Below are 57,671 nucleotides of genomic sequence, written 5' to 3' on the forward strand. Positions count from 1 at the left end.
TGTTCGAGATTTCAAAAATTATATAAAGGAGCAGCACCCCTCGGAGGGCATTGATCTGGCCGTTTTGCCTCCGAAAGCTGAGTTGCGAAAAATTGAATCGAAAGAATTGGTTAGGCTCTGGAACATGGCCAAGGCAAAATATGAAAATGGCCACCGGCAGGTAAGTTTATCCAAAGATGCAATGCAAAGGCTTGAAATCGTATTGGCAGAAACTGGAAGTAAACAAGGTACTGGAAAAGGACGCTTCCAAGATTGGACCAACCCAAAAAACAACGTAAACATTTGTACTGGTTGTAAAAACGATTGTGCTTACTGTTACATGAAGACAATGAACGTAGGTAGAACCACCAAGAAGCAACCGGCAGACTGGCACAATTGGGAACTTCGCCAAAAGGATGTAGACGCCAAACAGCGATTGAGGGATGGCCTTGTCGGATTCCCTTCCTCACATGACATCTTTCCTGAAATTCTGGATACCTATCTTTTCGTTTTGGGAAAGCTGCTTCGCGCAGGAAATGAAGTCCTAATTGTAAGTAAGCCCAGATTTGATTGCATTCAGGCAATATGCGAAGCCGGCCGGTTTTTCACAGACAGAATTATTTTCAGATTCACTATCGGGGCAATGGATGATGCGGTTTTAAAAATTTTTGAGCCTGATGCCCCGAGCTTCGAAGAACGCAAGGCAAGTTTGCAATACGCATACGAGGCAGGATTCCGAACGTCGGTAAGCATGGAACCGATGCTTGATACAGCCCACATTGATCAATTGATTGGGGAGCTTCACCCGTTTGTCAATACAGACATCTGGCTTGGAACCATGAACCATACAAATGTCATAAAAAAATGGGCGGACGAAAATCTGTTGAAGGAATTAGTCCGGATAGAAGAAAATCAGTCACCGGAAATTCTCACTTCCATCTTTAACAAATTCAAAAATGACTTGAAAATCAAGTGGAAAACGGATGCGTTCAAATTTATAGAAACCGCGCTCAAGCAAGCGAAACAAGGTTGAGAACTGCAACACCGCAAATTATATCCGCACAGATCCCGTTTTTTTGCTCAGTAAGCCCGCGATTCTTATCGCTGGAATTTTGATTTTGGGTTGAAGTTCCGGAATACGTCGTGAGTCCTTGATTCAGCGTTGAACAACCCTTCCCCTGATACTGGCTAAGTCCATTTTTAAAACATAACCCAAGGTAGCAAACAAAAGAGGGTGTCCATTATCAGGGCCGCATCACATTAAGCCTCCCGTGAGTGTCGTTTGGATGAACTGGTGTAAAGCGCGCGGATATAGAAAAACAACGCAATCCGCCAACGACATCTACAGATTATAGACGGTTTCCGGATACAGTTCATTTTCGCACTGAAAACAAAAATCGATTTTACTTAGCACCAAAAAATTTTTAGCAAGGAGAAATTCTCAAATGCACAACACCTATACATTAACAAGCAAGACCTACATCGACCTGGACCAACCAGAGATTTATCAGCGGTTCATGCAGGAATATTTGGAGTTGCTTCGGTCAAAGCTCCAACAATACAAGATCATGGATCAAAATGGCGATTTACGCGAGATTCGATATTCATGCGGCCAGGATCATGACCCTCGAAACCCGAACTGGAAGCCATTTCAATATCTTGAGCAGATTTGTCGTAAATATGGATACGATGACATGGAAGCGCGGGATGTAATTGAAGATCAGATTGGTCGGCGATTGGTCTGTGAGTGTCTGTTGTTTGATGGATAGATTCTGGGGCATGTAAAAGGATATCCGTAATATGATATCAAGAGCACATCCCTTAATAAACGATTATGAAGCGGTTATCAATTCAGTGAGAAACATGATCCCGTCTTCAACACGCTTCTTGATAGCGGATAATTGGCGAAAATCGAAAGTCCCCGCCGATCCGTGCGTACCGTCATTGAAGACGCGAAAAAGCTGTAAGATGTTTTCGATGTCCTGTTCTACAAAATCTTCAAGGGATTCTTCAATCATACCTTTTCGATGCAGAAAATATCTTATCTTTGCCCGCCTTGTTGGCCTACCGTGTTCCGTCCTATCACAATCTGGGATAAGGCTGATAACCGATGCGTCTGGGGCCTTGATCACAAGTAGTTGGGTGAAGATTTCACGTGCACTCGTGCAAAAATGGCGGGCGGCATCCGGATTCGTGGGGTTTAGGGCAAAGACTGCTCCTTTCCAACGGTTATCCAGATCAACCGAGATATTCCGCAATTGATCACCCAGTGCCGCATCTTGAAGCCCGTCAACTTGCTCGTCTGCTTCGGGTTCCATTCCGGAGAGTCGATTGGCAACTGTGACGCTGTTTGCCGTTTCACGCTCAGAAAGATCAAGAATCCTATTGTACATCGGGCCAATCTGATTTGAATCCGCAAGATGCTCCAGCCGCGTGTAAGTTTGGTGGAGAGTTTCCACTGATGTTCGATAAACGACAAACCGGGTCGTTTGATGATTACTTAAGCGTGCCAGTTCATTTCGAAGACGCTGTTGATTTGCTTTTACCCGTGAGTTGTGCTGACGTACAGCTTGGTTATATTTATTGACAGCCTGATTGACCTTTTGATTATGCTGCCTCACAAGCCGATTGTAGTCATCGATGGCTCGTTTTCGTTTTTGCTGGATTTGTCGCAATTTGCTTCGGAATTGTGCGATGGATATTCGCTGAACCATGTATCCCCCTTAGAGCCCGCACTAACTTTCAGGTCAATTTGCCCCGTCGAGAGCGAAGACCTTTTGGAAAAAAGGCATCGTTGAATCCAGATTCTCAATAGGATAGTGTGGCTGTCAACATAATTATGTTACTGAAAGTCAGGGAAGGTATTGGTTTGAAAATCAGAGGACACGTTTGCCATTCCGTATTGACGTCCACAGTTTGAAAATGGCCTATAATTGGACAACATTAGCCTGGCGTTATAACAACTCTTCAAGGAACAACCGCAATTTTTTTATCTTCGCGTCGCTTTTTTGTCTGAATAGCCGTGCTATTTCCATGGTTACTGCTTCCCTGTCTTCAGAAACCTTATCCCCTTCCAGAAATGAAAAAATATCAACCGGTGTCATTTCGAATATATCACACAATTTCAGCAGAGTGCTTAAGGTCAAATTGACCAGCCCCCGTTCGATCTTCCCATAATATCTGTAGTTAATCCCCAGCTGCTCCACATCCTCCTGCCGCAGCCCGTTGGCTAACCGTGCCTGCTTAAACCGCAATCCCAATCTCTTTTTTACATCTTCAGGGTCCATTTGTCTCCTCCATGGCTATTTATAAATGAAGGTGACTGGACCTTACAGGCTCATATAAGTAGTAAAATTATTGTAAATAATCCTTAAAGGTAGTATCTCTGCAGGTAGGAATATCGCTGGGTTGCTGACCTTAATTGATAGTTGTAAATGAACAAGGAGGGTTAAATGATTCAAAAACTTGAAAATGGCTTCCTCATCGCGCTGCTTACAGTATGTCTGACAATCTCAATAAGTGTTTCTTCCCTGTTCGCGCTTGATGTTAAGGGCCTTGCAAACAAAGAAGAAAAGGTCACAACAGTCGCAAAGGAAGTGGAATATACAAAAAAATGGTTTTTTGGGTCTGTCCATAAGAATTTTAACGCCATTTTGAAAGAACATCCTGATTTTCCAAATTTTGCGGGCGTACTCGAGTCTTTTGATTTTTTAGATATAACAGAATACGATCCAAATTATAATCCTTGGGGAGGTGGTTGGGGGCCTGCAAATGTTAAAATTCTCCAGAAATTTTTAGTGAAGAGTTATGGCATTAATGAAAACATTGCGATAGGTACGAATGAGTATGATGCAATGCAAAGTTTGTTCACAAAATTTGCCAACTATTATAGTTTTAAGAATGGATTGAAGACTTACCACGTTACCCAAGAAAAACTGACTGAAGATATCAAAAATAGTATTAATAGCCTGTTTATGTACTTTAGATCGAGTTTACCGGAAACAGAGAAAAATAAATTGATTAATTTTATTGATGATTTTGATAAATTCTTGGATAACTATTACACTGAAAAGACCGCGATTTATATAGCGAATACACAAAAAGAAAAAAAAGAACAACAAGATCGTATTGCATCTATCAAATCAGGTAAGGAATCAAACGATACATACGAAAACGCGAAGATTTATTATGATGCACAGAATGGATTCAACCTTATACAAATGCCGCCTGTTAAACCAACCATGAAATATTACTTCGTTTCTGGTAAACTTGAGTCCAAAGATGGTGACCTTTACATTGTTCAACGAGTGATATTTGGTGATATTAAATACTTTGTATTTCGATTAACTGATTCTGCCGGTGAAAAGAATTTTAGAATAGGCGGTGAGCTCCAGCTTATTGGACAATTTGTTGATTTGTACAAATACACAACGACAATTGGTACAAAGAAATATGCACCGGTATTTGATGCAGTTTTCGTGGAGCTATAGTCGTTTAAAAGATGTGCCATCATGTAAGTTTGTTTGGAATCAACTATGAGTTATGATACTAATACTATCGACCTGGATCAACCAGAGATTTATCAGCAGTTCATGAAGAAATATCTTGAACTGCTTCGGTCAAAGCTCCAAAGATCCAAGGTCATGGATCAAAACGGCGCGCTGAGGGAGATCCGATATTCATGCGGACATGATCATGACTCTCGAAACCCGAACTGGAAACCATTCAAGTATCTTGAGCAAATATGCCGCAAATGTGGATATGACAACATGGAGGCGCGGGGTGTCATTGAGGAACAGATTGGCCGGTGCCTGGAATGTGAGTGCCAGTTGTTGGGTGGGTAGGGTGGTGACTGATAGCAGTAAAACAGGTTTTATAACTTCTTTTATCTGATTTAATTATCAAAAGGCATGCTCCTGGAACGTCAAGGTTTGGAAAGCTTTGCTGCAGGCAGTTTTCGCGACCCTCGCTGCTAATCGGGTTTTTTCACCCTGGGCTGTATCGGTCTGCCATGACCCTCAGGATAGCTCATTATAAATCATTTTCAGATAATAACAACCGCCCAGCTCCAGATATTACTATAACGGGACCAATTGCCATTTGAATAACTTTCACAATTTGTTCTAAATACATTTCTGATCTTTTTCCCTTCCAATTCGGTTCAAATAAATTTCAATATGTCTAAGCCATCCTCTTCAAACTATCTGTGGCTAACTGGCTTTTAGGGTATGCTCAACATGGGAGTATATCTTCAAACAACGCGATTTTCCTTAGGAGATTAAAAAAAACCAAAATCTTGTGATCTCGCAAGGTGTTTAGGGCACAGTGGTAAGTAAACATCTTTCCAAAGCCGTGTACATGATTGTGGTTGCTTTTATTTGCAAATAATGTGTCGATTTCATTTCTTGGAGGCTTGCCTGGTAAATGCAATCAGAGTGTCGCAGTAGGCCTCCAAGAGCCTCTGGATCGTGGCTTTATCCGACTCTTTGGGGGTGCCCTGCCACTCGTAATGGCCCAGAATATCCCATCCGGACCTCATGGTTCTGGCCTCGAAGTCCTTTTGTGCGCCACCCGCCCAGCCGAAGGAACCGAAACGGAACACCTTTTTGTTGGTCACCTTTTTCACCATCAACTCCTCAATGGTGTGGGCCATGGGCGGGAACATTTTGTATTCATAGGTTGGCATACCGAAAATTAAGCCAGCGGATTTCCAGGCGCTTCCCAGAATGTATCCGATTTCGTCACCGGGTACTTGGAAGACATGCACCGGAATGTCACGTTTGCACAGCGTCTCAATCACCAGGTTTAGCACCTGTTTGGTATTGCCATACATACTACTCCAGACAACGGCAACCTCAAGCTCCGCTGGCCCCTTGCTGTATTCGGCGTAACGCTTATAATGGTCGATTATTTCCGCAGGATTTTCCCGCCAGATGATACCGTGCGATGGGCAGATAACCTCCACGTCAAACCCTTTAAGTTTCTCTAGTCCCTTGAGGACGAAGGACGAAAAGGTGGCCACGATGTTGGCGTAGTAACGCAGAGACTCCTGCTCGAAAAACTGGTGTTTTTCCCCGTCGATCTGGTCGTCGAAAATTGCGTTTTCGTCTACGCGGCCATAGGAACCAAAGGCATCGCAGGAAAAGAGAATCTTCCGTTTGCGTTCATAGGTCATCATGGTCTCTGGCCAATGTATGTTGGGGGTATCGAAGAACTGCAGTTCATAATCTCCGACCGTAAGCACCATGCCATCGCTGATGGCAACGGCCCGCTCTGGAGGCACCGAGGAAAATGCCTGCAGTAAGGGTACCGCCTTTTTGCTGCAGTAAATAACTGCCTTGCTGTTTTTTTTGCAAAACTCGCGCAACCAGCCGGAATGGTCGGGTTCCATGTGGTTCATGATGATGATATCGATTTTCTCGATGGTTATCTGCGATTCCTCAATTTGGTGGGTGATCTCCCGCGGAAAATTGAAGATATCTTGGGTCAGATCAATAATGACGTTCTTGTCGCCCTTGATAAGATAACCATTTATTGAAATGCCGTTTGGAATCGGCCAAAGTCCCTCGAACAAATAGTCCTTGTCCTCAATGTTGACAGAAAATCGATAAACGTCGTCTATCACTTTTTGAATATTCATTGTTTCAGTATTCCAATTTGAAAAGTTGGTAAAAGGAAATCATATCTTATTAGGATTTTAAGGAATCAGTCTCGATAATAAATGATTCCCTTGTTTCTTTTTTCCATAATAACGGATGCACCGTATGGCAATAACCCTGTTTTAGCCGCTTGCTGGGCCAATTTATCTCGATGGTGCGGATGGGCAATTTGAATTAGGGATTGTGCCCGTTCATCAATCGTCAACCCTTTTAAGTGAGCAATACCCCACTCCGTGGCAACATAATCGACAGCGCTCCTTGGGACTGTTACAGCCGTACCTTCAGATAACAACGGCACGATACGAGACTGATCATGATATTGTGAACTTATGGCTAAAACACTTACACCTGCCCCATCCTCGGCGAGCATCGCTCCTGTAACGAAATCAAGTTGTCCACCAGTACCGCTGATCTGACGCGGTCGCAAACCGCCTATCTGCTCGGAGGCCACCTGTCCCGTCAAATCTATCTCCAAGGCACTGTTTAGTGAAAACATTTGTGGTTGGCGCGCGACGATGAGCGGGTTGTTAACATAGTTCACCGGATGAAACACCACCGCCGGGTTGTCGGCAATGAAACGGTACAGACGTTTGCTTCCCAGGGCGAATGTGCACACCGATTTATTGGGATCGAGTTTTTTACGGGAATTGTCGACGACACCGCATTCTATCAGATCAACCATCTTTTCGGTCAGCATTTCAGAATGAAGGCCGCAGTGTTTGATGCCGGCCCGGGGCAGTGCGTCCAGTACAGAATTGGGCAGCCCGCCGATGCCTACCTGCAGGGTCGTGCCGTCTTTGATCAGGCCGGCCGAAAGAATGTTCTCGGCGACTATGCGGTCTGCTGCACTCACCTCCGGCGCCGGGAGGCAATAGGTCTCAAACTCGCAATCTTCGACGATTTGGTCAACCTTACTAATATGAATTTTAGCTTCACGACCACCGAATGTAGCAGGCATATCCTCCCGGACAACCACGACGACTTTTCGGGATACGTCAGTCAAGGCCTTCATATGACCGACCGTCAGTCCAAAACTAAAATTGCCGTTCAGATTCATTGGGCTAGTCACCAAAAAGAGTATATCAAACGCATATTGTCTGCGAACTATATCTGGTACCAGATGCCATGATGCCGGTGCATACATTCCGCATCCGCGATCACCTGCGAATGAGCGGGTGTGAGGCATCACAAATCCACTGTACCATTTGAAAACATCGCCACGGGGATCCACTCGGAGGATTTCGTAAGAATGCGTGTCGAGGAACGTGCGCACAGTGACATCCTTCAGCTCGTCTTTGCGTTGGGCCAGATATTTATCGATGATGGCTGCGACATTGGCACCTCCGCCTAAATGGATTGACATGCCACTTGTGACCATTGCGGACGCATCCTGTGGGGCAATCAGTCTGCGTTTATAGTCTTTGAAATATGCGTTTATACTCATTGCCTTACAATCCCAAACTGATAGTGAAAATGGTGTTGCTCTCATTATGGTCGGAATTCTCTTTTACACTGTATCTACCATTATTAAGCCTCGACTGTATCAGAAGCTAATTTAGCATTAAGATTCAAACCTTCTACTGTTAAGCTATCTATTTCTATTACTTCAATGGGTATTTTTAGTTCATTCATCAACTCAATTAGCATGTTGTAAAGGAGATAATCACCGTCAAGCGATCTATAAGGTATCATTTTATTTTGGATCTTGAAAATAATGCCAGAATAGGCGACAATGGCTCCGATGCGTTCCGCTTTTCTCCTGCTTGCCTCAGATAATCGCATATTCTCCAATGTCATGTTCACCCACTGTAACTTGCTATCTGCCTTCGCTTCTTTATCGACAACACGTTTATAATTCAGCAGCCGTTTCATTGTTGTTTGTGTTATCTTAATAATTTTTTGTATTCCCCTATATTCCATGTCTACTCCTTTCGGTAATAATCAAACCAAAAATGCCGAGAACCTGCAGAATGGTTTGAAATTTATGTCTTATTTTTTTCACTCAATGAAAGTGTGGTGAGTGGCTATTTTGTATCCCGAACACCGATCTCATCAAGATGTCGAAGCAGATCGGCCGTGTCTTGATAAACTCGGAAAGCCCCCGCCTGTTCGAGTTCGTACTGACCATAGCCGCCGGATAATAAACCAACTCCTAATGCTCTGGCACGACGAGCAGCTAATAGGTCCCAGACGCTGTCACCCACCACAATTGAATCCATGATCGACACATCAAGTTTCGCTGCGGCCGCAATAAACAGATCAGGATCCGGTTTGGCATGAGATACCTGATCGCGTGTAATGACAGGGACCTCAGAGGGAATGCACAACTTACCCAACATCTGGCTGGCACTCTTGAGCTTCCCGCTAGTGGCGATCGCCCACGGAACCTGAGATTTCGATAGATATGCGAGCAACCGTTTTGCTCCTGGCAATGGCTGGATTGTGTCTGATAGTCTTGCGAAAGCACCTTCATGAGCGTCTATAAGTAGCTTAGCCTTCTTAGTGGTAATCGGTTGGCCCGTTTCCCGCAGAATTGCATTAGCCATTAAACCACCGCTCATACCGATATGTCGATGGATTCTCCATACAGCCAGATCTATTCCCACAACTTCTAAAGCTTCACGCCAGGCCAATACGTGTTGGTAAACGCTGTCCATAAGAGTCCCATCAAGGTCAAAGAGAAAAGCTGTTCGACCTGGTTCAAGTTTTTTGCATGGCTCTTCATCAATCATTTGGATGACCCTCCTTTCCCAATAATACATTATGCTGCTGAACGTTTCCCATCGTGTCTTTCGGCGGTTGCCTTTGTTTCAATCGTTGATTTCAGCACCAACCGGCCGTCGGCCACAACGCAACCTTGACCTTCCGGATAGACGATCAGTGGATTGATATCCAGCTCCTGGATTTCAGGATGATCGGTAACCATCTGAGACATGCGCAGGATACAATCCTTCAGTGCAGCGATATCCGCCGGTGGCTTGCCCCGCCATCCATTGAGGACTTTGTGGGACTTGATGGATCGGATCATGTTATCTGCGCTCATCTCGCTCATGGGAGCCAGGCGGAAGTTTACGTCCCCGAGCACCTCCACGAATATTCCGCCCAGGCCAAACATGCACAACGGGCCGAATGCCGGGTCCCGGGTCGCACCCAGAATGACCTCGACGCCGTCTTTTGCCATCTCCTCGACGAGGACGCCCTGGATGTCGGCGGCGGGATTGTATTTTTTGGCGTTGGCCACGATGGTGTCAAAGGCTTCCTGGGCCTGATCAATGGCGTTAATGCCAAGGGTCACGCCGCCGGCATCAGACTTGTGCACGATATCGGGGGAAACGATTTTCATCGCCAGCGGAAATCCCGTTTGGGCGACAACAGCTTCGAGTTCGGAGCGATTACCAACGACGTGGCTTTTCAACAAAGGGAAATCGTAGCACTGGAGAATCTCACTCATCTCATGCTCAGGCATATATGCTTTGTCAGTATTGCCGAGCTTGTGGGCAATTATCCTGGCGGCCCTTTGCGTATCAGCCGGCAGCCGTCGGAATTCTCTTTTTGCACTTCCGATCAATTTCAGGTTCTCTCCGAAACGGGCCATGGCCGCCATGGTTCGGGCGGCTGCTTCCGGAAACGGATAGTTGGGAATTCCATGGGCCTCCAGGAAATGGGCACCTTCGGAAACATCGACCAGCCCCATGAACGATGCGAGAATCGGCTTGTTGACATCTCTGGCCACCCGGGGGACGATCATGGCCGTCTCCTTGATGTCGGTCATGGCCTGGGGCGTCAGGATGACGATCGCACCATCGACACCCTCATCAAGGAGCGTGTCGCGAATGGCAGCCTCGTAGCGTTCATGGGTTGCATCGCCGATGACATCCACCGGGTTATGAATGTTTGCTGTTTCGGGCAAATGATATTTCAATTTGTCTTGGGTTTCACTGGAAAGTTCTGCTAATTGTAGACCATGACGGATGGCCGCATCCGTGGCGATAATCCCGGGACCGCCGGCATTGGTAATGATAGCGATGCGCTTTCCTTTCGGGATGGGCTGCTTCGAGAATGCTTGCGCATAATGAAAAAGCTCATTGATGCCTTCAACCCGTTCGATACCACTCTGCTTGAAGATGGCGTCATAGGCGGCGTCGGATCCGGCCAATGCCCCCGTGTGGGAGGTCGCCGCTTTGGCGCCTTCGACGGACCGGCCCGATTTGACGGCCAGAATCGGCTTGCCGCACTGCATGGTGATTGTCCGTGCAATTTGTATGAACGCGCGGGCATCGGAGATGTCCTCCAGATACATCAGGATGACATCCGTGAGCGGGTCGTTTTTCAGGTAAGAGAGAAAATCGATTTCGTTGACGTCGGCCTTGTTACCGAAGCTGATGAACTTGGAAAAGCCGACATCCCGGCCGGCCGCGTAATCGAGTACCGATGTGCACAGAGCACCGGATTGGGAAATAAAGGCAATGTTGCCGGGTTTGGGCATGATCCGGGCGAAACTCGCATTCATGCGTACGCTTTCGGCGGTATTGATGATGCCCAGGCAGTTGGGCCCCACCAGGCGGATGCCCCGATCCTTCACCAACGCGGCGATTTCTCTTTCCATCTGCACACCATGGCCGCCTATTTCCTTGAAGCCTGCCGTGATCAGGATGCACCCTTTGACCTGCTTCTGCGCGGCCTGTTCGATGACGGTGGGCACCGCCTTGGGGGGCACGACGATGACGGCCATGTCCAGGTCGTCGGGAATATCCGTTAGGTTCCCAAAGGCTTTCACTCCTTGGATCGAGTTTGCCGTGGGATTGACAGGATAAAGAACGCCCTGGTAGCCGGCCCGCAGCAGATTCTTGAAAACGGCGAGCCCCACGCTGCCCGTTCTGTTCGTTGCACCGACGACGGCAATAGATTTGGGTTCAATGATAGATTTAATATCACCCATGCTGATCTCCTGTTTTCCTGAATTACTGATGTGAGTTAGAATTCTTCCAAGTTGACCCAGGTTGACTGGCTTCACCATGTAGTAGATTACCCCCTGGCTTCTGATTTCCACTTCCAGATTGGATGTGTCGTTATTAACCATGGAAATAATACGAGCTTTGGGTATCACCTCTCGCAGTTCGGGTATCAGATCTGATCCGTTAGTGTCAGGCAGTCTCTGGTCCAGAAGAATTAAATCGGCAGGTTCACTCTTAAGGTGTTCCAGCGCCTTAGCTCCAGTATCGCATTCGGTGCATTGATGCCCGACAGTATTAATCCAGTCTTGCACTCGTTTTGACTGAGTATTATCTGAACTAACGAGAAGAACATTGATCTTCATGGCATCCTCTTCCTGATTATTCTGCTTTTCCTCATGAAAGCGAGCTACCAGGCCTCACGTTCCAGACGCTTATATAAAAACGCCATTTGTCTTTCCGGTAAATCACCCACATTGTCATAAACCCACTGTATATCACCAGATGTGATCGCAGCTTTGGCTTCGCTGGATAGATTGTACTTAGCAAGAGCCGCTGAACCATTTTCAAGTAGCTGCACCCAAAATGCCGGATCATCGATGGCATCATTCAGCACTTGTTTGACAATCAGACCTTGGGAAGCCTTTTCACCAAGCGCAGTGTTCTCGTGAATCTCAATGCGCTTAAAATTTTCCAAGTCCTTCCAAGCATGATCTCTGAGTGCCGTTGTACCCTGAACACATATTGCATGATTTTGTTGGAACTGGTGAATACCTCGAATTAATACCTTTTCCGAAGTCTCGATGGGTTCGGCGTCTGAAACCAGAATAATTTCGGCATCCGGTTCTTGAACACGAATTTTACTGAATGCTTTTACACCATCATTGTCTAGTAACCGTAAATCGGTCACCATCAGATCGAAACGTTTTTTCTTTAGAGCTTTTCGAGCGCACTTGGCGGTCTTTGCAAAATCGATATCAAATCCTTCATGACTTAATATATCCTCAAAATGTTCTGTTAATATGATATTATCTTCCAAAACCAAGGCATGTGGAAAGACCTTTTGTAAGGTTGAGATGTTTGCAATTGCACCATACATGATTGTCTCCTTGTTACCTTTTTTTGATGTTTACCAAAATTACTCCTGAAATGAAGGCTGATGGTCGGAAAAGAATTCGGTGAGACCTTTTTCCAATAATCGATTTAGGGTGAATCTTACGGATCCTAACTATCCGGCTCATCGGCATCGTACATTTCAACGTGTTTATTTGACGGTGAAATTGTTGTTGAACTGACGATCTAAATATTGATGTACCTTGTATTTTTTTGCTTCAAGCTGTGACGCCATCATGCCATCAATCAATTGATTACGATATTTTTTTAGAAAAAGAGTTTTGTAGGTTTCACGGCTTCCTCTTGACCAATATGCTGGCGAACGGGCGGAAAATAATTTACTTTTTTTTTGACAAACGGCGATTTCATTAGAGAGTGCTGTCTCATATTTCGCCCTTAGCATGGTGGCATTATCAATCGCCCAAATTGGAATGGCGATTAGGACTATGGTCAGTGTTATCATTACCGCAATTGCTTTTCTCATTTCCTTCTCCTATTATTATTCTATTGGGTCGAATTTGTGATCGACTGGCCAAATTTTTCAAATATCTATCTATTATCGATTCGCTGCATTCCATAAGCGACTATCTGTTAACTTCTACATATAGCAACAGCTATGCCATTAAAATAGAAATGGTTATTATGTCTAAATACAGATAGATATAGTATGCATGGGCCTAATTTTCGAATAAGCACATATGTCATAACGAGATAACACTCTGATATATAATGAATTTCCGAAGATATTGGGAGAATTGGTAACAGGTATGATGGGGCATGAATGCCTATGTGTTCAATAAAGACTGCTAAAATATATAATGTTTTAAGAATGATAAGGGGGTGGGGCAGGAATGGTACATGATGGGGCTAATTGATTCCGTGCTTTTTCATCTTTCTGAGAAGGGTTTTGCGATCAATCTTCAGCATAGTTGCTGTTTCACCGCGTTGCCATCGGTTTTGGTCAAGGGCCTCTATAATGATGGACTTTTCAAGAGATTCCATTTCTTCCTGCAAGCTCCCATTAGTCCTTTGAAATGTTGCGGAAGAGAGGTTTGTAGGCTTGCCAGAAGAGGATGTTGAAGGATTAAAAAAACTGAAATTGCCAGTGGCTGCATAGCGTTGAATCGTGTTTTGAAGCTCTCTTACATTGCCTGGCCAATCATATTTTTTCATGTCATCTCGAATGGTTGCAGGAATGGTTAAGGGGTTGTTTACGTTACCAAACTTTTCTATAAAATGGTCGATCAATAAGGGGATGTCCTGTGGCCTTTCTTTCAAGGGTGGAACATGAATAGGAAAAACATTAATACGAAAATAGAAATCTTCGCGCATTAAACCCTGATTCAGCTGCTCTTGAAGATCAACATTGGTAGCGGCGATTACTCGGACATCGGATTTTTTTGTTTCCCTACCTCCCACGGGAGTATATCCATATCCATCGATGACACGAAGAAGCTTAACCTGCATAGTCGTGCTCAAGGTTTCGAGTTCATCCAAGAAAAGGCTCCCGCCGTTGGCCACCTCAAGGAAGCCTCCTGTATCGCTGGCCGCACCAGTAAAAGCACCTTTTTTATAACCGAAAAACTCGCTCTCAAGCAGGTTGTCGGGAATCGCGCCACAATTTACCGGCACAAAGGCCTTGTCTTTGCGATCGCTTAGCTGGTGGATAGCGCGGGCGACCAATTCTTTCCCGGTGCCTGACTTCCCCGTGATTACAACGCTGGCATCGGTTCTGGCAGCACGGATAATCTGCTCGTAGACGACCTGCATGATAGGGCTAATGCCGATGATAGATCCAAGTTTATACCGATCTTTGATTGAAGATTTCAGAGATTCATTCTCTCTGACCAATTCAATTTCGGCTAATTTGTGTTCGGTAATGTCCGTAATAAATCCTTCAAATGACAAAACCTTGCCTTTTTCATCGTAGTGGCCGATGCCTTGTTCCCAAACCCACTTCTCTTCACCCGCTAATGTCCGAATTCTGTATGTCATCCCAAAAGGTTTTTTTGCTCTAAGTGAACGTTTGATTTCATTCAAGACCATCCGCCAATCCTCAGGATGAACTAACCGTTTAAGAAGTCGTTCAAGAGGACCGACAAAGGTAGAAGATTCATATCCAGTCAGTTCTTTGCATCTAGGACTGACAAACTCAACCTGCCAGTCGTTAGGATGTCTGCAATGGTAGACAATGCCGGGGAAATTATCCAATATGGTCTTCATCAATCGCTCACTCTCCCTCAAAGCCAGATCAGCTTCTTTTTTATCAGTAATATCGATAAGAGACAGAATGCTTTTTTCGGTACCAGGAACTATATCTACCGTCGCAGAGATTGTACGTTTGTCTCCGCTAACAGTTATCAATTGGAATTCGTATTCTGATGGGGCCTTACCCCCCTCTTTGCGCCTTTGTCTATGGTACCGCTTAAGCCGGTCGCAATCTTCAGTGACTACGAAATCAAGAAAACTCATAGACGATCGGGCTAAGTCATTACCAATCTCGGATAATTGGTTGAACTCGCTATTTGATGAAAAAAGGGTCATATCTTTGTTCAATACAACAATGGCGGTTCCAGTATGTTCAAAAAGGGTCCGATACCAATCTTCCGCCATAGAAGAACCGATTTGCCTGATTATGCAATCAGTTTTATTTTTCTTTTTCTCATTCATGGCTTCATAAGTTAGGGATTACGCGGAATTATTTTAATGATTTGATCTATCTTACCGGATTTTCAAAAGAATATCAATTGGGCATTTTATAATTACCATACAGACTTGTGGCCTGATACCACAATTGATGAATATTTTCTTCAGTGATAGGGTTTTATATTTTAAGATTTGTGCTTTGGTTTTCCAAGTTGATCTCCATTTTTTGAACGTTTGAAACTGCATCATTTTTATCATTGTGCCTAAGACAGCAAACAACCAATGTTTATTGTCGTAGTCACCCACCCAGCAACGATTTAGGTCAAACTCAATGATATTTTTCAACACACCCGAGTCGTCCGGGAAAAGAACCCGTCAATGGTTTTCGCTTTGTTGAGTTTCAGTCTGGTCGGCATCATCGCGCGATACCGCTTTATTATCGTGGCCGTGTTATGCTGATTTCTGGCATCATGATTAATGTTATTACACACGAGATTGATAAATTTGAATGGCCCCAAAGAACGGATTCTTTTGGTTGAAAGTTGGTTGCTGCAGGTTAAACGGCCTACATAACTGTGTATATAAATCCTCTTCCTCGTTTACATCAGCCCAGAAATTTGGGATGATTGTAAAAATAATTAGTGCTCATCCACAGGAATAACTACCTGTAATAAATAAGAAACGCGCATTTTGTAGTGGTTTTTCTCTTCTCTTTGTAGTATATTGAAAGTCGCCAAACAACCAATATCACTACAAAAGAAAGAAAGGAGCCGATCACAAAATGCGCGAAAAATGGCAAAAACAGATGCCCCTGATGCCTCAGATCAAAGACCACGCCCAAGCAAAAGAACTTACAGCTATCAGTGGTATCATCGATGCTCACCCTATCATCTGTGATCGCGTTCTTCAAGATTTGAACAAGGGCAAGCTGGTGGCCTATCGAACTGGGGCTGACGGCATGAGCGCCGACCAGGTGCTGCGTTGTGCTATCGTCAAAATCCTTTTCGGTTTTACGTATGATGAACTGGCATTTCATATTGTCGATTCGCAGGCATTGAGTTGGTTCTGCCGGATCGGTATCGCCGACAAGGGATACAAAAAATCCGCCCTGAACAAAAATATCAAAGGCATATCGGATGCCACCTGGGAACTGATCAATGCGGATCTTTTGGGATATGCGAAGCAAAAGGGCATTGAAAAGGGCCGACAGGTCCGGGTCGATTGCACGTGCGTTGAAACCCACATCCATCATCCCACCGACTCCAACCTGCTGTGGGATGGTGTTCGCGTGTTGACGAGGCTGCTGAAGCGCCTCCGGGATGAATCGGGGATCACAGTTCCTGGCTTCCATAACCATACCCGTGTTGCCAAACGACGGATGCTGGCGGTGATGAATGCCAAACGGAAAAACAAGCGTAAGGTTGCCTATGTGGACCTGCTCAAAACCAGTCGCAAAGTGGTTGGGTACGCTCATAAGGCAGTCGCTACGATCAATGCCGGTGCGACCTGCGACCCGCTGGTCATGACGATTGGCTTCCAGATCGAACATTTTGTCGATCTGACCCGCAGGGTGATCCACCAGACCGAACGCCGGGTTCTTCATGGAGAAACGGTCGATGCCAAAGACAAAGTAGTATCGTTGTTCGAGCCACATACCGATATCATCGTCAAGGATACAGTATCCGGATTTCTGGACAACATCCCGTTTACCGTCAGTATGATACCGATTGTTGAGCATATGCTTCAAGCCACTCCGATACCAAATAATACCCTCTGGTGAGCGTTATCTTTGGGTGCTTGTCTAGATGGAAATTATTACCTATGCAAGTGCATCGGACAATATCGTAACGGTCAGTATTTCCAAAAAATATGGCGAGAAATTTACCTTCTTGGATTTTATGAAAACAGGCACGACGGTTACTGTGATCGATCTTTCGATATCCTCGATTTATCTGATTGTAAGCCTACCTCACAATATTGTAAATCTTGAATTAATAGACCGCCTGATCATCGAAGACGGAGAGATCAATATCAAGGATATTTCTAATTATCGAATAAATGTCTAACTGGTGAATTCGTGCAAGCCAATAACAAGCTCAACGTGATAATCCATCCCCCCACTTTCCTACCGAACTGGAAATTTCATGTGAAGCAGGAAATTAATACCATATCTAAAAAAAAGACTGGCCTTCCCGTTCCTATACAAAGAACAAGCCCAATGATGGATTTGCGTGCTCTATCCAAGAGATTGCAGTGACTTGGGCCGGTGCCAACTTAACTGACACAATGTAGGATCAGTTTTAGTTCCGTCAACGTCTTTTTGGGCTCAAATGACAAAACTACCGTGATAGGTGCAGACGTCTGACCTCACTATGTCCTTATACGTTTGAAGGTAACAGGATTAGTCTTGATTTTTTAGGGGAGAAGAGGTAAATTATTCAAAATTCTGGGGATGGAGTCCCCCAACAACTGCCCGGGCCGGGCTGATGACTCCTACCGCACAGGCGATGTGGCGGTGGGGGCTATATGGTTCCAAGAGTAACCCGCTGCAAAGCGGGTTTTTTTATGCCTACGCCATGGCCCGGATGTTTTAATTAAAAGGAGGACTTCATCCATGATGCAGAAACTATCTTGGTTGGCACTGGCCGGCGCAAAGGGAACGCTTGCTCGCTATGGATTGACAGGGCTTGTTCACAAAATCAACGGGATGTCTTTTCCCTGGGGGACTGTGGTCGTAAACATAGCGGGCTGTTTATTGGCTGGACTGTTTTGGTCCTTGTTCGAAAACCGGTGGGCTGTCTCCAGCGAGACCCGAACGATTGTTATAGCCGGTTTCATGGGAGCCTTTACCACCTTCTCGGCCATGGTGCTTGAGACAAGTGAACTATTCCGGTTGACAGAATGGTTACATGCGGTCGCGAACTTGACCATACAGAACGGGCTCGGTTTGTTCGCTTTGTACATCGGCCTGACAGTCGGACGGCTGAGTTGAAGGAGGGTATAATGACGAAACTTCCATCAGAAGCATTTTTATTGCGGATCTTCATCGGAGAAAGCGACAAAATCGATGGTAGACCTCTTTGTGAAGTGATCGTGGAAGAAGCCCGGAAGCAAGGCATGGCGGGAGCCACGGCATTGAGAGGATTTTTGGGATTCGGAGCTAACAGCCGGATCCATACATCAAAGGTTTTACGACTTTCTGATGACCTTCCAGTGGTTGTGGAAATTGTCGATGAAGAAGGGACGATCAATGCCTTTCTTCCAGAATTAGACAAGTTGATAGGTGAAGGGTTGATAACGATAGAAAAGGTACGAGTTATAGCCTACCGGCACAATCCCAATATTTGATGCTCTGACTTGGTAGGAGGTAAGAGCTTGTACCATCCCAGGTATCCAAGCGTTAAAACTATTGTGCAGCCAACGAGCGCCGAATCCATCCTGTCAAGAGCCACAGTCCAAGATGGCAGCCTACCAGAATCCAACAAGCATTCATCATGAATTTATTCTTCTCATAGCTTTATCGTATAGATTGAAAATCAAAATAAAAATGGCTGCAGTTCCGCAAATGAATAGAAAGGACAAGGTAAGTTTGTTTCCGGTGGTAAATATCTTAAAAAAGCCGGACCAAGATTCCGGGGCGTTGGCCTTGACTTCAAATAATGTGTCGAGGGACTGTCTCGACTTCTCATACAAGGCTCTGGATGTTTGTACAAAAGCCTCAGCAACCTGCGGAACAGAGCCTTTAACGGCCAGCTCCGGTATGGCGTTGATATTTATGGTATAAGCCGTCCAGTCCTCTTTAAAACAGGCATATGCTGTTTTTTCTTCGTCTGTGACCAATATTTTTTTCAGTTCTGCCATGTTTCGTTCTAATTGTACTGCCTCAGAAGTCATCCTGTCTTTGTATTCATCCCACTGCGTTTTTTCAAATGATAGGAGCGATTCCAATTCCGCCAACCGGTAGGCCAGTGTATCGACACGAATCTGATGTAGTAATTTTTTGCCGGACATTTGATCGAAACTAGTTGAGCGAACAGTTCCGAACATCATCATGATAAACGCGGCCAACACTAAAATGCATAAAGCCATCTTAATTCCGTCTGGACTGATTTTCCGATTGCTTTTATTCATGAGGATTGTTCTTTCATCTATACGTCAAAGCAGCCGGGGTCCTTCACAATCCGGTGCCGGGTTGGCCATTCCCAAAGTCGAATCGACAGTTCGACATTGGAAACCAGTGTTTGTCAATCGTTGACCGGAAACGCCATTCTTTCATCTCAAGAAAGTCAACGATTGTCTCCCCCTCGGTCTCGAACTAAATTAATAGAACCTGTTTTCCTTTTTAAATCACAGGCCGTCTCCATAGGGTGATAGCCTGTAGTTTCTGCGCAAGGTCACGGTGGTCATTTCCTTTCCTGGGTAAATTCTATGCTTACATTTGATTTGAAATGACCATATTCATTCTTTATCGTTTAGGAGTCTATAATAACGCCTTGATCCGCTTGATATCCTCAGTCTTTCCCAGCATAATCAAGATATCACTATCTTTAATTACGAAGCTTGCCGACGGGACCAAAATGAAATTTTCGGGTACGAGTTCCTTAATAGCGATGATGTGAACATTATATTTGGCTCTCAGATTTAGATCTTTCAGGTTTTTTCCGATAAATTCTCTGGGCGGGCCGACTTGAACCAAATCGAACTCTTCTGCCAGCGGAATAAAGTCCAGTACGTTTGGGCGGGATAAACCCCGTGATATTCGCACCGCCATATCACGCTCAGGATGAATAATCTGTGTCGCACCCACCCGCTTAAGAATTTTTGCATGGTCATCATCCAGGGCCTTGGCCAGGATTTTCTTGACACCGGCCTCCTGAAGATAGAGGCAAATCAGGATACTGATGCTGATTTTTGTCCCCGTAGACACGATTACGCCATCAACATTTTCCAGACCGAGTGCCTTCACAGCTTCTTTGTCTGTGGCATCAAGAACGATCGCTTCCGTACAGTAGGCGTCAATAGCCTGGACTCTTCCTTTATCAGCGTCGACCGCCAACACTTCATTACCATCTTCATACAATGCTTTGGCTGCATGAAATCCGAAATTACCCAACCCGATCACAGCAAATCGTTTCATGATTATGATCCTTTTATCCGATCATCAAATTTTCTTCGGAGTGTTCCACTCCATTGGTAGCTTGGGTGCCTACAACCATGTATGAGAAGGTGAGCACCCCTACCCTACCAATGATCATCATAACGATGATCCAGAATTTGCTCCACATGTTCAATTGCGAGGTGGCACCCATGGAAAGGCCCACCGTTCCAAACGCGGATACCGTTTCAAAGAGATATTCAATGAACGTTCTTTGCGTGTCTTCCAATCGATGGCCGTCGATGGCATTTCCAACCAGAATCAGGAAAAGGACAATGCAGATGATTGCAATGGAAATAAGAACCAGGGATACACTGCGGACAACCGTTTCGCCGGGGACACTTTTCTTGAATAAATTGACCCTACGTCGCTGCCTTAAACGGCTTATTGTAAAAGCTGCCAGCAAGGCCAAGGTTGTGGTTTTCACACCGCCACCGCAGGACCCTGGTGATGCGCCGAAAAACATAAGAAAGATCATCATTGCCAGGGTGGCGTTTTTCAATGAGGCAATATCGATTGTATTGAAACCTGCGGTTCGACACGTAATAGATTGGAATAAGGGCGTCAGGATGCGATGCGAGATTGGTTGGCTTTCGCTTATTGGAAGTTGCTCCAAGACCGCGAACATGAATGCACCCAAGAAGATCAGGGTCAATGTTGTCCATAGAACTGTCTTTGTCTGAATCGACAAGCGGCAGCGTTGACGTTTCCGGAATTTGATCCAGCTCTGTAGATCGTAAAGCACCGGGAACCCGATACCACCAACCACAATTAACACGCACAGCGTCAAATTTAGCCAAAGATCGTTGCTGTATCGCACCATGCTGTCTGAAAATAAGGAGAAACCGGCGTTACAAAACGCTGAAATCGAATGAAACACCCCTGTATAGACGGCGCGACCCAAATGAAATTCCTTGTTCCAGTGGATTGTCAGTAGGACCGCCCCTATCAGTTCAGCACCGATAGTATACAAGACAATGCTTTTTACGAGGCCAAAGATGTCCTCGCGCGGGGTATGAGTGAACAAATCCTGCATGACCATTCGATGCCGAAAAGAGATATTACGACCGATCCATCTAAATAGCGCCACCGAAATCGTCATCACTCCCAGCCCACCTACCTGAATGAGAACCAGGATGACGATCTGTCCAAGATAAGTGAAATAGGTGCCGGTATCCACGACCACGAGGCCGGTGACGCAAACCGCTGACGTAGCAGTAAAGAGTGCATCCATCCAAGAAATGTAACCGGCATTGCTGGAAAACGGGAGCTTGAGAAACAGTGTTCCGATACCGATGGCCAATAGAAAACTGGCCAGTACAAGTGTCGCCGGATGTGCCCTGAGAATGCGAGTCCGAAGCATCATAACTTGCGCCTCGGATGCTGATAGTATTCACAATAAGGGTGGTCTTCAGTCTCGCACAATTCATGAAGGCGACGACCACCGAGGACCATGCGGTCAAGATAAGCTCCGCATACCATCATCTCGCGTTGTGAATCGATTTTGCTATAATTCAGAAATGGGCACAGGGTTTCGAGAACCCTGTCAAGACTGTCCGCCGGCCCCAAGTCATGGATGATCTCTCGCACAAGATTTGAATCCAGCTTGGCATCACCAATGCACCGGACATAGTCGACTTTCGCCCTTTTGAGATCTTTAGCCAATTTGCGATGCTTTGTAACCAGGAGCGCCAGGACAATACTCTGATTGGTGTGGCTGTTTCGCTTCAGTGCGGCACTCAATTCCACGAGGGTTTCACGCTCCTGGATAGATGTCCGTATGAATGAAATCACGATGATCTTGGGTTTATGTTCAAAGGCCTTGTATAGGCACTGGATCGGACTTGCCACCCACGCCTCGTCCGGCGACGAATAGTCAATACCGCCGGATAGGTCGCATGCCAGCGACAGCAGGTTTCGCGAGCTATCCTCTACTGCAAATGATTTGAACTCTCCTTTTTTCATCCCATTATCTTTCTCATGGAGTCCGTACTAACATTCGTCGACTATCGCCCCCGATTTTCAAAAGACTGACGATTACGACGATGAGTTCCAATCGCCCGAGGAACATGGCTATTGTTTCGGACCACAGGGCGGCGTCCGGCATCTGAGGTGAGGTGACACCAACTGAGAGTCCGACTGTTCCTATAGCGGAAGCGAATTCAAAAAGAGAATCAACAAGGCTGAAACCGCACGCACACAAAATCATGACTCCGAGCACATAAATCACCAGATATAGGAAGATAAAAACCATCACCTGGCGAATTCTAGCGTCTTCCACAAAAACGCGTCTGTTGCCCTCCCAGATGGGACGTTCCAACACCGCGGTGCGGGGAATGAGGAATCGTTTAATTTCCCATAAAACCATCTTCCACAGCAGATAGATTCGAAACTGCTTGATCCCTCCGGCCGTTGAACAAGTTCCCCCGCCAATCAGCATCAGAATGATCAACAGAAATAGGCCGAAGGCATTCCAATTGCCGTAACTAACGGTTGAAAAACCCGTTGTGGTTAAAGCTGTCACTGTCTCGAAGATCGCGACCCGGATTGATTTTCCGAACTGGGGGTAGAGGGCCTGGCTTGTCAGCAGGAACATAGCCATTGCTGATAATGAAATGAGGACGACCACTAAACGAACTTCGCCGTTTCGTGCAACCATTCGCAGCTTACCACGCCATAGCAACCAGGCAGTGACGAAGCTCAAATTGCCAAGAAGCATCAGCGGCAGGGTTACCGCCTCGATGGCCGTCGAATTCCAATATCCGATGCTCTCCGCTCGTGTTGAGAATCCGCCAGTGGAAACAGCGGCGAATGAGTGATTGACTGCGTCGAAAAGAGACATTCCCGCTATCCGATACGCGATGATTCCAGCGAGCGCGTAGGAAGCATAGATGATCAGAACCAGGCGAGCCGATTGCCTGACATGCGGCACGAGTTGGTCGCTTCGTCCCTCAGCGTTCGATATGCTGATGCCGACAGGACCGATAATGGCCGACATCATGATGATGGCCAATCCTGCTCCACCGGCCAATTGAATGATGCTGCGCCAGAGCAGGATCATGTTGCCAGCGCTGGTCACGTCCAGCACCGAAAGCCCGGTGGTAGTCCATCCACTGACCGATTCGAATACGGCACGGGAATACGGTAGTCTTAACGCGAGCGTAAATGGCCATGCTGAAAAAAGGATGACGACGATCCAACTTACCAGAACGATGATACCGCCTTCCTGAACCGTAAGCGTGAAATTGTGCTGGGAACGAAATGCTAACCAGCACACAACCCCTAATATGAAAAGAAAGAAACTAGGCAGACCAAAGGCCAATGCTTGATCGATCTCCTCGGGATGTGACGTGAGCGTCAGAAGGGGAGTTAACATCACAGCGCTGGCGAGACACAGAATCATTCCGACCGAAGAGATGATCACGGCATAACGCTGTTTGAGATATTCATTCTCTCGCATGGACTGGTTCCTCTACATCCGTTCGCCTGTGAACACCTTGAGCACAGGTCCATGATTTTCCGGAAGCGTGATGAGGACGATACGGTCGCCTGACAACAGGTCATTGGCTCCGCGAGGGACGATCGGCCTGTTGTCACGGATCACCACGGCTACCAGGGCGTTTTCAGGCAGGTTGATATCCTTTAAAAGCTTTCCCACGACCGGAGAATCGTCGTCGAGGATGATCTCCGTCACATTCACCCGACCTTCGCCTACGGGCAACAAATTGGTGATTTGTTCCAGGGATGCTCGCTGCTCAATCAGGCTTCCGACGATGCTGGTTGTGGAAAAACCCGAGACTCCCAGCTTTTCGAATATCTCTGCATTATCAGGGTCGTTTGCCAGGGCAACAGTCCTGGGCACACCGAATATACGGGAAGCCAGCTGACAGATAACCAGATTATCCTGGTCGTTAGGAGTGATGGAGAGAACGGCGTCGGCGTCCATTGCACCGGCTTCCCTTAGAATCCCGGCATCACTGCCGTCTCCGCATACCACCATGGCTGAAAGCTGGCGGGCCAATTGGACGCACTCTTCCTGGTTTCGGTTAATGATGACGACCTGATAACCCCGCGCCGTGAAATTCCGGGAAAGAAAGTAGAGCGTGTTTCCGCCTCCGACGATTAGCACTTTCATGATTGTGCTCCTTCCCGTTCGGCGGTTCCATTAGCAACGGCCTGTAAGAACATCTTTGCGGCAACGGAAGTTGGGCATATGGTGTCAATACCTAATTGCGCGTAAACCGCCTCTCTCTTGGGGTCAAAAACCCTGGCCAGCACATGGGGAACATTGAAGATCCGCCGCGCCACCTGGGCAACCATCAAATTGACGTTGTCCTCGTGTGTTGTGGCGATCAGAACGTCTGCTTTGTTAGCCTTTGTCTCTTTGAGCACGGCCATCTGGGTTGCATCCCCATGGACTCGAAACCCGCTGAAATCGGGCGATAGGTCATTGAAGGTGGACTCATCCATATCGATCACCACCACCGAATTGCCGGCACGACTGAGGTGATTGGCTAAATGGGAGCCAAGCCGCCCGCACCCCACAATCGCGATGAAGCGATTATTCTTCATTCGATCCCTCCTTGGCGTCGTCGTCCTTGGAATCCGTGACCTTCTTATCCGGCCCGAGATCAATCTTTCCGAATTTGTGCCAGGAGGTGGATCGATCCAGGTTCGCTTGGGCTGATTTGAAGGTGGCATCGATATCCAAGGCCGCCCGATAGAATTTTTGGGCCTCCAACCAATCACCCTTGATTTCCAGCAATGCCCCGAGAAGATTGTACGCTTCCGGCTGAGCCGGGTTCGCTGCGATGGCCTTCCGGACCGTTTCACGAGCGACCGCGAACCCACGGTCCGAGATGTGTCTTTTTGTAAGCTCAATCAATGAAAAATAATCGACGGTCTTGTTCTCATCCAACGCCTCGCGTTTCAGCACTTGAGTGGCCAACTCTCGAATTTCACCAGGACTAAAAGGCTTTTGAATGAAATCCACTGCACCGAGCTTCATTGCTTCCACGGCCGATTCAATCGTCCCGTGGGCTGTGATGATGATCACCCGAATGTTTGGCCAGTCGTCCTTGATTTGCCGTAGGACCTCCATTCCATCTATCCCTGGCATTTTCAAATCCAAAAAAACCAAGCCGAATGAAGTTTCATTGAGTTTCTGAAGCGCCTCCTCGCCGTTCACGGCTGTCTGGATCAGAATATCCAGGGGTTCCAATGACTGCGACATGGTCAGGCGGATGTTCTTCTCATCGTCAACGATAAGAATTGGTTTCTTTTCCATGCGTCCCTCCTATTAGGCCACCGGCAAGGTGAATATGAAGGTGCTTCCCTGACCAGCGGACGATTCCATCCAAATCGCGCCCCCGTGTGCACGCACGATTTCCTTGCAAATGGCCAGACCCAAACCCGTCCCGCCAGTTTCTTGGCCCTTAACTTGAACGAATTTCTGGAATATTTTGGATTGATACTCGGGCGGAATCCCTGGCCCATCATCTTGTACGGAGAGATGAACGTGAGGCCCGATCCGGTACGCCGAGAGACCGATGTGGCCGCCCTTGCTCACGTATCGCAGGGCATTGGAAATCAAATTGGATAACACCCACGTGATTTTATTGGCGTCGGCGCGAACCATAGGCATGCCGCCAGCGAGCTCCGATGTCAATGAGACCTCCTTCATGTCCGTTTGGTTTTTGAAGACCGCTTCAGCATGGTCAAACAGAATTGAGACCGGAACGCACTCGAACTCCAAATCGATCCTGCCTGCCTCGATTCTTGATAGGTCAAGCAGATCATTGACAAGTGCCTTCATGCGGTGGACTTCCTCATGCGCGGCCTGGAGAAGGTCGATATCCTTTTTCGCAAGACCCTGTACGGCATGTTCCAGGAGAAGATCGACACTCATACCTAAACTGGTTAGAGGGGTGCGAAGTTCGTGGGAAGCGGCCATGACAAATTCGCTCTTGAGCCGTTCCACTTCCTTGAGGCGGGTAACATCCCGCAGCAAAAGAATTGCGCCGGACAAGCTGCGGTCTTTTCCTCGAATAGCGGTAACCGTACACAGATATTGGCGTGCTTTCCCGTCCTGTTCTATTGTGAGGACCCGTTGTTCATCTGAAGTGACAGGAGATATCCCGGTTTCGACAACCTTGCGGACCAAGTCGCAGATGATGGGATCATGAAAAATATCTGCACACAATAAAGGCTTTTTTTCGGAAAACCCAAAATCGGCCAATCGACGGGCAGCCGGATTGATACCGGTTACACCGAGGGTTACATCAAATACCACCAAACCATCTTCAATGCTGGATAAAATCGCTTCTCCCTTATTCTTTTCGGCGATAATCTGGTCGATATTCATCTTGTGGTATTGATCGACTTGGGTTGCCATGCTGTTGAACTCCTCGGCCAAATGTCCCAACTCATCATGGGTTCCCACTGGTATCTTAACGGCATAGTCTCCCTTGGAAATCCTTCGAGAAGCATTCACAAAATGCCTGATCGGTTGGATAATCCGTTGTGCCAGCAGTATACTGAAAGCCAATGCGATGAACAGAGTTACTGCAGCAACCCCAACTGTGGACCAGATTGCTTTTTTTGCAACCTGACTGGCTTTGAGGCTTGCCGCATACATTGTTTTCTCGTTGAGATCCCGAAGATCGATGCATGCATTACGGACTTTAGAGAAAAGGGGATAGGTGGTTGTTTGATAACCTGCTACGGTGTCCACTGTTTCTGAGAATGATTGCAGATCTGTCAATTTTGAGAAGTGGCTACGATAGACGGCATAGTCCGCTTCAATAGATCGCACCAGTTCATCCTCACCCAGAATTGTGATGTTGTCCTTTGCCCTGGCCAACCATTGCAGGAAAACAGCCTCATTCTTTCGGAATTGCGCGATGCCGCTGACTGCATTTCCCAAATGTAGAATCAAAATGCCGCTGTCCTGCCGTTCAAGTGCATCCACCATATTTTCAGCGGCGAGAATACTTCGATAATTTTCACTGAGAATGCCATCGGTGGCTTTCCCCAAAGATAACAAATTGACTACTGCCCAGATGACGACCAGTCCCATGAGCAAATACGGGATGCCATGTCCAATTAGAATTTTATTTTTCAAGGTCATGTAGGCTCTCTTCGCTTTTTCCCGGCAAATTCGTTTGTTACCAACGTTTGCCCGGATAAAAAGCAAATTGGATGCCTAAACCTTAATATATTGTAATTACTAAATTATATATCGTATCGGCAGGATCTCAGGACAGGCAGGAGGAAAAATCTTGAATTATGCAAGAAATCGTCCTTGCAAAATGCAAGGTCAGTCCAACTGATATTTTTTGCGTTTGCGCCATAGGGTCGCAGGGTCGATACCTAGCACCTTGGCGGCTTCATCGAGGGAGGGTGTGTGGGAAATAACGCTTTGGATGTGGTCTTTCTCTATCTCTTCAAGACTTTTTAAAGAAGATTCGCCGGCAGCGACAGGGTTGAATTTTGCAATGTGGGGCGGTAAATCATCTGCACTCAGTTCAGTTCCCTGGGTCATGATCACCGATCTTTCAATGGTGTTGATGAGTTCCCGGACGTTTCCTGGCCAAGTATAACATTGCAGATGATGGCTCGCATCGTCGGAGATTCGGCGGACCGTTTTTTCGTTGATGCGGGAGGATTGCTTTAGGTAATGGTCGGCCAGTAATGTCACGTCTTCGGGTCGTTCACGCAAAGGCGGCAAGAAAAGCTCTAATACGTTCAATCGAAAATAGAGATCTTCCCTGAAGCGGCCGTCGCGGACCATTTCTTCAAGATCCTTGTTGGTAGCGGCAATGATGCGCACATCCACCGTATGCGGGTTGGGATCGCCCAAACGCTCATATTCCCGGTGTTGAATGAATCGCAACAGTTTGCCCTGGACGGCCGCCGGAATCTCCGAAACCTCATCGAGGAATACCGTTCCTCCTTCAGCCAGCTTGAGCTTTCCTTCCTTGTCGCGAAGCGCACCGGTGAACGCACCCTTGATATGGCCAAACAAATCACTTTCCAGCAGGTTTTCCTGAAGGGCTGCGCAATCGACGGTAACGAATGCCTTTCCTTTTCGCGGACTCCAATCATGGATTAGTCGTGCCAGCAATCCTTTGCCAGTGCCGCTTTCGCCGCTGACCAAAACAATTGCCTCGGAGTCGGCGGCCTGGCGGGCGGTTTGAAGGATCTTTCGCATGCGGTGGTTACGCGTCAGAATTCCACCTTCAGAGAAAATGCCCTTGAGAGTCGCAATCTGGACCTCCATGTGATGGAAGCGTTTCAGTTTTTCCAGGATCAAATCCAGCTGGTCGGGGACAAAGGGTTTGGGTAGGTAATCAAAAGCGCCCATTTTTACTGCACTGACGGCCGTTTCGATGGTGGCATAGGCGGTAATGATCAACACTTGCGTTTTGATGCCGCTGGCCATAATTTCTTTGAGTACATCAAGGCCGTCGCGGTCCGGCAGCTTCATGTCCAGAAGCACCAGGTCGGGCATCACACCTCTGAGGTGATTGATCCCTGCCTCGCCGGAGCCTGCCGTGATTACATCGAAGCCCTTGTCTTCCAGATATACTTCAAGTGTAGTCAGAATGTTCTTATCATCGTCGATGATCAGCGCTCTCTTCACGCTTGGCACTCCGTATGTTCGGGAATCCAGAAGGTAAAACAGGTTCCTGCACCTACCGTGCTTTCGACCTCGATGTCACCGCCATGCTGTTCGATAATATCCTTGACGATGGCCAGACCCAAACCGATTGTACCACCTTTACCCCGTTCGGAAAATTGGGTGAAACGGTCGAAGATATGCGGCAAAAATCGTGGGTCGATACCGCTGCCAGTATCTGTGCATTGAAAATAGAAACGGGACCGCTGTCGGTAAACCTTGAGACGGATATGCCCTCCCCGGTCGGTGTAACGAAGGGCGTTGCCAACTAGGTTGGTAATCACCCAGGGAAAACGGAAAGAATCGATCGTCATGTGGGGCAGATTACCGGATATTTCAATTTCAATGGTTACCCCCCTGGTTTCTGCCTGTTTCATCAAGGGGGCGAGGCATTCCTTGATCACGACGGTGATATCGAGCGTCTCTTTGGGGCGTGGTTGGGACATGGCTTCAAGGCGAGAGATATCCACTAGTTCGTTGATCAAGGCGGTCAGACGATTGCAGTCGTCGTGCGCGGTGGCGATGAGCTTGACGCATTTGTCAGAAGCAAACTTTTCACCGTGGCTGTTCAACATCCCGATACTCATGGCCAATGACGTCATGGGTGTTTTCAACTGATGGGAAATATCGGCGATAAACTTCCCTTTGGCTTCCTCACCACGGCGCACCTTCTCTTGCTCGCTGGCAATGATTTCATCGCGGTGTTGATCATACTGTTTCAGCCTATTGAATAAGCGGTTGAATGACTGCGTAAGGTAGCCTATCTCATCGTTTGTCCGTGATTCAACGGCAGGATATAATCCGCTGCCTTCTTTGGTGGTCAACAGCTGATCGGCAAGTGTCATGATGGGCTTGGCGATTCGATATGACAAAAAATAGCTTAAAACCAATATGCCGGTGATGATGACGCCAAATAGTATGGCAGTGTTGCGTTGCGCCTGGCTTGCCAGGAGACTGGTATCCTGTTCCGCACGTTCCATGGCAGATTCGTTGATAGCAACCAGATCATCGATGAACGAGACCATTTTGGTAGTGAGCACAAGAAAATCGGAGAAGCGATCGTGTGGATTTATCCCCGCTAGATTTGGTTGCAGTGATTTTACCAAGGGCTCATATATGGCATAGCTTTCGATCAACTTATCGATCAATTCGCGTTCGCCCGGTTCGGTTATATTTTCCCGGCAAACGTTCAAATTGGCTGATAAGATTCTGAGCATTTCTCGGGAAACGGGTATAGCGCTTTGCGCGTGGTAAGTTTGCCCAAGCAACGGGTTGCGAATCTCTTCAAGAGTTTTACGGGCTTCCTGTGCAGCCCGGATGCTTTTGTAATTTTTAGAGAGTATTTGCTCGGCACTATATCCCAGCGCATTCAGATACTGATTGTTTATGAACGCAGCAACCAGCAAGGCCAATGTGGGTACCAGGCTCACCAAGAAAATCTTGATACGTATCGGATGACGGATTGGGCTTTCTTTATGTTCCATAAGCCAAATAGATTGATTAAGAATCCAGATGGTTGTCCTCTTTCGGCTTTATATGCGTAAACCAGTTTGATAGATTTTACCCCTAACAGACCCGCAAACCAAGTTTGAAAGTTAATCTGACCTATTTGGCTCTTATCACATTGACCGGTTTTTGAAACTTGCGCCTGTTTTCAATTGGATAGGTCATAATCACGAATACAAGATAACAGCAGCTTACCACTGTACAACACGGATAAATCATAGAAGATATAAGGGTCTATTTTGGTAATAGGATGAATTTTCGTTTGATGAGCCTATTTATGGATTTGAACCTCAGCGATCCACCCGCTCCTTCAATTCCTTCCCCACTTTAAAAAACGGCAGTTTCTTCGGAGTGATATTTACCCGTTCACCCGTCTTTGGATTGCGCCCGGTGTATCCATCGTATTCCTTGACGAAAAAGGAGCACAGCCCACGAATCTCAACACGTTCCCCTCTGGCCAGAGCTTCAGTCATTCCATTAAAAAAGATTTCAACAACAGCAGCAGCCTCGGATTTTGACAGGTTAGCGGCGTCCTTCAATGCCTGGAACAAGTTACACCGATCTATTATTCTTCAAGAGCCGCGTAGATTGGTGTTCCAAGAAGTAGGTTCATGTCAGTACGCCCATTGGTATGCGCACCGTTTTCGAAATATGCTAATCGACGAGCTAAGAATTCAACAGTTTCCTCTGATCCCCACATTTCGAATGTTGCAAGATAGATCGCCATCGCGATGTTACTCTCACTATCCTCAATATCTTCCAAGTCTTTAGATCGATATAGGGCTTCTTTATCCTTTGTAAGAATAGGAGTCTCAAGGCCTTTGTAAATCTGTTCGACCATGAATGGTGTGGTAGAATGTGAGTGCGCCTTGACATGGCCAACTGATCCTACCACATGATGTATGGAGCCACCGAGTCCCAAAATGGTCTTGCCCGTGTATCCACTAAAGTATACCAGAGGACTCGGCTCATCCAAATGTTTGGACGATGTCTTGTATTGACCCCATTTCACAGAGAGCCTGCCCTTGAAGCACGATGCTGGATTTTCAATAGTGCCCACATTTTCATGCTTTTCAATGCACCGGACTACGGCCTTAGTTTTGGCATAAAGCGTTTCAGGATCTGCAACTTTCTTTAATGTGGTACTCAGAACACCAACATTAATCTTTAGCTCGCCTGCAATTCCAGAGAGAATTTCGCGGGGTATCTGATCGAAAAGCATCTCAACTTTTGTGTTGGAAACATATAGGTAATACTTGACGCTCATTGACCCATCCTCCGCAGTAGTTCTTCATCTATGTCAAATATATTTAGGTGGTGACGATGAAAGGGGACGTCCGAAAGTACCTGAAAACAATTTCTTCTGATGAATCTGTGTAAATCTGTTGTATCCTTCAATGCCTGGATCAGATCAAGCTTGTTCATGCGTTCAGCGCTCCTGCTTTTGTGATTTATTAGGGGATGGAAAGTGGGGATCTTGGGTAGGATAGACCTGATATAAGGATTGTGTCAAGATATTGATTGGTTATCGTTCAATACGAATGGCCGGGCGTTGTAGGGGTATTGATTCAGGAGGGCATGTCTCAGGCAGCTACACCATTAGTTCCACGCAGTTTTCGATGAGATCAGATCCGCAGATCTGAAAATAAACTGCGATCATCAATGCGTGCTATTTTTGACCCGAAATGGTTTGCTGTCCGAGAATGCCAGTGCTAATGGGGGGCTGGATCAATGTCGAACCGTGGCCCGTGCTGCTGTTGGCCTGTCGTCGTTAATAGGGCCGGATGATAGTCAAAATTACAAGCGAATTATAAAGTTATGCGCTAAATTTTTTAATTCTGCTCTTCATGAGGTAGACTGACCTGTAGTCTGGGAGATGCCATTGAGATCCCTTCTTCTTCGAATCTCAGCTTGATTTTTTCGTTCAATCCCCACCGCCCCGTCAGCGCATGCTTTCTCTCCACCCAAAACCGAGCCTTCATCTCCATATAATCAGGTGTGAATTTATCAATAACGATCCGAGGCGCCGGTTTCTCAAGCACAATCTCCTCCTCCTGCAGGATCTCGCCTACCGCAGCTTTTACCTTTTCTACATCCTGATCATAGGGAATGAAAAAATCGATGTCCAATCGCCGGTTGGGCCTTACGCTGGAATTGGTCACCGTGTCGTTGAATATTTTCTGGTTTGGGATGTAGATCATTTTTCCGTCAAAGGTCCGTAGCCGTGTATTTATTATGGACATCTGGTCAACAGTACCTGAGCCTGCCGCGGTTTTAATAATATCCCCTTTCTGAAAGGGTAATTGGGGGACGTAGGGTTTAGCAATAATATAGACTGCCAACACCACCATCAGGAAGACCATTACCACCCTAACCAGAAGCGATCCCGGAAAACCAACCATACTCAAAACTAAGATCGTGCCGATCAAGAGAATCAGGATATGAAGTCCAGTGACAGAATAAGCCGCATTGCGGTCTGACACTCCAATTTTCACGAGGAGCGGGACTAAAAAACGAGCCAAGTATTTCGCCAAAATGAGTACAATCAGCAGGAGGATCATGCCCTTTACCAGCATGGGGCCAAATTCTCCGCCAATTCTGCTAATTTCACTGACGTAGTTGCTAAAGTTGGTGGATACCGAACCCATAACGCCCTCCATTTAATTCCATTGGCCAAGTTGGATAAATTTACTGCTTGTCTTGTAGGTGCTATCATTTTTCAAATGGAAAAATTACCTTCCAGTCATCCTTCATGCTAACAATGGTCCATCCTCGACCCGGGCCTTCATTAAGCCCACGATCGAGCTTCCCAATATGGGAGTCACGGTCATAAGCCCATTCGCGCTTGTCATCCGTGTGATGTATGAGAAGGCCAAAACGCAACCCCTCACCGGAAGTTGCCCAATCCAGCATCTCGAAATCGCCGTCGGAATTACCAACAGCCATAATCGGAATGCGGCCAATATGCTGGTGGATACCGACTGGCTTGCCTGCCTTGTCATCTATGAAGTTCAATTCTGGTAGTCGCGTGATTACGGGCTTACCATTTCGCACTTCGTACTTCGTCTTAATACTGCTTCCGACGACATGTTCGGGTGGAATGCCATAGACCGTTTCGGTCCAGGGCCGCATGAACTCTATCCCGCCACCCGAGACGATAAATGTCTTGAAATCGTTAGCTTGCAGGAAGGCGAGCAATTCCAGCATCGGTTGGAAGACCATTGCGGTATAGCGCCTGCCGGTTTTGGGATGACTGGCCGCGGCGATCCAGCTCTTGACGATCTTCTCGAACTCCGTTGTGGTCATACCCGCGTGGGTGGCCATGACGATCTCGAGAATCGCTTTTTCCCCGCCAGCCAGTGTTGCCTTCACATCCCCCTTAAGCAGCGATGCGAAGGGTTCTTTGCCCTTCCATTCGGGATGCTGGGGTGCAAGTATCTTGACCCGGTCCAGGGCGAAGAACAACTGAAAATACATCGGCTGTTCGCTCCACAGCGTACCGTCGTTGTCGAAGGTGGCGATTCGCTCGGCGACAGGCACGAAGTCGGGGGATCCTGACGTCGTCACCTTTTCCACAAACGTCAATATAGACTGTTTGGTTTGGCCGTCGTTCCAGGATGGCAGCGGGTCCGTAGCCTGGACTTCGGTGGCAAACGAGACAACCACGATAACGATGAACAACCAAAACATGCGAGGATTCATTGTGTCTCCTATTAAAAGGGAAAAAGGTGGGACACAGCGCATGAATGCCCCACCGGATTGATGCGTTTACTTGCCACCCATGGTCATGCTCTTGATCTGTGCTTCGAGGGTGGCCAGACTCCAGTCGCCGGGCGTCTGGCTGGGCGGGTAGTCCTTCATGGTCACGAGGAAATTACTGGCAACGACCTGCATTGGACCGAACATGTAGGCGCGGTCGATCACCCAGTCATGATAGGTGTTGGAGTTATGCTGCGCCTTCTCGAATGTGTCTCGACGCAGGTTAAACAACAACGGCATTCTGAGCTTAATGAACGGTTCACGCCAGATCTGCAGTGTCTTCTCGCGGTTTTCCAGATAGACCGCTTTCCAGTCACCGACGCGGATGGCACACACCTCGCCACCATCGGTGACGTAGATGAATTCCTTACGCGGGCTGGCCTTTTGGTCCTCGGAGACGGTCTTGAACGTACCGGCCTTCGTAAGGTAGTCCAACATATTGTAGCCGTCGAGGTAGTTTTTGTATTTTCGGCCGTTTAATTTGACGCCTTTCTTGAGCTTTTCCTTGATGGCAGGCTCACCGGCGGCGGCGGCGAAGGTGGGTAGCCAGTCCTCGTGAGCTACGATGCCGTTGACGGTCACGCCCTTAGGGAATTTGGCGGGCCAGCGGACAAACGCAGGAACGCGGAAGGCGCCTTCCCAGTTGGAGTTTTTCTCGTTTCGAAACGGCGTAGTGCCCGCGTCTGGCCATGTGTTGAAGTGCGGGCCGTTGTCCGTGGAGTATAACACGATAGTGTTTTCCGCGATGGCCATGTCATCGAGAAGCTTGAGCAACTCGCCCACGTGAATATCGTGCTCTACCATGCCGTCATGGTACTCGTTCGAATTGGGGCCGGCGAGGTTTTTGTGCGCATCTTTCACATGGGTTCGGAAGTGCATGCGGGTGGCGTTCCACCAGCACATCCAGGGATTGCCAGCCTTCTGCTGGCGCTGGATGAAATCCTTGGCGGCGGCGAGGGTCTCCTCGTCGATGGTTTCCATGCGCTTCTTGGTGAGCGGGCCGGTGTCTTTGACTTCCTGTTTGCCACCGGAACGTGCCTTTGCCTTGATTACGCCCCGTGGACCGAACTGCTTGTCAAACGTTTTGCCGTTGGCCAGCTTCAGATTGGTCGGGTAGTCGCGGTTTTCCGGTTCTTCCTCGGCGTTGAGGTGGTAAAGGTTGCCGAAGAATTCATCAAATCCGTGCATTGTTGGCAGATGCTCGTCCCGATCGCCTTGATGGTTTTTTCCGAACTGTCCTGTGGCGTAGCCCTGGGCCTTGAGCACAGTGGCGAAGGTGACATCGGTCTTTTGCCAGCCCTGGGGGGCGTTGGGCATACCGACTTTGGTCATGCCGGTGCGGACGGGGACACTACCGTTGAGGAACGCGGCTCGCCCGGCGGTACAGGACTGTTGGCCGTAGTAATCGGTAAAGCTGAGACCATCTTTGGCGATGCGGTCGATGTTGGGTGTACGGTATCCCATCATACCACGATTGTTATGGCTGATGTTCCAGGTGCCGATGTCATCCCCCCAGATGACGAGGATGTTGGGCTTTTTGTCGGCAGCGGTCGCCGGGACGATCGTCAATGTCAGGGCAACAGTCAACGACGCCAAAAAAAATAAAATTGTTTTTTTTGAGGATGTTTTCATTTTTTTTCATTCCTTTCATTTTCACTTGTGGATTATTGATAATCAGACCCAAATTTTTTTGAATTGTTAACCGTATGAATCATTATCTCCGGTGGACGGACCATCAAGCTCCCAGCACCAATTAAAACCGTGATAAGATCTGACGCCAAATGGTCGTTCGTATCTTTGTGTGTCGCCCACTCTTCCACCACTAAAAATTCATTTTCGTTCTCAGCGGCTTGGTAAAAATTTGCACGTAAACACCCTCGCTCCTTCCTCAATTGCTCGACAATAGCTTGGAAGGTCAGCCGTAATTCTCTGCGCTTTTCTGGGCGCACATTTATTCTGGCTAATATGATAATCAACTGGTTTCCTATTTTTGACAAGGTACGGGCAGATAGGACATAGTTAGCGGTGTATCAAGACATTTGGTTAAATCTTTTTACAAAATTCATGCCCTATATCGAAATAGAAGACAGATTTCTGTATCTATCTAATTTTGTATGATATATACTTAGCAGGAAGTTCCTGAAATGCTTGCCGGCGAAGCCATTTTTCCGTGAAATATCAAGAAAGCGTTAAATATCACAGAAAATACAGGCCTTGAAAGCACTGTGGTTTTTAATCCTGAGACCTTGTTTTGTAAACGGTAAGAGCACAAACTATGAACAGGTCCGGCTTGGGAGGGTGTTGTCTTTAGTTGGTGGAGTAGAAAGAATAAACTATCAGTTGACTAAAGCATTTTGTCCATATTTTAGAGTTCAAGCGCAAATGGATTCAATATAAAATAGAATCGTAAAAGGGTATGCGAGATACCGGTCTGGGAACCTGACATGGCATGCGAATCGGATTCATAAGTTACTTTGGCAGGAATATGTAATGCCCTTGTCTATGGTTTTTGAATGGCGAGCTTTCGCATGCGCGAGCGCAGGGTAGAGGGGTTCATATCCAGTATCAAAGCGGCGCCTTTGGCACCCTCTATTCGCCAGCTTGTCGACTGGAGAACTCGCAAAATATGATCCTTTTCGATCTCATGCAAACTTTTCAAGGAGGCTGGTTCCTGGTTGCGGTCCAATGCGCCAAGATCATCCGCTAAATGCAGTTTGGTTCCAGTGCTGTTGATCACTGCCCGCTCGATTACATTAATCAGTTCTCGGATATTTCCGGGCCAATAGTAATCTTGTAGTTTCTGTACAGTACGTTCCGGTATCTGGCTAATCGATTTGCCCAGCCGTTTGGATGCCTTCTCGACAAAAAATCGAGCCAATAAGGGAATGTCATCTACCCGCTGCCTCAGCGGGGGCACCGTAATAGGAAAAACATTCAAGCGGTAAAACAGATCCTCTCTGAAACGGCCCTTGCGGACATCCGCTTCCAGGTCTCGATTGGTGGCAGCAATCACTCGAACATTGACCTTGGTCGTCCGAGTGCTACCCAACCGCTCAAATTCGCCTTCCTGAACCACTCGCAATAACTTGGTCTGAAGTTCCAGGGGCAAATCGCCGATCTCGTCCAAAAAAATACTGGTGCCATCAGCGACTTCGAAACGGCCCAGCTGCCGATCATGGGCTCCCGTAAAGGAACCGCGTTCGTGGCCGAACAGCTCGCTTTCTATCAGATGGGACGGCAGGGTGGCGCAGTTGACTTTCACCAGCGAGCGGTCCCCCCGTGGACTTTTACTATGGATGGCTCGCGCAATTAATTCCTTGCCGGTACCACTTTCTCCTAATACCAGGACAGTGGTATCGCCAGCAGCCACCTGTTCCACCTTATAGAGAACGTATTTAAGACCGGCACTGTTGCCAACGATATTCTCAAAATTATGATCCAGTTTAATCTCCGACTGAAGGTAAGCTTTTTCGGCCTCCAACTGGTCTTTCAATTTCTCGATGTCCGCATAGGCCGTGCGTAGTTCGATTTCGGCTATTTTGCGGTTGGTGATGTCGCGGTTGCCGGCGCGAACCCCTTTCGGTGTCCCTTTACTATCGGTCACCGGTTGACAATTGTGTTCAATCCAGCGGATTTGTCCATCCCGCCTTTTAATCCGAAATTGAATTTCACGGGGTTTTGGATCATGCTGGGAATCATGAAAATGCCGCTCCCAAATATCACGATCCTCCGGCAAAATGATGTCTTTGAGTAGAGACGGGTTTTTGATAAAAACCTGGGGTGCGTAGCCGCTGATTCGCTCGCAGGAGGGGGATATGTATTCGAGCGATCCATCGACGTTTGCCCAATACTCACAGTCATAGGTAAAATCAGCTACAGTGCGGTATTTTTCCTCGGCCATGCGAAGCTGCTTTTCATAGGATTCACGTTTGGCGATATCTTTGTTCAATCGGTCCTGAAGCGTATTGATGGACAGGACCACACGGTCCAGCTCATCCTCCCTTGAAGGAGGCGAAGGCTTGCGGTTGAGGATCAATTGGGTGTCCTGCTTTCCAGGTTGCAGGCGGCGTGTAAAATCGCTGATCTGAGTCAAATGGCGGGTGATCAGCAAATAAATGATGGACAGGATGCCTGCCGAGGCCAGAAATGTTTTAATCGTGTTAGTGGCCAGAACAGTGAACACTCTGGACAGGAGCCTTTGGTAGATCCTGTCCAGACTCGCCGATACCGTCAAAGTTCCGATCGTTCTCAGCGGAACGGAGGGGTCCGAGTAGGTTAGTGCAAAATCATGGTGTATGAGGTTTCGTGCGGTAAGGTTTCCCACCGAAGTTTCGATGATGTCATTCCCTCTTTGTTCTTTTACGTTCAGCTGAACGATATCAGTCAGTTTCAGCGCACCGTTGAGCTGGAGTTTCAAAGTTTCAGTGTCGATTTTGTATACAGTGGCCGCTATGGGCGCAAGATAACTCTTTTCGATAAGTTTGATGTTTGCGTACAGGTAGGCCATATCTCTTCGATATTCTACATAAAGCTGAACGGCGGTGGCCAGCAGGGCTAAGAAAGAACTGCACAGCAGCACGTACCACAACGTGCGATAAGAAAGTGGATAGCGATTTAACCGGGGAAGGAGTTCAGTAAATATTTTCATGAATAATTTATTTCAGTGTTTGCCTGTTTGTCGCTAAAAACGGCCTTCCAATTTAATTGTTTTCAGCATATCGGCCAGCGGGTGAACCAGCTGTTGGTGTCGCTTGTGCAGCCATGGGAAAAGTACCTTTGTTTCGACAATCCCCACGCATTTAACCTCTTCGTAGGCACCGTTTTTCATATATGAGGTGTCCTCGACTTGGGTGCCGACAATAAATACGTCAATTCTCTTTGCCTTGAGCATTTTCATGCTTTGTTCAACCCCGCTAAGTGAGACGATATATTTTTTATCAACGTAAAGTGGTAATTTCTGTTCGGTGGATTTGATCCCCTTCACTAATCCCACCCTATAAGGCTTGCCCACCAAGCTTTTCCAACCCTCTATTTTGATCGAAGTATCTGTAGCATAGGCGCCAACTTGAATCGTGACGATGGGATGATGGACCCTGATCAAGTTAGGGTACCCTTCCATGTCTATGTCCATGATTCGCGCCGCTTCCCCATCGACGACACCCTCATTGGCGTCAATCATAGCCCTTTCCCCTGGCTGGCTGATCAGTCTGAATCTAAACCCCATGCGACTGAAGGCTTCTTTGTACAAGGCCGACATTTCGGAAAAAAAGGCCATGTTTGGGGGTAAAATGGTTGTAAGTACAATTGTTTGTTTTTCCGGAACGAGTTTTTCAGCACCATAGGCGGCACCAGACAATCCGGTGGTGATCACCAACAAAAACAAACCAGTTACACAAGCTTTATGCCAGATTTTATTTTTCCTTCGTACCAAACCGTTGACATCCCGTAGGGCAAAGACCGGATCGAGTTTATACATTCGTCCGTCTTCCTTGCATCTAAATTTTCGAGGGAGGGGTGTTTAAACTCTGGAGAAGATAATCTTGAAGTGGGAGTTATGTCAATGAATTCATCAGTTTTAGGATAAGGAGTTGACCATAACTTTAATGCCGATGATTAGAGATTAGAGCCCCAACCAAAGGATATGTATCATAGTCGGTGAACAAAAGTTGCGGGTTGCCCCGGTAAGTACGCCATAGCTATCCCACAATCAGGGATGTCAACGATTTGTATGGTACAGCATACTATATGATGGAAATATCATACAATGGCGATATGTTACAGGTACGAAATGGAAAGCTGAAGCGCCCGTCAAACAAAATGGGCCACACTCATGGTCCACACTGAATGGCAAAATGGTGGCTGGCTATGGAAGGTTCTTACTCGGCTTGAACGTTACCACGCTTTTTCCCTTAATCTTGATTTTTTCACCCGTCTGAGGATTCCGTCCCATCCGAGTCTTACGATAAACGTTTTTAAACGTCCCAAACCCGACCAGCGTCACCTTGCTGTTTCTTTTCTTAAGGCCATTTTTTATGCCGTCCAGTGCAGAATCAAAGGCCGCTTTTGCGGTGGTTTTCGGAATGTCGGCATCCTTGGCGATTTTTTCGATGAGTTCAGCTTTGGTCATGTGGCCCCCTTGATCATTGTTTGGGTTAACGTTTATCAGATTACCAATTACTGGAAAAATGGACAGCAATAGCCGGCATTCAGGCCATCAATTCTTCACCGATCCACCCGCTCCTTCAACTCCTTCCCCGGTTTAAAAAACGGTAGCTTCTTCGGAGCGATATTAACCTGTTCCACAGTTTTGGGATTGCGGCCAATGTACCCCTTGTACTCCTTTACAAAGAAGGAGCAGAATCCCCGAATCTCGACGCGATCTCCATTTGCCAGGGCGTTGGTCATTTCATCGAAAAACAGTTTCACGATATCTGCTGCCGTCGATTTTGATAGAAGCGCGTCAGAATCACTGAGTGCCTCGATAAGCTCCATTTTATTCAATAGCTGCCTCCTAAAAATTATCATTCGGTAATATTCGTGTCATTCTCCGGTAAGGAAGATACAATATAGATCGGTCATACGCAAGGCGCTCTGAAGAGCCCTAAACCTTACCCCATCCTCCTCCCCTTAGAAACCGGGCAGCTCTGCGGCAGCCCGGTTTCTTCCTTGACGGGTCCAGCAAAAAAGGTTCCTGTTTCACACCCTGCTTTTCCGAACTTTTGACCGTGATATATTCACATCTTTCATTCACCGATTCCAATTCAATTTTGGCGTGCTCCCAAGGCACCCCAACCCGTTACTCGGAAACAATTGACTTGATTTTACAAAATTTCTTTATTAAACATGTTTATTAATAATACATGTTTAATCAAGGGGGGGGATATGAATCGCCGGGAAGCATCCAAGCGGGAAACGCGCCAGCTCATCATGAAGGCGGCAAAAAAGCTGTTTTTGGAAAAGGATGTGGAACAGTGCACCATGCGCGCCATCGCAAAGGAGGCCGGTGTTTCGGCGGCTTCGGTGGTGGTGCATTTCAAGAACAAGCGTGCTCTGATGGAAGCAACTCTCACCGATGATATTGACCGGACCACCGACAATGCTATTTCAACGATGCCGTCGAAAGGTGCGCTTGCGGACAGGCTAACACATATCTGGAGTTCCATGTATGCCTTTTACGCCAATAACCGTGATCTTTACCGGTTTTTTATAAGCAGCACGGTATTCGAAAGCGAAGAGGAAACACCCGCCTTGACAGATCAAACGATCAGATTTCTGGATTACCTTGAAGCATTGATCGAAAACGAAAAAAAAGACGGCCGCATGGATTCCGGTGTCGATACTGAAATCATGGCCAAGGCGTTATTCTCGCAATATTTCGGAGTGCTGATCATGTTCTACCGGGACGTTTCCATGACTCCCGAGACGGCGGCCGATCTTGTTTTGGCGATGACCCGACAAACGCTGGCCGGCCTGGTGTGACTGCCAAACAAGTGAAAGGAACACGATCATGACCAATGTCCACAGAAGACTGGAGACCCTCTTCGCCGGCATCGCGGCATGGATATATACGCATCGGTTTATCACCTTGGGAGTTATTTTGTTGATCACCGTGGTCCTTACCGGTCAACTGCCGAGATTAACCATGGACACACGCGAGGAAAGCTTTTTTCACGAAAATGATCCTACCCTGATCGCGTATAACGAATTTCGAGATCGATTCGGTCAAGACGATATGTTTATTATCGGCATGAAGCCGGAAAAGGGTTTGACGCCGGATTTTCTGGCGGCCATGAGCCAACTGCACAGAGAACTTGAAGAAAAGGTCCCTTATCTGGATGAAGTTACCAGCCTTGTCAATGGCCGCGTCGTCCGGGCCGAAGGCGACACCCTCATTGTGGAAGATCTCATGCCAGGACCAGTGGAAACCGTCGATGAACATCGCCGTATTATGGGGCTCATTGACCGATATCCACTCTATGACAACTTGCTGGTCTCGACGGATCGTTCCTTGGCCATGATACTCGTAAAAGCACAGGCGGTTGTAAATACGGCAGAGGTTGATCTTATGGCCGGTTTTGAAAATGAGCCTGAATCCAGCAGCGAGCCTCACCGGCAATTTCTGAGCAACGAACAAAATGTCGAGATCGATACCGTCATCCGCAACATTGTAGAGAAATACCGGGGTAAAGGTATTGATTTTTACTTTGCCGGCAACCCGGTCTTTGTTGCCGAGATTCAACGCGGGATTGAAAAAGATCTTGGTATGATGATACCCCTTTCCTTCCTGCTGATCGTCATTTTCCTGGCTATGCTTTTCCGCAGGATTTCCGGGGTTGTCTACCCGTTGATAGCGGTACTGCTCTCCCTTATCTCATCTTTCGGGATCATGGCCGTCTGGGGGATCCCGATATCCAATGCGATCCAGATTCTACCGACTTTTTTAATTGTTGTGGGTATCGCCAACGCTGTACACATTCTGACCATTTTTTATCAGAATTACCAAATTAACGAGGACAAGCAGCAGGCCATTGTCCAGGCTGTCGGCTATACCGGACTTCCGGTTTTCATGACCAGCTTGACCACGGCCTGCGGATTGCTGTCTTTTGTATGGGCGGATGTGGCCATCGTTGCACATCTCGGTTACGTCGCACCGGTCGGCGTGATGCTGGCTTTTGTCTATACTCTTTTTCTGTTGCCGTCCCTTGTCGCCATATTTCCGATAAAATTAATCGCGCCCTCACACTCCGGGAAACGTTTTATTGTCGACCGATTGTTTGACGGGATAACCAGGATAACCACCCAAAGACCAATCATGATCACTCTTTTATGGGCCGTTCTTTTAATTCTGGCCGGGTCCGGAGCGCTTGCCGTAAGGTTTTCGCACAATGCCATGACCTGGTTGCCGGAAGGTTCTACCGTTCGGGTTGGCACCGAAATGCTGGACCGAAAGAACGGTGGAACGGTGATGCTGGAGGTGATTGTCGATTCGGGAAGACAAAACGGTTTCCATGATCCCGATCTGCTGGCACGTCTGGCTGAAGCGGGAGAAGTGATTCCCACAATTTCCGAACATCGTATCCGCGCGGGAAAAGTTTTTTCCATTGCCGATGCGCTAAAGGAAACCAACCGGGCCCTGAATCAGGACCGCGATGCGGCTTACATCGTCCCGGACACCCGCGAGCTGATCGCCCAGGAGCTGATCCTCTTCGAATCCAGTGGCAGCGACGATCTGACAGAACTCTCCGACAGCACCTATCAAACGGCCAGGCTATCCGTTTTGGCGCCTTTTACGGACTCGATCCTGTACAAGGACTATGTAGATCGCATCAAAAATTATCTGCAAGGCCAATTCCCCAACGAAACCGTAACGCTTACCGGTCATATGGCGCTTTTCATCGGCATTACCAAGCTCTTTATCACCAGTATGGCCAAAAGCTACCTTTTCGCGCTGCTGGTGATCACCCTTTTGATGATTCTAATGATCGGCCGGATACGGATAGGTTTGATGAGTATGATCGCCAACATCGTGCCTATCATCATGATCTTCGGCATTATGGGCGTCACCGGAATACCGCTGGATCTGTTTACCATTCTTATCGGCAGCATCGTGCTGGGCCTGGTGGTGGACGACACCATTCATTTTTTGCACCATTTCCGCAGAAGTTTCGAGGCCGGCGGGAGTGTGGAAAAAGCGGTGCGTGAAACCCTTTTCACCACCGGAAGAGCTATGGTGATCACCAGCCTGGTCCTTTGCGGCAGCTTCTTTATTTACACGACCGCCTATCTCACCTGCAACGTACACTTCGGACTGTTGACCGGATGCGCGGTTCTGTTCGCCCTGGCTGCAGACTTTCTTATGGTGCCGGCTTTATTGACAATCGTTTTCGGCAAACGCCTTGTTGTCAAGGGACGGCAGGGACAGGCGGTGATGAACGGCGGAGGTCACTGATCACAACAATCCATACCCTGACGAGGAGACAAGCAGAGATGAAAAAAGCATTCATCGTTAATCCGTGCTCGATTGCATTGATCGTCGTTGCCGCATTAACGTTCGCATCTTCGAATCTATTTGCTCAGGATGATCCGGAGGCGCGTCGCATTATGGAGATGGCCGATGCCAGGGACGACGGCGACAACCGGACTGCAGACATGGAAATGATCTTGATTGACAAAAACGGCAGCAAACGGACCCGGAAAATAGCCTCTTTCAGCAAGGATAAGGGCGACGACACCTTGCGACTGATGTTCTTCCTGCAACCTGCGGATGTAGAAGACACCGCTTTTCTGACCTTTGATTACGACGACCCGAACCGCGACGACGACCAATGGCTCTATCTGCCGGCCCTTCGGAAAACGAAACGAATTGCATCGTCGGACAAAAGCGGCAGTTTCATGGGATCGGACCTGAACTACTCCGATATGACCGATCGGGAACTGGAAGACTACGACTATCGTTTTTATGAAAAAGGGCGTGAGCAGACGTTCGACGGGATCAAAACCTGGGCCATCTGGTCTATCCCGCGATCAAAAACGGTTGTGAAAGAAACCGGATACGCCAAATCGCTCCTTTTTGTGCGGCAAGATAATTATTTCGTGATTCGCTCCATCCTCTGGGTCGAAAATGGCGGAGATCTGAAATACATGATGGTCAACAGGCTGGAGCAAATAAGCGGGATATGGGTGGCCACCGAAATGCAGGTTGCACGAAAGGCCGGCAAGCAAACCGTTCACAAAACGCTCGTAAAATTGGACAATGTGCGTTTCGACCAGGATCTTGATGAAGCGATGTTCTCTATCCGCAGAATGGAAAAGGGACTGTAGGAATTCAATTTTGCAGACTATCGGGTATTCTTCTTTTTCCAACAGGCGATCCTTGGATGTTTTGCTGTTGACTGCCGTGTGTTTCTTTCTCTGTTTTACTGGATATCCAGCCAACGCTGCTACCGAAATTTCAGGCGATGGAGACGATAGCAACGTTAACCGTACGGTCGATGAGAACTCACCCTTCTCTGACGATGGCCTTCTTGATGGATTCGACAGCACGACAACGACGAACGGCAGCAATGATATCCTGCTGGACGGATTCGATGACGACGACACACAGAACGCAACCAGTGAAACAGATCTGCCATCGAGCACGTCTTCCGCTCAAGAATTGCCGGTCAATCTGAGTGGAAGCGCTTCACTGGCTGCATCATACAATTTTGCGCATGATCCACCCGAAGGGGACAAAAACGATTGGCGCGGGTTGTCACGCTTGAGAACGGAACTGTTTTTGGAGCTCGAAATCAAACCGTCGGATTCCTGGCGGGCATTCATCAGCGGAAAGGCTGACTACGATTTCATTTACGGAATCCGTGGCCGGGAGGACTACACGGATGAAGTGCTGGACGATTATGAAGATGAGCTGGAATTTTGGGAGGCCTACCTGCAGGGAAACATCAGCAAGCAAATCGATTTAAAAATTGGCCGCCAAATCGTTGTCTGGGGGGTATCGGACAATATCCGTGTCGTCGATGTGATCAATCCGCTCGACCAGAGAGAGCCCGGCATCACCGATATCGAAGATCTTCGTCTGCCGGTCTGCATGACCAAGCTCGACTATTATTGGAAGCGTTTCAATATTTCAGGTATTGCCATCCATGAAGTGCGCTTCAATAAAAATCCAGCCTATGGGTCCGATTTTTATCCTCTGGAGGTATCAGTCCCGGAGGATATCCCCGAAAGCAATTTGAACAACACCCAACTGGCTTTTTCTCTCTCCGGTGTCTTTTCGGGATGGGACGTTGCCTTTTATTGGGCGGATGTCTATTGCACCGACACGTATCTGTCCGGGGAAAACCACGACGCATCGCCATTGGCCAGACAGAAACACGCCCGCATCGAAATGGCTGGCAGCGCCGCCAATATTGCAATCGGCAACTGGCTGATCAAAGCGGAGCTGGCCTGGCTGGATGGACTGAAATTCACCAATTCGCCTGGAAAGACCTATTCCCGTCTCGACGTTCTGGCTGGTGTGGAATATGCCGGGTTCTCCGATACGCTGGTTGCCCTTGAGATAGTCAATCGCCATCTGTTCGATCATGCGAAGGCCCTCGAAAACGAACCGGACCGGTATGAACAGGACCAGGTCCAGTGGGTTGTGCGTCTGGAAAGAGATTTCCTGCACGAAAACCTGACCCTTACAATCCTGGCTTCGGTCTATGGCGAAACCGGGAATGGTGGCGCCTTCGAACGGTTTTCGGCGGAATACGATATCACCGATAGCCTTAAAATTACCGGTGGATTGACTCTTTACCAGTCAGGAGATCTGCCAATTTTCAGGGATATTGAAGATAATGACAGATTTTTCCTTGAATTTAAGTATAGCTTTTAGATTATTTCTCCTATGGGGCGACTAAGCCGGATACCGTTGGCCGCAGATGTAATCCTTACGGTCATTGTAAACGGTTTGCCTGCAATAGGGGCAATTCCGGATGATTTCATCCTTGAAAAACTCGAAGCGGTTTCCGCAATTTTTGCACGTTACATCGAAAATCGCGTCGGGTCCCCATTCCTGGGTGTTGTTTCCGGTACATTTTCGCATGTCTGAAACGCTTAAATAGCCGAATAATTAATTAGGGCCTGCTGAACAATCAATAAATCATTGAAAAATTTATTAAAAATTGCTAAATATAGTGTTGTTAGTACACGGAAAACCGCCAATTTTTTCCCAAAACCTTGCACCTTCCGACACGAAAATCATGTACAAACACAATTTGAAGCAACTCGAGTTTGTTGAATTTTCCCTGCCCTTTCAAGGGCATCTGTCGCGTAACAACAAATGGGTGAAATTAGCCGCGTTGATCCCGTGGGAACAGTTCGAAGAAAGATACCAAAAGAACTTCTCCAAACGCAACACCGGTCATCCGGCGCTATCGGTCAGGATGGCACTGGCGGCATTGATCATCAAGGAAGAACTGGGCGTCAGCGACAGGGACTGTGTCGAACAGATCACAGAAAACCCGTACCTCCAGTACTTTTGTGGGCTCAAGGCGTTTATCACCGAATCTCCGTTCGATGCCTCCCTATTCGTTCATTTTAGAAAACGTTTTCCAGCGGATCTTCTCAGCCAGGTGAACAACGCCATCGCCCAGAAGGTTCGTGAAAGGCAGACGCCTCCAGATGACCCGCCGCCTCAAAAAGGTGGCAACGATGAAGGCAGCGAACAGCAACCGCTTTTCAAAGAAGGTCAGTTGTTGATGGATGCCACCTGTGCACCGGCGGACATCACGTATCCGACTGGTGTTTCCCCCGGATATTAACACCTACAAACACCTAAAACACCCTCCCCACAAGGAATCGATACACTGTTAAAGGCGCTCAATATAGAAAAATGACATCCAGCCATAGATTCTCATCTGTGGTTTATACCAGCGACTACTGGCAGTACGAAATTTCCGTTTGAAATAGCATTTCTGTTTTCCGAATCCCGCCTATATATCTCCCCTTCAATCGAGAAAAATCCATTTAATCAACCGATATCTATATATATCAATACCTGACATCCCATCCCTTCTTCTAAACACCAGTTTTTCATTAACCCCATTTACCCAACTAAAAAGAAAGGAGCCCACATCCTATGATCAACCAACTCATCCTGACCGGCAACTTGGGAAACGACCCAGAAATCTTCTTCGGATCTGAAGGTGACCCGGTCACATCATTTTCCCTGGCATTCAAATCCGGTCGTGACAAAACCAGCTGGATCAAGTGTGTTGCGTTCAACAAAACGGCGGAAATCTGTGAAAAATATTTGCACCAAGGCGCCCGCATCGCTGTTGTCGGTTATCTGCAGCAATCCAAATGGAAAACCAATGAGGGTGAACCCCGCAGCAGCTTCGAAATGATCATCAACACCATCGAATTCATTAAGACAGATAACCGTGGCGGAGATGATCGCAATGAACAACATCCTTTTTAACGTTGAAGGAGCGCGATGACCAAACGGACAACCGACCTGCTGATCAAGATTGCCATCGAAGTCGTGGACTGGATTAACATTTTGCTCAAAGAAAAAAGGAGAAAAGGTAAAAATGACCGCAACCGAACTGCAGAAAAGAAATGAAAAGGCAGACCATTTGAGGGTTCTTCAAACAGATGACGGACAATTCTTTGTTGAATCCGGAGAGGGAAAGATCCTGTACAACGTCACTGTCAGCGATGATGGAGATTTTTGTACCTGCGGGGATTTCGCGAAAAATATCAAACGTGATCCTGACTTTCGCTGCAAACACATCCTGGCGGTATTCAATGCGGTGCCCAAACGCGAAGTTGATGGTGCCGTATTCTTGGAAAAGCAAGTGCCGAAGCTGGATGAACGCTGGATCATGAAGATTGAGGGTAAGGAGTTCGTCAAGTATCCGGGCCTTTTGGATTTGGCACATCAACATGGCCTTTCATCAATCGAAGTCGATATCGTCCAGATGCCCACCAAGGAAAATGGAAACTTCGCCGTGTGCCGGGCAACGGTCATGAGCAAGATCGGCGAAACCTTCATTGACATTGGAGACGCCAATCCCGGTAATTGTTCCAGCAAGGTGGTCAAACATTTGCTTCGATTGGCCAGTACCCGTGCCATTGCCAGGGCACTTCGATCATATACAAACGTTGGAATGACGGCACTTGAAGAGCTTGCCGATTTCAATGAAGCCATACCCGAAGGAGGACAACATGAGAATCCTGCATCGAAACGTAAACCTAAAGCTGCGAAGAAACCCGCTGCAAAACCGGCAAAGAAAGCCCCTGCTGCATCTGCTAAACCGAAAGCGAAACCGGCCCCAGTGGCACCCACAGTGGAAACCCAGACTGAAAAAGAATCTTCTGGCCAGGATGCTGGGAAGGGTAATACCAGCCCTGGGATGAGCGAAGCGCAGAAACGAGCCATTTTCAACCTGTCGAGACGCCGTGGTATTTCTGTTGAACAGTTGGAACAGATGGCCGCCGATGCCTATGGTTGTGGCATTGAGACCCTAACGAGCAGCGACGCATCTGCTTTCATCCGACAACTCCAGCAAGCAGCCTAACCTATAAATTCCGAGACGTTAACTTATACCTAAAGATAGGCGATAGGCGGAACCTAACGACTGAACGGGATGCCTATCGCCTTTCTCTTTTCTAAAATACGCAGCATCCTGCGCTTTTAGGATGCCTATGAGGAGGTACTGAAAATGGTTTTAAGTGAGCTTAGGCAACAACCGCACCTATCCGCTTCGTCCATAGGTGAGTATGTGGAATGTTCCCTCCTATACAAATTCGGTAGGATCGACAAACTGCCTATGGAGCATAAAGCAGAGGCATTGGAATTCGGCACCTGCATCCATAGGGTCCTTGAGCAATATTACAGTGCACGAATGATCGGTGAGAAGATGTTGCTGAAATATGTCCATGAGATTTTCGATACCACATGGACCGGCATTGCAAAGGACAACGACGATATCAAATACAATGGTGACAACGATTTTAAAATCCTGTTAATGTATGGGAAGGATCTACTGACCGCCTGGTATAACAAACTGCCTGATGACGGGTTTACCATCCTGGCCATCGAGGAAGCTTTCAGCATTAACCTGCCAGGCATTCCCATTCCCATCATTGGCGCAATGGATCTGGTTGAAGAAGATTCCGCCGGCACCCTGATTATTACGGATTTCAAAACCAGTGGTCGGGCCTATTCGAAAGACGAAGTGGACCAAAACCAGCAGCTAACCATGTATCAGATCGCCGCCAAGCTTAATGGATACGGTGATCGAGAGATCCTGCTGCGCTTCGATACCCTCATCAAGACCAAGACCCCAAAGTTTGAACAATACTGGACTGTACGCTCCGAACTGGATGAACGGCGCCTGATCAAGAAAGCGACTCAGGTCTGGGATGGCATCTCGAAAGGAGTTTTTATCCCGAATGATACATCATGGAAATGCAAGGGGTGCGCTTACAAACAGGCGTGTGATGAGTATTTGGAATCCATAGGAGAAGAATATGACCAAGCGAGCAATCAATGATGTGCAATCGTTTTTGACATTCATGGAGTCGGATGGAAACCGGGTTTATCAGATCGTCAATGTGGAATTGCTGCTGCGACGCCACCCACCTGAAGCGGTCGTGTCATTCCTGCAAGAGCTTCACAGGGACTATGGTCGAGAGCTGTCCAAGCTAATCCAGGAGGACAAAACCAACTCGCAAATCAATGAACTGGTGGCCAAACGATTCCGCTTGAAAATGGCCATCAATACGATTCGCAACTACGGAAAGGAGGAGGCAGCATGAGCGAAGATTTGAATCCCAAGCAACGTGAGGCAGCAGAATTTAAAGACGGTATTGCTGCGGTGATAGCTGTGCCCGGCTCAGGCAAGACGCGCACTATGATGGAGCGGATCGGCATCCTGGTCAATGAATACGGTATCCCTCCGGAGCATATCCTCGGATTGACATTCACCAGAAATGCGGCCGACGAAATGCGATCCCGGTTGGTGCCGGTATTGGGCGATCTGTCATCAAGGGTCCGATTGTCCACCATCCATTCGTTCTGCCTTCATCTTCTCAAAACCGAAGGTCGCGTGTTTGAAATCCTGTCCGGCAAGGAACAGTTGGTATTCATCAAAAAGGTCATGAAGCGATTGCGAGCAAAGGATGTAACCGTGGGCACCGTACTGCGAGAAATATCCCTGGCCAAGAACAATATCATCGATCCGGTGGAGTTCAAGGATCTGTTCTACGGTGACAAGACCATGATGCAGGTCGCCAACATCTATGAGGCGTATGACGAAGCGAAATCCAATAAGCTGTTGCTCGACTTCGACGACCTGCTGTTGGAGGCGTATTACCTGCTGCGTGACAACGATGAGATCCATGAAAAATACCAGGGCAGCTTCCGGTCCATTCTGGTCGACGAGTTCCAGGATTTAAATCCCGTCCAATTTGCCCTGTTACGTCTGCTTATCCGTGAGGACACCGATCATGACCCATCCAGTTTCTGGGTAGCCGGTGACGATCATCAGGCCATTTACAGTTTCACCGGCGCATCCGTGGGCAACATCATCAACTTTCAAGCCATGTTTCCCGGTTCACGTCAGTTCATCCTCGATTTGAATTACCGCAGTACACCCCAAATCCTTCGTGCCTGTCAAAACCTGATCCAGTATAACGTCAAGCAAATCCACAAAGATTTGAAAACCGATAACCCCGATGGTGACGATGTTATTGTATTGGAAGCATCGAATGAAGAGACGGAGGCACTGGGCGTGGTTAATGAAATCGTGGACCTGGTCGAGCGCCGTGGGTATCAACATAGCGACATTGCGGTTCTGTACCGGGCGAACTTCCAATCCCGTTATGTCGAGGAGGCCTTTTTGCAAAACAAAATCCCGTATCATATCCAGAACGGACAGACCTTTTATGACCGCCGGGAAGTGCGGTGCCTGCTCGATTATCTGCGGGTGATCAATAAACCTGATTCCGATGAGGGTGACGAGGCGCTGTTGAATATTCTCAATGTGCCTGTCAGATATGTCAGTAATAAAGTGAAAGACCAATTGAAGGGGTATTGCCGGGAAAGGGGTATCCATTTGTATCAGGGGTTGAAGTCCATGATCATCGGTACGCCTTATGTCAGGAAACTCGTCAAGGAACTGGTCTACTTCATGGAGCCGTTAATTGGAAACGCAAAATCCTTGGAGCCGGTGCAGGTCATCCAACAGATCCGCACAGCTTTCGATTATGACCGCTTTATCGTAGACGAGGACATTCCTTCGCCCGATGACGTGAAGATTTCGAATATCAATCAATTGCAGTTGGCCGCCGTCAGATATTCAACCATCGCTGCCTTTCTTGCATATACGGATAGTTTTCAGGATGAAGCTGTTGCCGATGATAAACAGGGTGTGAGCTTGATGACCGTTCACAAAGCGAAGGGTCTGGAGTTCCCTGTTGTATTCGTGATCGGTCTGGTCGAAGGTTTAATGCCCAGCGGTAAAGGCAACCTGGAGGAAGAGCGCCGGATTTGCTTCGTTGCCATATCCCGTGCAATGCACCTGCTGTTCCTGTCATACCCGTTGAATTATCTGGGGCAGCCCTCAAAGAAATCGATCTTCCTCGATGAAATCATCGGCAATCGCCAACCTGCCTTCGACAAATCCGCCGCCTGAACCTTTCCCGCAGTCGCTTATTCGTCCATTCCATAGAACAAACTGTCAACAATATTGCAATTTCCACGGAGGTCTGTTGCCATGACGTTTCAATTATTCCATTTCCGCGATTCAGAGAAGATTCTTAAGGAAAAGGCCATGCTCCGCTATATCACCCTGACCATGGAGCATGTCTTCAATGCCCTGGAAGGCGTATACCTGCGCAATGCCCTTCTTCGAACCGTCCTGGATGAGATGGGCTGGCATCAGGGGGATGTCTGGAATATCATCGCCGGCCGTCGTTGCCGCTATCTGGGATACAAAAACGGGGTTGCCATCGAGGCGAGCTTTACCGATTATTCGTATATTGCCGAAGGCCTTACCTGCCTGCAACTTGGTTACGACAAAGGCCAGATCGATGCGGGCATTCTGCTGTTGACCACCAGGGGCATTCCAGCGGGAAAGGAAAAGGATATGTCCGTCATCCTGAACAAAGACATGGGTGCCATGGAGCCCACCATATCGTTGCCGGTGTGTATCGGTCTATACGATTTCGGTGATCCCGTGATCGGCAACTGCAATAATTTCCCCTCCTGCAGCACCGAATCCAATCAGCTGCAAATCCCAACCCTGTAATCGTTACATGATGCCGGTAAAGGTGATCCATTGTATGGGCACTGACCGGATATTGAAATCCGCCGCTTAAACCGTCTCACAACTGCTACAGAGACAGTACCTCAAAGATCCATATCTACATATAGCTCTGCACTTAACACCAACTATAGGAGGGCATAATCATGTTCGAGATCCTGCATTTCAGGAAATCGGAGAAAATTCTATCAAATAAAAACCTGCTGGAGGATGTCCAGGCAACCATGCAGTACATCGACGATGTACTGACCGGAGCGCTCTATACCAGGGAATTGCTGCGCATGGCACTGGATGAAATGGACTGGACCGGCGATATCGACAGCATGCGAATCATCGAGAACCGACGCTATATGTATAAAGGTGTCAAACGGGGCGTGGCCATCGACGGCAATGTCAGCGCATACGAATATATTCTCGAAGGATTGGTTCGCTTGCAGATCGGTTACGACAAGAGGCGCATCGAAGCCGGCATCCTGATCGTCAATTCAAAACGAAGCGACAAGAGTCCTTTGGGCACAACCGCTGACCTGATCAAGGCAGAGATCGAAACCCTATATCCCACCATCCATCTGCCGGTGGCAGTTTGTCTGATTTCTACCGGTGAACCGATTCTATTCGACGAGGAGGGAAATCCATATGGCAGCGTATCCGTTTCGAAAGATGACAACCCAGCAGTTGAGAAAGCGACTCAGGGATGATCTGGATCAAGATCGACCGTTAAATAATGATACCGGTCGTCAATCTGAAGCAACACACGATTTCCCATCGATACAAAACCAACCAATCCCCACCTTTCATCAATCTGAATCAATAAATCGATAATCAAATCTATTCCGGGAGCCGCCCGTCCGCTTGTATGGATACGCACCCTGTTAGAGTCGTCAGGGGAAATGTAATGCGCCAGGTGGTGAAAGGCGCATCTCCCGGATTCAATCAAAATGGAGAATACTATGAAAAAGCAGAAACTAACGACCCTTGGCAAAGTTTTCGACCGCGTCGATGAAATGTCGGCAGCCTGCTATGACCAGAATATTGATGTCCCCGATGTGTCCTTTGACAACCTCGATGTGCTGCGGATCTCTGGTGAACCGCATGATATTCGGCCCGTGGCAGCCCGATCTATTTCAAATCGCCTTGGCGTTCCTTATCCGTATCTGCGACGGTGTCCACCCGATGTACAGGCGTTGAACCTGAATCACTGGATCACGAAGGAGAAGAATGACCAGCTGCTGTTCCGGTTTGATGGTCAGGATGTGCGGGCCGTTTTTACGACAAAGTATATTCCGGTGGACAATTTCGAAGTTTGTGAGCGCCTGGATTCGTTGGGTTATGGGCCGGACACCGAAGTGCAGTGCCATTTGGACCCGGAGTTCATGTCGTTGAGCATTCCGGATGGCAAGCATTCCTTCGATATCAACGGGGACAGATTTACAGGCGGACTAAGTTTTTCGAATAGTGAAGTTGGTTTAGCTTCACTTTCAATCAGCTGCTACTATCTCAGACTTGTTTGTAGTAACGGACTAATTGCCAAATCTGACGTTTCAGCTTCTTATCGCCACGTGAGCACAAAGATCCTTAGCGAGTTCCCCCAAGTGATTGATAAGGTGTCATACGAATTGGGCGCCCAGCGATCACAATTCAAGCTGTCCATGGAATCGCCGGTGGATGATCCTGAATCGACCCTGGACAGCTTCAATCGTCAGTTCGGTCTGAATGCATCCGAGAAGGAAGCAGTGGAGTGGGCGTGGCCACATGAAATGGGTGATACGATGTTTGCCGTGGTCAATACATACACCAGGGCGGCACAGTGGAATGAACTGTCCGCGGAATCCAGTTTCAGGTTGTCTCGGGTTGGCGGGAATATTTTGGGGATGTTGAATTGAAAGCCCGGGCTTTGGACAGTGGGAACTTGGGAACCCTCCTGGTCAGATGATTGGGAGGGCTCCTTTTTCTGGCATCGCTGCTAAACGAAGAATCTAAGCTCCCGAATTTGACTATGATCAAATAATGAATTGTTGACAATATCCCGAAACACCATTTAAATTTAGTTGTCCTATCTGCAAGTTACTTATCGCCAAAAGCCAAACCCATTGCGAAATCGGGACGGAAAACCACGGGTCTCTACAATCTCGTTGCGTCGATATTTCTGAATTTGGGTTAATCTGAGACAGCCGGGCTGCCGAGGGTGACATCGTCAAGGTCACTTACGGAGCAGTTCGGCTTTTTTGTTTTAACTGAAAGAATGCGATGCCTTTCAATTAAATGTATAAATTGTTGTAAATGCTAACTAAAAAAAGGAACAAGGCAAATGTTAGCCAATTGGTTGGTAAAATCAGCTATCCGGTTCCAGGTTCGTAAAGCTTATGCAGGTGGCTTTAATCTCGATGGGTGGCGTGCATTCATGAGAGGCCTCGGTATGTTTGCGCGTATTCCCAAAGGGATTACTGTAGAGTCCGTTGATTTCGGAAGTATCAGGGCCATGCACTTCTATCCTATCGATCCGATTCAAAACTGTGCGGCTGTTTATTTCCATGGGGGGCTGTATGTCGGGGGCCGACCGCACGACTACCGCGAAATGGTAGCAAGGCTATCATGCGAGTGTAATTGTTCTATCTATGCAGTTGATTATCGACTGGCACCGGAAAATCCTTTCCCGGCAGCAGTTGAAGATGCGCGAGCTGCTTTGGCATATATCAATAGCATCTACGACCGAACAGCCGTTTTAGGGGATTCTGCGGGCGCAGGTCTGGCAATGGCAGTCATGAGGGCAGACTCAGTATCTGCTCTGCCAGTAGCTGGGGTTTTGTTGTCCCCTATGGTTGATTTGACCTTGAGTGGCAGAAGTATAGAGGAGAGGGCGGGGCGTGATCCATTATTTCGTCGACAGGCCCTGGAATCAGCGGTGTACATGTATCTTGGTGACCATTCGGCAGAAGACCCGGATGTATCACCCCTTTTCGCTGATTTATCGGGCTATCCACCTTTGCAGATTCATATTGGGACAGAGGAAATGTTGTTCGACGACGCAAAACGTTTGGCCGAAAACGCTCAGCGTGCTGGTATAGAGGCAGAGTTGTGCGAATGGGACGGCATGATCCATGATTTTCAACTTGCAGCTCGAATGCTCAAGGAGGGTCGTGAATCCATCAGTCTCATTGGTAAGTTTTTACGTAGCCGCATGTCGGCATCAGATTAACGGGCAGAAGATACGCAATCACATTCGACCAATTGCCTGGCGGAAGTAGCAACTTGAGTATTAATTGACCTAATTGAAAAGTCCATGATTTGGACAAATGTAACACGCGAGCCCTCCCTTCCAACGTACCGGGAGGGCTTCTATTAATTTGCGTTAGTGCTATTTATTGGGCATTTCTGTTTCACCCTCAATGATCAATTCGGATATTCCAGGTGCCAAAGATTTGGATTCCCATGTTCCATTGCCTTCTATACCTTCATATTTACCAGTACCCCGGATGATAGTGAAGGTTCCCTTACTGTGACCTTTCCCTACTGGTTTTCCTTCAGTACTTGAAATCACTTTATCGCCGTTCGAATAGGTTCGTACAACGTAGCCGTTCACCGTACCTTTGCCGGTTTTAAAATTCATGTCTAAAAGCCCACTACTTATCCCAGTGGATTTCTCCCCTGTCTTTTCATTAACGTATACATTCTTGTTTTCAAATACCGCGATTGTGTGTCCTCCTTCGTCACCAACCTCGATGGAATGCCATTTGGTCCGTACACTTGTCGCCCTGGATTTTACCTTCTCGCCTGCTGCGGCATAATCGATCGCAGCAATTGCAAAAAAAACTACTACCACCATCATTCCTGATAACGATTTGGATTTAATCATGACATCTCTCCCTTTCTTTTTTTTCATTCGACCATGGATGGGCACACAAACTCCAAGAAAAATTTAATTTGACTCACAATGTCAAGGTGTTAGGATGTTTGTACCCACCGCAAAAGATGATACGTTTTTAACATGTAAGGGCCGCGTATAACGGTTATAACGGTTCAGTTTTTTAGAATTAACGTCGGATTGATGTGACGGGTCGATATGAAAAAGCTTGAATCTATCCAATTTGACCTATCGGACTTCAAAATCAAAATTCAATTTCATGGCAGAAAGGAACCGCTTGTCGTCCATTTTGATACGCCATCCAGACGATTTCATTTCTCGGTTATTGCCCTGATCGTCCATGAGATGAAAAAGAAAGGGCAATCGGATTACATTCACATCCGGAGGCATAAGGATGTGTTGCAGAGGCTTGACCAGGGATTCTCAGGCAAACATGCCTCCAAGAATGTGGAAAGCATGTGGGCGAAAATTAACATGGCCTGGCGACACCGGCTGCCAGATTTAGAGACGGCCGCTTGTTTTAAGATTCTGGATCGGGATCAGAT

55 protein-coding genes, 1 pseudogene and 2 riboswitches (2 of these 58 cut by a window edge) are annotated in these 57,671 nt (G+C 47.5%); of the genes and pseudogenes, 23 read left to right on the plus strand and 33 right to left on the minus strand.

Features of this window, described 5'->3' with window-relative positions; all coding sequences use genetic code 11:
* Together GN111_RS17765 and GN111_RS17770 are read left to right on the plus strand one after the other, a co-directional pair.
* Nucleotides 1–1,012, plus strand: the 3' portion of a protein-coding gene (locus GN111_RS17765) for a radical SAM family protein (RefSeq protein ID WP_155305034.1). The gene continues 590 nt to the left of window position 1, outside the view; 1,012 of the gene's 1,602 nt are visible here — the last part of the coding sequence; its start codon lies beyond the left edge, outside the window; its stop codon occupies nucleotides 1,010–1,012.
* Between the two features lie 412 nt (nucleotides 1,013–1,424).
* Nucleotides 1,425–1,748 carry a hypothetical protein gene (locus GN111_RS17770; RefSeq protein ID WP_155305035.1) on the plus strand — a complete coding sequence of 108 codons (324 nt, stop codon included), beginning with the start codon at nucleotides 1,425–1,427 and terminating at the stop codon, nucleotides 1,746–1,748.
* A gap of 63 nt (nucleotides 1,749–1,811) precedes the next feature.
* On the opposite strand, the gene GN111_RS17775 is transcribed toward GN111_RS17770, so the two are convergent.
* Complete coding sequence (locus tag GN111_RS17775) at nucleotides 1,812–2,693, minus strand: pPIWI-associating nuclease domain-containing protein (protein ID WP_155305036.1); 882 nt, start codon at nucleotides 2,691–2,693, stop codon at nucleotides 1,812–1,814.
* A 240-nt stretch (nucleotides 2,694–2,933) separates the two neighbouring features.
* Nucleotides 2,934–3,266, minus strand: a complete 333-nt coding sequence (locus GN111_RS17780; protein ID WP_155305037.1) for a helix-turn-helix domain-containing protein — start codon at nucleotides 3,264–3,266, stop codon at nucleotides 2,934–2,936.
* Nucleotides 3,267–3,431: 165 nt separating this feature from the next.
* Here GN111_RS17780 and GN111_RS17785 point away from each other — a divergent pair, with 165 nt between their 5' ends.
* Entirely contained in the window at nucleotides 3,432–4,469 is a 1,038-nt protein-coding gene (locus tag GN111_RS17785; RefSeq protein WP_155305038.1) for a hypothetical protein, read from the plus strand.
* 908 nt (nucleotides 4,470–5,377) lie between these two features.
* Here GN111_RS17785 and GN111_RS17790 read toward each other — a convergent pair.
* From GN111_RS17790 to GN111_RS17825, 9 genes and pseudogenes are all read right to left on the minus strand, one after another.
* On the minus strand, nucleotides 5,378–6,619 hold the full coding sequence (locus GN111_RS17790; RefSeq protein ID WP_155305039.1) for an FprA family A-type flavoprotein: 1,242 nt from the start codon (nucleotides 6,617–6,619) through the stop codon (nucleotides 5,378–5,380).
* Between the two features lie 65 nt (nucleotides 6,620–6,684).
* The gene (locus GN111_RS17795) at nucleotides 6,685–8,127 is read right to left on the minus strand and encodes an acetyl-CoA hydrolase/transferase family protein (protein ID WP_331457664.1); all 1,443 of its coding nucleotides are present in this window, start codon (nucleotides 8,125–8,127) and stop codon (nucleotides 6,685–6,687) included.
* A gap of 38 nt (nucleotides 8,128–8,165) precedes the next feature.
* A complete protein-coding gene (locus GN111_RS17800) occupies nucleotides 8,166–8,558 on the minus strand; it encodes a hypothetical protein (RefSeq protein WP_155305041.1) in 393 nt (130 codons plus the stop codon).
* Between the two features lie 104 nt (nucleotides 8,559–8,662).
* A complete protein-coding gene (locus tag GN111_RS17805) occupies nucleotides 8,663–9,370 on the minus strand; it encodes an HAD family hydrolase (protein ID WP_155305042.1) in 708 nt (235 codons plus the stop codon).
* 29 nt (nucleotides 9,371–9,399) lie between these two features.
* Nucleotides 9,400–11,577, minus strand: coding sequence for an acetate--CoA ligase family protein (locus GN111_RS17810; protein WP_231715482.1), 2,178 nt, complete (start codon nucleotides 11,575–11,577; stop codon nucleotides 9,400–9,402).
* 57 nt (nucleotides 11,578–11,634) lie between these two features.
* Nucleotides 11,635–11,955, minus strand: a pseudogene (locus GN111_RS34450) (response regulator); the annotation flags it as partial.
* A gap of 44 nt (nucleotides 11,956–11,999) precedes the next feature.
* Entirely contained in the window at nucleotides 12,000–12,689 is a 690-nt protein-coding gene (locus GN111_RS17815; RefSeq protein WP_155305044.1) for a response regulator, read from the minus strand.
* A 165-nt stretch (nucleotides 12,690–12,854) separates the two neighbouring features.
* On the minus strand, nucleotides 12,855–13,187 hold the full coding sequence (locus GN111_RS17820) for a hypothetical protein (protein WP_155305045.1): 333 nt from the start codon (nucleotides 13,185–13,187) through the stop codon (nucleotides 12,855–12,857).
* A gap of 383 nt (nucleotides 13,188–13,570) precedes the next feature.
* Nucleotides 13,571–15,373 (minus strand): sigma 54-interacting transcriptional regulator, encoded by a 1,803-nt coding sequence (locus tag GN111_RS17825; protein ID WP_155305046.1) that lies wholly within the window; start codon nucleotides 15,371–15,373, stop codon nucleotides 13,571–13,573.
* 757 nt (nucleotides 15,374–16,130) lie between these two features.
* Here GN111_RS17825 and GN111_RS17830 point away from each other — a divergent pair.
* From GN111_RS17830 to GN111_RS17845, 4 genes are all read left to right on the plus strand, one after another.
* On the plus strand, nucleotides 16,131–17,129 hold the full coding sequence (locus GN111_RS17830) for a transposase (RefSeq protein WP_155305047.1): 999 nt from the start codon (nucleotides 16,131–16,133) through the stop codon (nucleotides 17,127–17,129).
* A 25-nt stretch (nucleotides 17,130–17,154) separates the two neighbouring features.
* Nucleotides 17,155–17,415 carry a hypothetical protein gene (locus GN111_RS17835; RefSeq protein WP_155305048.1) on the plus strand — a complete coding sequence of 87 codons (261 nt, stop codon included), beginning with the start codon at nucleotides 17,155–17,157 and terminating at the stop codon, nucleotides 17,413–17,415.
* Between the two features lie 373 nt (nucleotides 17,416–17,788).
* Nucleotides 17,789–17,852: riboswitch (Fluoride riboswitch) on the plus strand.
* Between the two features lie 111 nt (nucleotides 17,853–17,963).
* Entirely contained in the window at nucleotides 17,964–18,341 is a 378-nt protein-coding gene (locus GN111_RS17840) for a fluoride efflux transporter FluC (RefSeq protein WP_155305049.1), read from the plus strand.
* A gap of 11 nt (nucleotides 18,342–18,352) precedes the next feature.
* Nucleotides 18,353–18,697: a DUF190 domain-containing protein gene (locus GN111_RS17845; RefSeq protein WP_155305050.1), complete on the plus strand. Its 345-nt coding sequence runs from the start codon at nucleotides 18,353–18,355 to the stop codon at nucleotides 18,695–18,697.
* 144 nt (nucleotides 18,698–18,841) lie between these two features.
* Here the strand turns inward: GN111_RS17845 and GN111_RS17850 are convergent, their stop codons facing one another.
* The 21 genes from GN111_RS17850 to GN111_RS17950 form a co-directional block, all read right to left on the minus strand.
* Nucleotides 18,842–19,480: an MCP four helix bundle domain-containing protein gene (locus tag GN111_RS17850; protein WP_155305051.1), complete on the minus strand. Its 639-nt coding sequence runs from the start codon at nucleotides 19,478–19,480 to the stop codon at nucleotides 18,842–18,844.
* A 349-nt stretch (nucleotides 19,481–19,829) separates the two neighbouring features.
* Nucleotides 19,830–20,486 carry a potassium channel family protein gene (locus tag GN111_RS17855; protein WP_155305052.1) on the minus strand — a complete coding sequence of 219 codons (657 nt, stop codon included), beginning with the start codon at nucleotides 20,484–20,486 and terminating at the stop codon, nucleotides 19,830–19,832.
* Between the two features lie 13 nt (nucleotides 20,487–20,499).
* On the minus strand, nucleotides 20,500–21,870 hold the full coding sequence (locus tag GN111_RS17860; RefSeq protein WP_155305053.1) for a TrkH family potassium uptake protein: 1,371 nt from the start codon (nucleotides 21,868–21,870) through the stop codon (nucleotides 20,500–20,502).
* Entirely contained in the window at nucleotides 21,867–22,469 is a 603-nt protein-coding gene (locus tag GN111_RS17865) for a hypothetical protein (protein WP_155305054.1), read from the minus strand. The genes GN111_RS17860 and GN111_RS17865 overlap by 4 nt, the downstream gene beginning before the upstream one ends.
* A gap of 13 nt (nucleotides 22,470–22,482) precedes the next feature.
* Nucleotides 22,483–23,964, minus strand: a complete 1,482-nt coding sequence (locus GN111_RS17870; RefSeq protein WP_155305055.1) for a TrkH family potassium uptake protein — start codon at nucleotides 23,962–23,964, stop codon at nucleotides 22,483–22,485.
* A 12-nt stretch (nucleotides 23,965–23,976) separates the two neighbouring features.
* The gene (locus tag GN111_RS17875; protein ID WP_155305056.1) at nucleotides 23,977–24,639 is read right to left on the minus strand and encodes a potassium channel family protein; all 663 of its coding nucleotides are present in this window, start codon (nucleotides 24,637–24,639) and stop codon (nucleotides 23,977–23,979) included.
* Nucleotides 24,636–25,076 (minus strand): potassium channel family protein, encoded by a 441-nt coding sequence (locus GN111_RS17880; RefSeq protein ID WP_155305057.1) that lies wholly within the window; start codon nucleotides 25,074–25,076, stop codon nucleotides 24,636–24,638. Before GN111_RS17880 ends, GN111_RS17875 begins: the two co-directional genes overlap by 4 nt.
* Entirely contained in the window at nucleotides 25,066–25,791 is a 726-nt protein-coding gene (locus GN111_RS17885) for a sigma-54-dependent transcriptional regulator (protein ID WP_155305058.1), read from the minus strand. Before GN111_RS17885 ends, GN111_RS17880 begins: the two co-directional genes overlap by 11 nt.
* Before the next feature lie 12 nt (nucleotides 25,792–25,803).
* Nucleotides 25,804–27,633 carry a sensor histidine kinase gene (locus GN111_RS17890; RefSeq protein WP_155305059.1) on the minus strand — a complete coding sequence of 610 codons (1,830 nt, stop codon included), beginning with the start codon at nucleotides 27,631–27,633 and terminating at the stop codon, nucleotides 25,804–25,806.
* A 189-nt stretch (nucleotides 27,634–27,822) separates the two neighbouring features.
* Nucleotides 27,823–29,148 (minus strand): sigma-54-dependent transcriptional regulator, encoded by a 1,326-nt coding sequence (locus GN111_RS17895; protein ID WP_155305060.1) that lies wholly within the window; start codon nucleotides 29,146–29,148, stop codon nucleotides 27,823–27,825.
* The gene (locus GN111_RS17900; RefSeq protein ID WP_155305061.1) at nucleotides 29,145–30,668 is read right to left on the minus strand and encodes a sensor histidine kinase; all 1,524 of its coding nucleotides are present in this window, start codon (nucleotides 30,666–30,668) and stop codon (nucleotides 29,145–29,147) included. The genes GN111_RS17895 and GN111_RS17900 overlap by 4 nt, the downstream gene beginning before the upstream one ends.
* 312 nt (nucleotides 30,669–30,980) lie before the next feature.
* Nucleotides 30,981–31,241, minus strand: a complete 261-nt coding sequence (locus GN111_RS17905; RefSeq protein WP_231715484.1) for an HU family DNA-binding protein — start codon at nucleotides 31,239–31,241, stop codon at nucleotides 30,981–30,983.
* A gap of 14 nt (nucleotides 31,242–31,255) precedes the next feature.
* Nucleotides 31,256–31,957, minus strand: a complete 702-nt coding sequence (locus GN111_RS17910; RefSeq protein ID WP_155305063.1) for a DUF7019 family protein — start codon at nucleotides 31,955–31,957, stop codon at nucleotides 31,256–31,258.
* A gap of 565 nt (nucleotides 31,958–32,522) precedes the next feature.
* The gene (locus GN111_RS17915) at nucleotides 32,523–33,338 is read right to left on the minus strand and encodes a mechanosensitive ion channel family protein (RefSeq protein ID WP_170302354.1); all 816 of its coding nucleotides are present in this window, start codon (nucleotides 33,336–33,338) and stop codon (nucleotides 32,523–32,525) included.
* A 64-nt stretch (nucleotides 33,339–33,402) separates the two neighbouring features.
* Complete coding sequence (locus GN111_RS17920; protein WP_155305065.1) at nucleotides 33,403–34,392, minus strand: HAD family hydrolase; 990 nt, start codon at nucleotides 34,390–34,392, stop codon at nucleotides 33,403–33,405.
* A gap of 66 nt (nucleotides 34,393–34,458) precedes the next feature.
* Entirely contained in the window at nucleotides 34,459–36,081 is a 1,623-nt protein-coding gene (locus GN111_RS17925; protein ID WP_155305066.1) for an arylsulfatase, read from the minus strand.
* 32 nt (nucleotides 36,082–36,113) lie between these two features.
* Nucleotides 36,114–36,425 carry a putative quinol monooxygenase gene (locus GN111_RS17930; RefSeq protein WP_170302355.1) on the minus strand — a complete coding sequence of 104 codons (312 nt, stop codon included), beginning with the start codon at nucleotides 36,423–36,425 and terminating at the stop codon, nucleotides 36,114–36,116.
* A gap of 524 nt (nucleotides 36,426–36,949) precedes the next feature.
* Complete coding sequence (locus GN111_RS17935; RefSeq protein ID WP_155305068.1) at nucleotides 36,950–39,097, minus strand: sigma 54-interacting transcriptional regulator; 2,148 nt, start codon at nucleotides 39,095–39,097, stop codon at nucleotides 36,950–36,952.
* A gap of 33 nt (nucleotides 39,098–39,130) precedes the next feature.
* Nucleotides 39,131–39,925 carry a type 2 periplasmic-binding domain-containing protein gene (locus GN111_RS17940; RefSeq protein ID WP_155305069.1) on the minus strand — a complete coding sequence of 265 codons (795 nt, stop codon included), beginning with the start codon at nucleotides 39,923–39,925 and terminating at the stop codon, nucleotides 39,131–39,133.
* Between the two features lie 387 nt (nucleotides 39,926–40,312).
* Complete coding sequence (locus tag GN111_RS17945; RefSeq protein ID WP_155305070.1) at nucleotides 40,313–40,576, minus strand: HU family DNA-binding protein; 264 nt, start codon at nucleotides 40,574–40,576, stop codon at nucleotides 40,313–40,315.
* A 95-nt stretch (nucleotides 40,577–40,671) separates the two neighbouring features.
* Nucleotides 40,672–40,950 carry an HU family DNA-binding protein gene (locus GN111_RS17950; RefSeq protein WP_155305071.1) on the minus strand — a complete coding sequence of 93 codons (279 nt, stop codon included), beginning with the start codon at nucleotides 40,948–40,950 and terminating at the stop codon, nucleotides 40,672–40,674.
* A gap of 381 nt (nucleotides 40,951–41,331) precedes the next feature.
* On the opposite strand from GN111_RS17950, the gene GN111_RS17955 reads away from it, so the two are divergent.
* From GN111_RS17955 to GN111_RS18020, 15 genes are all read left to right on the plus strand, one after another.
* Nucleotides 41,332–41,928 (plus strand): TetR/AcrR family transcriptional regulator, encoded by a 597-nt coding sequence (locus GN111_RS17955; RefSeq protein WP_170302356.1) that lies wholly within the window; start codon nucleotides 41,332–41,334, stop codon nucleotides 41,926–41,928.
* A 28-nt stretch (nucleotides 41,929–41,956) separates the two neighbouring features.
* A complete protein-coding gene (locus GN111_RS17960) occupies nucleotides 41,957–44,398 on the plus strand; it encodes an efflux RND transporter permease subunit (RefSeq protein WP_155305073.1) in 2,442 nt (813 codons plus the stop codon).
* Between the two features lie 38 nt (nucleotides 44,399–44,436).
* The gene (locus GN111_RS17965) at nucleotides 44,437–45,270 is read left to right on the plus strand and encodes an outer membrane lipoprotein-sorting protein (RefSeq protein WP_155305074.1); all 834 of its coding nucleotides are present in this window, start codon (nucleotides 44,437–44,439) and stop codon (nucleotides 45,268–45,270) included.
* 76 nt (nucleotides 45,271–45,346) lie between these two features.
* Nucleotides 45,347–46,825 (plus strand): DUF1302 family protein, encoded by a 1,479-nt coding sequence (locus tag GN111_RS17970; RefSeq protein ID WP_231715800.1) that lies wholly within the window; start codon nucleotides 45,347–45,349, stop codon nucleotides 46,823–46,825.
* Nucleotides 46,826–47,192: 367 nt separating this feature from the next.
* A complete protein-coding gene (locus GN111_RS17975; protein ID WP_155305076.1) occupies nucleotides 47,193–47,753 on the plus strand; it encodes a transposase in 561 nt (186 codons plus the stop codon).
* A gap of 317 nt (nucleotides 47,754–48,070) precedes the next feature.
* Entirely contained in the window at nucleotides 48,071–48,412 is a 342-nt protein-coding gene (locus GN111_RS17980) for a single-stranded DNA-binding protein (RefSeq protein ID WP_155305077.1), read from the plus strand.
* Nucleotides 48,413–48,427: 15 nt separating this feature from the next.
* Nucleotides 48,428–48,556 carry a hypothetical protein gene (locus tag GN111_RS34225; RefSeq protein WP_269433785.1) on the plus strand — a complete coding sequence of 43 codons (129 nt, stop codon included), beginning with the start codon at nucleotides 48,428–48,430 and terminating at the stop codon, nucleotides 48,554–48,556.
* A complete protein-coding gene (locus GN111_RS17985) occupies nucleotides 48,525–49,514 on the plus strand; it encodes an SWIM zinc finger family protein (RefSeq protein ID WP_155305078.1) in 990 nt (329 codons plus the stop codon). The genes GN111_RS34225 and GN111_RS17985 overlap by 32 nt, the downstream gene beginning before the upstream one ends.
* 144 nt (nucleotides 49,515–49,658) lie before the next feature.
* Nucleotides 49,659–50,492 (plus strand): RecB family exonuclease, encoded by an 834-nt coding sequence (locus GN111_RS17990; protein ID WP_155305079.1) that lies wholly within the window; start codon nucleotides 49,659–49,661, stop codon nucleotides 50,490–50,492.
* The gene (locus tag GN111_RS17995) at nucleotides 50,470–50,757 is read left to right on the plus strand and encodes a hypothetical protein (protein WP_155305080.1); all 288 of its coding nucleotides are present in this window, start codon (nucleotides 50,470–50,472) and stop codon (nucleotides 50,755–50,757) included. Before GN111_RS17990 ends, GN111_RS17995 begins: the two co-directional genes overlap by 23 nt.
* Nucleotides 50,754–52,634 (plus strand): ATP-dependent helicase, encoded by a 1,881-nt coding sequence (locus GN111_RS18000; RefSeq protein ID WP_155305081.1) that lies wholly within the window; start codon nucleotides 50,754–50,756, stop codon nucleotides 52,632–52,634. The genes GN111_RS17995 and GN111_RS18000 overlap by 4 nt, the downstream gene beginning before the upstream one ends.
* A gap of 81 nt (nucleotides 52,635–52,715) precedes the next feature.
* The gene (locus GN111_RS18005) at nucleotides 52,716–53,249 is read left to right on the plus strand and encodes a hypothetical protein (protein ID WP_155305082.1); all 534 of its coding nucleotides are present in this window, start codon (nucleotides 52,716–52,718) and stop codon (nucleotides 53,247–53,249) included.
* 161 nt (nucleotides 53,250–53,410) lie between these two features.
* A complete protein-coding gene (locus tag GN111_RS18010) occupies nucleotides 53,411–53,962 on the plus strand; it encodes a hypothetical protein (RefSeq protein ID WP_155305083.1) in 552 nt (183 codons plus the stop codon).
* A 252-nt stretch (nucleotides 53,963–54,214) separates the two neighbouring features.
* Nucleotides 54,215–55,147: a DUF932 domain-containing protein gene (locus tag GN111_RS18015; RefSeq protein ID WP_155301866.1), complete on the plus strand. Its 933-nt coding sequence runs from the start codon at nucleotides 54,215–54,217 to the stop codon at nucleotides 55,145–55,147.
* A 187-nt stretch (nucleotides 55,148–55,334) separates the two neighbouring features.
* A riboswitch (cyclic di-GMP riboswitch) is annotated at nucleotides 55,335–55,448 on the plus strand.
* A gap of 124 nt (nucleotides 55,449–55,572) precedes the next feature.
* Nucleotides 55,573–56,460, plus strand: coding sequence for an alpha/beta hydrolase (locus tag GN111_RS18020; RefSeq protein ID WP_155301867.1), 888 nt, complete (start codon nucleotides 55,573–55,575; stop codon nucleotides 56,458–56,460).
* A gap of 159 nt (nucleotides 56,461–56,619) precedes the next feature.
* On the opposite strand, the gene GN111_RS18025 is transcribed toward GN111_RS18020, so the two are convergent.
* Nucleotides 56,620–57,117 (minus strand): hypothetical protein, encoded by a 498-nt coding sequence (locus GN111_RS18025; RefSeq protein ID WP_155305084.1) that lies wholly within the window; start codon nucleotides 57,115–57,117, stop codon nucleotides 56,620–56,622.
* A gap of 207 nt (nucleotides 57,118–57,324) precedes the next feature.
* On the opposite strand from GN111_RS18025, the gene GN111_RS18030 reads away from it, so the two are divergent.
* Nucleotides 57,325–57,671, plus strand: the beginning of a protein-coding gene (locus GN111_RS18030) for a tetratricopeptide repeat protein (protein ID WP_155305085.1). It continues 1,546 nt past the right edge of the window; only the first 347 of its 1,893 coding nucleotides appear in the window; the start codon lies at nucleotides 57,325–57,327; its stop codon lies off the right edge, out of view.

The sequence above is a fragment of the Desulfosarcina widdelii genome (genome assembly GCF_009688965.1).
Taxonomy (GTDB): domain Bacteria; phylum Desulfobacterota; class Desulfobacteria; order Desulfobacterales; family Desulfosarcinaceae; genus Desulfosarcina; species Desulfosarcina widdelii.

Bases quoted from the DNA above. Each gene is read 5' to 3' on its own strand.
- GN111_RS18020 (WP_155301867.1), top strand. From the start codon at position 55,573: ATGTTAGCCAATTGGTTGGTAAAATCAGCTATCCGGTTCCAGGTTCGT.
- GN111_RS17880 (WP_155305057.1), bottom strand. From the start codon at position 25,076: ATGAAGAATAATCGCTTCATCGCGATTGTGGGGTGCGGGCGGCTTGGC.
- GN111_RS17995 (WP_155305080.1), top strand. From the start codon at position 50,470: ATGACCAAGCGAGCAATCAATGATGTGCAATCGTTTTTGACATTCATG.
- GN111_RS17955 (WP_170302356.1), top strand. From the start codon at position 41,332: ATGAATCGCCGGGAAGCATCCAAGCGGGAAACGCGCCAGCTCATCATG.
- GN111_RS17870 (WP_155305055.1), bottom strand. From the start codon at position 23,964: ATGCGAGAGAATGAATATCTCAAACAGCGTTATGCCGTGATCATCTCT.
- GN111_RS17935 (WP_155305068.1), bottom strand. From the start codon at position 39,097: ATGAAAATATTTACTGAACTCCTTCCCCGGTTAAATCGCTATCCACTT.
- GN111_RS17835 (WP_155305048.1), top strand. From the start codon at position 17,155: ATGGAAATTATTACCTATGCAAGTGCATCGGACAATATCGTAACGGTC.
- GN111_RS17775 (WP_155305036.1), bottom strand. From the start codon at position 2,693: ATGGTTCAGCGAATATCCATCGCACAATTCCGAAGCAAATTGCGACAA.
- GN111_RS34225 (WP_269433785.1), top strand. From the start codon at position 48,428: ATGACCAAACGGACAACCGACCTGCTGATCAAGATTGCCATCGAAGTC.
- GN111_RS17865 (WP_155305054.1), bottom strand. From the start codon at position 22,469: ATGAAAAAAGGAGAGTTCAAATCATTTGCAGTAGAGGATAGCTCGCGA.
- GN111_RS17795 (WP_331457664.1), bottom strand. From the start codon at position 8,127: ATGAGAGCAACACCATTTTCACTATCAGTTTGGGATTGTAAGGCAATG.
- GN111_RS17960 (WP_155305073.1), top strand. From the start codon at position 41,957: ATGACCAATGTCCACAGAAGACTGGAGACCCTCTTCGCCGGCATCGCG.
- GN111_RS17980 (WP_155305077.1), top strand. From the start codon at position 48,071: ATGATCAACCAACTCATCCTGACCGGCAACTTGGGAAACGACCCAGAA.
- GN111_RS17860 (WP_155305053.1), bottom strand. From the start codon at position 21,870: ATGATGCTTCGGACTCGCATTCTCAGGGCACATCCGGCGACACTTGTA.
- GN111_RS18025 (WP_155305084.1), bottom strand. From the start codon at position 57,117: ATGATTAAATCCAAATCGTTATCAGGAATGATGGTGGTAGTAGTTTTT.
- GN111_RS17790 (WP_155305039.1), bottom strand. From the start codon at position 6,619: ATGAATATTCAAAAAGTGATAGACGACGTTTATCGATTTTCTGTCAAC.
- GN111_RS17825 (WP_155305046.1), bottom strand. From the start codon at position 15,373: ATGAATGAGAAAAAGAAAAATAAAACTGATTGCATAATCAGGCAAATC.
- GN111_RS17845 (WP_155305050.1), top strand. From the start codon at position 18,353: ATGACGAAACTTCCATCAGAAGCATTTTTATTGCGGATCTTCATCGGA.
- GN111_RS17885 (WP_155305058.1), bottom strand. From the start codon at position 25,791: ATGGAAAAGAAACCAATTCTTATCGTTGACGATGAGAAGAACATCCGC.
- GN111_RS17810 (WP_231715482.1), bottom strand. From the start codon at position 11,577: ATGGGTGATATTAAATCTATCATTGAACCCAAATCTATTGCCGTCGTC.
- GN111_RS17800 (WP_155305041.1), bottom strand. From the start codon at position 8,558: ATGGAATATAGGGGAATACAAAAAATTATTAAGATAACACAAACAACA.
- GN111_RS17815 (WP_155305044.1), bottom strand. From the start codon at position 12,689: ATGTATGGTGCAATTGCAAACATCTCAACCTTACAAAAGGTCTTTCCA.
- GN111_RS17820 (WP_155305045.1), bottom strand. From the start codon at position 13,187: ATGAGAAAAGCAATTGCGGTAATGATAACACTGACCATAGTCCTAATC.
- GN111_RS17900 (WP_155305061.1), bottom strand. From the start codon at position 30,668: ATGGAACATAAAGAAAGCCCAATCCGTCATCCGATACGTATCAAGATT.
- GN111_RS17805 (WP_155305042.1), bottom strand. From the start codon at position 9,370: ATGATTGATGAAGAGCCATGCAAAAAACTTGAACCAGGTCGAACAGCT.
- GN111_RS17940 (WP_155305069.1), bottom strand. From the start codon at position 39,925: ATGTATAAACTCGATCCGGTCTTTGCCCTACGGGATGTCAACGGTTTG.
- GN111_RS17890 (WP_155305059.1), bottom strand. From the start codon at position 27,633: ATGACCTTGAAAAATAAAATTCTAATTGGACATGGCATCCCGTATTTG.
- GN111_RS17855 (WP_155305052.1), bottom strand. From the start codon at position 20,486: ATGAAACGATTTGCTGTGATCGGGTTGGGTAATTTCGGATTTCATGCA.
- GN111_RS17830 (WP_155305047.1), top strand. From the start codon at position 16,131: ATGCGCGAAAAATGGCAAAAACAGATGCCCCTGATGCCTCAGATCAAA.
- GN111_RS17875 (WP_155305056.1), bottom strand. From the start codon at position 24,639: ATGAAAGTGCTAATCGTCGGAGGCGGAAACACGCTCTACTTTCTTTCC.
- GN111_RS17915 (WP_170302354.1), bottom strand. From the start codon at position 33,338: ATGGGTTCGGTATCCACCAACTTTAGCAACTACGTCAGTGAAATTAGC.
- GN111_RS17975 (WP_155305076.1), top strand. From the start codon at position 47,193: ATGTACAAACACAATTTGAAGCAACTCGAGTTTGTTGAATTTTCCCTG.
- GN111_RS17990 (WP_155305079.1), top strand. From the start codon at position 49,659: ATGGTTTTAAGTGAGCTTAGGCAACAACCGCACCTATCCGCTTCGTCC.
- GN111_RS18010 (WP_155305083.1), top strand. From the start codon at position 53,411: ATGTTCGAGATCCTGCATTTCAGGAAATCGGAGAAAATTCTATCAAAT.
- GN111_RS18015 (WP_155301866.1), top strand. From the start codon at position 54,215: ATGAAAAAGCAGAAACTAACGACCCTTGGCAAAGTTTTCGACCGCGTC.
- GN111_RS17985 (WP_155305078.1), top strand. From the start codon at position 48,525: ATGACCGCAACCGAACTGCAGAAAAGAAATGAAAAGGCAGACCATTTG.
- GN111_RS18005 (WP_155305082.1), top strand. From the start codon at position 52,716: ATGACGTTTCAATTATTCCATTTCCGCGATTCAGAGAAGATTCTTAAG.
- GN111_RS17920 (WP_155305065.1), bottom strand. From the start codon at position 34,392: ATGAATCCTCGCATGTTTTGGTTGTTCATCGTTATCGTGGTTGTCTCG.
- GN111_RS17925 (WP_155305066.1), bottom strand. From the start codon at position 36,081: ATGAAAACATCCTCAAAAAAAACAATTTTATTTTTTTTGGCGTCGTTG.
- GN111_RS17770 (WP_155305035.1), top strand. From the start codon at position 1,425: ATGCACAACACCTATACATTAACAAGCAAGACCTACATCGACCTGGAC.
- GN111_RS17840 (WP_155305049.1), top strand. From the start codon at position 17,964: ATGATGCAGAAACTATCTTGGTTGGCACTGGCCGGCGCAAAGGGAACG.
- GN111_RS17910 (WP_155305063.1), bottom strand. From the start codon at position 31,957: ATGAGCGTCAAGTATTACCTATATGTTTCCAACACAAAAGTTGAGATG.
- GN111_RS17965 (WP_155305074.1), top strand. From the start codon at position 44,437: ATGAAAAAAGCATTCATCGTTAATCCGTGCTCGATTGCATTGATCGTC.
- GN111_RS17785 (WP_155305038.1), top strand. From the start codon at position 3,432: ATGATTCAAAAACTTGAAAATGGCTTCCTCATCGCGCTGCTTACAGTA.
- GN111_RS17850 (WP_155305051.1), bottom strand. From the start codon at position 19,480: ATGAATAAAAGCAATCGGAAAATCAGTCCAGACGGAATTAAGATGGCT.
- GN111_RS17780 (WP_155305037.1), bottom strand. From the start codon at position 3,266: ATGGACCCTGAAGATGTAAAAAAGAGATTGGGATTGCGGTTTAAGCAG.
- GN111_RS18000 (WP_155305081.1), top strand. From the start codon at position 50,754: ATGAGCGAAGATTTGAATCCCAAGCAACGTGAGGCAGCAGAATTTAAA.
- GN111_RS17945 (WP_155305070.1), bottom strand. From the start codon at position 40,576: ATGACCAAAGCTGAACTCATCGAAAAAATCGCCAAGGATGCCGACATT.